Origin of the sequence: cyanobacterium endosymbiont of Braarudosphaera bigelowii (assembly GCF_020885515.1) — a bacterium.
Taxonomy (GTDB): Bacteria; Cyanobacteriota; Cyanobacteriia; order Cyanobacteriales; family Microcystaceae; genus Atelocyanobacterium; species Atelocyanobacterium thalassa_A.
Map to the genome: position 1 here is coordinate 1,428,701 of NZ_AP024987.1, position 57,671 is coordinate 1,486,371.

Sequence of the window (57,671 nt, forward strand, 5' to 3'; positions counted from 1 at the left end):
TAGAGTGATTAGAAATTATCCTAAACAGATTATTAATAATCACTTAGTAAGGGTTGTTGAGATAGACGTACCTTACAGTGCACAAATTGGATTTTGGAATCCTGAATTAATTGTTAGTAGTGGTTTATTAAAATCTTTAGATTTAAATCATTTAAAAGCTGTTATTGCTCATGAAGAAGCACATAAAAATTATCATGATACTTTCTATTTTTTCTGGCTGGGTTGGTTGAAAAATATTAGTTTCTGGTTACCAAATACAAATATGATTTGGGAAGAACTGTTACTACTTAGAGAAATTCGTGCAGATCAAAAAGCCACTCAAAATATTGATCCTTTACTTCTCGCTGAATCTCTACTTATTGTAGCTAGAAAGATGAATTTAATAGCTGAAGACATTTCTACTAGCTTTGTAGAAGCATATTTTCATGAGATGAATACTGATAGTAGACTTGAAAAACGAATTAAAGCATTATTTAATATATCAGAAGATTTAGGAAACGATAGTTCTCATTTGAATTATGTTTTATTAGCCTTACTACCCTTGCTTTCTATCCCTTTTCACAATTAAAGAGGCTACTCAATTTATTCTTTACATAAAAATTTAATAATATTTTATATGTAAACTATCTCAAGGTTGCCATCTTAAAAAATGCAATTTTTAACTAACGAAAATACAGTGAAATTTATCATATTTATTTACACAGAACAATTTTAAAGAAGAAAAATATTTATATAAAACTATATAGAATTTGATTTATTTTATTATCTTAAAAGATAAAAATCAAAATAAGGAAAGCTAGTTTTAAAAAGTTTAAAGTAATTAATATCACAGAGACTAAAACCACAACTATTTAATGTATTCCTGATTTTTATGAATCTTATCATTTTTAATGTTAGTATCCTTCAATATCTTTAAAAATTCTGCTTCATTTAACTGAATAATATTCAATTTTGCTCCCTCTGATAATTTAGATCCAGGATTATTACCTACTATAATATAATTCGTCTTTTTAGTGACTGAATTAACTACTTTACCTCCTAATTCTTTAATTAAATCTTTAGCTTCATTTCTCTTTAAAGTATTTAGACTTCCGGTAATAACAAAAGTCATATTTAAAAACTGATGTTTACTTAATTTAGATTCATCAAGCCCTGACTTTTTATCTTCTAAAACAAAACCAATATTGTTTAACTTATTTATTAATTTCCCGTTTTCTTCAATTAAAAACCAATCTACAATTGATTGAGCAGCTTCTTTACCTATCCCTTTAATTGTCATCAAAGAATCATGAGAAGCCTTAGATAAATGTTTAACACTAGAAAAATTTTCTGTTAATAACATAGCTGTTGTATATCCTATATGGTGAATGCCCAGTCCATATAAAATTTGTGTCCAAGACTTGTCTTTACTCCTCTCAATAGACTTGATTAGATTTTCTGCAGATTTTTTCCCCATCCGTTCTAAACTAGAAACTTTTTGGAAGTCTAAATAATATAAATCTGAAATAGAATTCACCAAGTTAGTACTAATCAAAAGATCTATAATCTTTTCACCTAATCCACATATGTCTAAAGCGTCTCTTGAAGCCCAATGAACTAGAGTTCCTTTCAAAATTGCTGGACAACTATTATTAATGCAACGAATTACTACTTCATTTGAAAGGCTAGTAAGTATATGATTGCATCTAGTACATCGTTCAGGAATTTGAAAAGTTTTGATCTTAAAAGGACGTAATGTTTTTAATACCCGAACTACTTCTGGTATTATCTCACCAGCTTTACGTACGACGACTGTGTCTCCTATACAAATTCCTAATTGGGAGATACGTTCAATATTATGCAACGTAGCTTTACGAACTACTGTTCCACCCAGAAGAACTGGTTTCATTACTGCCATTGGAGTAACAGCTCCTGTTCTTCCTGTATTAAAAATGATATCTATAATTATTGTGGATACTTCTTCTGCAGGATACTTTAATGCAATTGCCCACCGAGGAAACCTTTGTGTAAAGCCTAATTTGTGCTGTAAAGAGTAAGAATTGATTTTTACTACAATTCCGTCTGTCATGTAAGGTAAATGCTTTTTTGCACTTTTCCATTCATTAAAATAATTAGTTACTGTTTCGAGGGACTTACACAATCGATAATAGGGATTAACTAGAAATCCACATTTTTGTAGAAACTTCAAAGAATTCCATTGATTTTCAATATTTAAATTATCAGCATACAAAGAATATGCAAAAAATTGCAGCCTCCTCTTACTTACAATTTTCGAATCTAATTGTCTTAGAGTTCCTGCTGCTGCATTTCTAGGGTTAGCAAATAAGATCTTTCCTTCTTTTTTCTTTTGTTCATTAATTCTTGTAAATTCATCGAAAGGTAGGAAGACTTCTCCATTTATATTTAAAATATCAGGTGGATTATCTAAATTGAGACGTAATGGAATAGAAAAAATAGTACGAATATTTTGAGTAATATCTTCTCCTGTTACGCCATCTCCTCGTGTTAGACCACGTACTAGTAAACCATTCTTATATGTCAATGATATGGCTGAACCATCAATTTTTAGTTCTGCAACATATTCTATTGATTCGTTTGTTTGCAATCCTAAGTATTTTTGACAACGACTTTTCCAAGCCTCTAATTCATCTAAGTTGAAAGCATTTTCTAGACTATATAAAGTAATATTATGTTTGACGGAGGTAAAATGGAGAGCAGGTTTTTCTCCTACTCTTTGTGTAACACTGTTAGAGTTGCTAAAATTTGGATTTTCTTGTTCCAAAGTATATAATTTTCGATATAGTTGATCATATACAGAGTCCTCCATTATGGATTCATTTAGAACGTGATAAGCGTAATTAGCCTGTTGCAGTTGTTTGCGAAGTTTTATAATTGTTTTTTGAATATTTGAATTATTCATTTTTCCATCCTTCAATGTAGTAACTGTTGTAACTGTGTTAAATAAATAACTTTCTACATATCTGAGCATATTAATAAATATATATTTATTAAAGTTCTAAAGATCATTTACTAATACTAGAAATATCCCAAAAAATGTATTAGCCTTAATAAGTGTTATTGAAATACATTAGTTTTGGATTCTAGCAATTTTTAGCCTGTAACGATTAATCAATCTTAATATTTTAAATGAGATAAAAATTATTTTTTTAGGAATTTATTTATAGTCATTTTGACACAAAATATATAGGATATTATTAAAAAATATTTAATTTTTTATGTCACATTTAGAATTTTAATATTTAACATGAGTTAATAGCAATGTTGAAGAAAGAAGTAGAATTTAATAAAAAAAGAATTGGGACTTTTATTTTAGTCTTATCATTACTTTTTGCAGGAATTGGTAATAGATTTAAACAATTAATAAATTATTATTATCAACAAGGGATATTAACTAGTGTTATAGGGAAAAATTCTCCTAATACTGTAAAGACTGTTATTTTAAAACCAAAAATAGTTAAAGTTTTTTCGGAATTTGTTGGAACTATAGAAGCCAAAAATATATTAACTCTTAAATCAGAGATTAATGGAAAAATAAAACAAATTTCAATTAAGGAAGGAGATTACATCAAAAAAAATCATATAATAATGCAGTTTGATTCTAGTAATTTACAAGCCAAATTACTAGAATCTCAAGCTAGATTAACTAATACAAAAGCTAGATTGTTGGAATTAAAAGCTGGAAATCGTATTGAAGATCTTGAAGAAGCAGAAGCTAGACTTAGAGGTGCACAAATCCGTTTAAATAATACAACTATAGGAGATAGTGTTGAAGAGATTGCTCAGGCTAGAGCTCATTTAAGGTCTTCAAAGGCCAGTCTTGAATTAGCTCAACAGCGAGTTACTCGCTACAAAACCCTTAAAGAGCAAGGAGTAATTTCTATTGATGAATATCAGGAGCATATAACAATTCTACGTAGAGCAAGAGCTGATCTAGAGCAAACTAAGCGACGTTTATCTCAGCTTAAAAAAAGGCGTTTAGCTGATTTAGATGAATTAACTACCGTTGTAGAGATGGAAATACAAAACTTACAAAGATTAAAAACTGGTCCACGGCAAGAAGTTGTTACCCAAGCTAAAGCGGACGTTATAGAAGCAAGCGCACAGCTTCAAGTATCTAAAATTAATATTTCTCAAACTAGCGTAGTAGCACCTCTTGCTGGTGTTGTAGAAAATGTTTTTACGAGAGTGAGTGATTATGTCAAGATAGGTGATCCTTTAATAAATTTAATAAATAATGATACTGTAAGCCTAAATTTAGCTATTCCACTAAAATATAATTCCCGATTAAATATAGGTTTACCTGTAGAAATCGTGGACAATTTAGGGAATACCCTTAGCAAAGGGGAAATTAGCTTCATATCTTCTAATATTATCAAAAGTTCGCAATCAATATTAATAAGAGTTGATTTTAATAAGCCAAATCAAGGACTTTTGAATGGTCAATTTGTCAAGGCGAGAGTAATTTGGCATAAAAAAAATAGTTTATTAATTCCAGCCAACTCTGTATATGATATTGGAGAAGAAAAATTTGCCTTTATAGTCAAAAATGGTAGTTCACGAGAAAGAAATTTAACTAATACAATAGCTAAGCGAGTCAAAGTTCAATTAAATAACTTGCAGGGCGATAGCTATCAAGTAATTAATGGCTTAAATATTGGTGATCAACTTATAATATCTAAAATTAGAAAATTAAAAGATGGAGAGCCTATTAAGCAACTAAATTCTTATGGGGAGAAAGCTGTTAATCATTGAACAAGTAAATCAAGTCTATATAAATTCTATTGTCATTATTCAATACATTTTTTTATTGAGTTAATCCATGCTTTAAGGCAAAACGTACTAATTCTGTACGACTATTTGTTTCCGTTTTGCCAAACAAGCGACTTACATACTTTTCTACATTTCTAACACTTGTATTTAAGCGAGCTGCAATTTCTTTATTCATAAGGCCCTCTGCAACTAGGTCTAAAACACTCTTTTCTCTTGGAGTTAAATCAATTTTAATGTGTGGTGGTATTACCGTTAAATGAGTTTTTTGTTGTCCTAACTGTTCTTTTAATCCTTTAATTTCTTGGGCTATCTCTTCTAGTTTTATAGAATCACTACCAATTTTCCCATTAATTTTACGACGCTCTAGAAAGCTTTTTACAATAGCCTCTAATTCTTCAGGATCAAATGGTTTGGGTAAATATACGTCGCAACCAGCATTGTAACCTTTAATACGGTCAGCAGTCATGCCTCTAGCAGTAAGAAAAATTAGAGGAATAGTTTGCAAGCGAATGTTATGACGTATCTTCTCTAAAAATTGATATCCATCTATCTCTGGCATCATAACATCAGAGATAATAATATCAGGAACCATAATCTCTAGAAGTTTCCAGGCTTCCTTTGCATTATTGGCAATTTTTACTGTTAATTTACCATCATATTCTAAGTATGTTTGTACGGATTCACATATACTTGGTTCATCATCAACTAATAAAATTATAGGAGAATTACTCATGATTTATATTTTAACTAATGCTATTAACAATTTTAATTCGAATGTTTATCTATAGAAATTACCTCGACTTCAACCGTTTCGTTTTCTGATGATTCTTTTTCCATAACTTGAGTAGAACCTCTCCTTTCTTCAAATATTACTTTAATAAGCTCTGTTATTAATAGACTTAGAATAACAAAATCGTCTATTTGTCCTATTATAGGAAAAAAATCCGGGGAGAAATCTAAAGGGCTTATAAAATAAATTAAAGTACCTAAAACTATCCACCAGCGATATTTAGTACTACGAATTAGAGATCTATAATAATCGTAGATAGAGTGTAAAGAAAATTTCATTGCATTAACCGTATTTAATATTTCAATCCTAATTGAGGATATAGTTATATGCACTTATGTGACTTAAGTATTTATATCAAGTATTTTAAATATATAAGATATTAATTCTTAATATGAGAATTATCAAACAATTTTTGTTTAATCGTTGATAATTTTCTTTATTTAATATTAATTTTTATGGCTAATTACTATGATCTTTGTAGAGATTTATCTTTTAGAAGACCAGTAAGCAAAGATGCAGGTGGTTTTTTGTAAGGCCAAGCAAAAGCATGTTGAAAAGCAAAATTTTGACAAGCTTGTAATTGATGAAAATCAATTACATCTTGAGTTAAAAGATTTTCGAATTCGAAAGGCAAACGTACATTATGTAGCCCTGCATTATCTGTACAGATTGCTATATGTACTCCTGCTTCAAAACAACGATCAAAAACAGTCTTTAATTCGTATAAATTTTCTAAATTTCCTGTTTTTAAATATGTCGTAGGACAGATCTCTAAACATTGGTTAGAACGTGCAATTGTAGGCAATAATTCTGGAAACTTTAAGGGTATTTGAATACCATGACCAATCCTCATCAAATATGGAAGAAGTTCAGGATAACAACCGTCGGAAGTTTCGTAAAGATGACCAGTCGTGTTTAATCCCATTGACCTCGCATATTTATATAAATCTATGAATTCATCTAATCTTTCACCATAATGAGAGTCTCCTCCTGCAACATCGATAGCGCAAACATAATTTTTCATCTGAGCAGCTAAATCTACTATAGCCTTATTAACCTCATAAGGTAAACGAGAATGCATACAAAGAATTTGACTTATTACGATAGGGTACTCTTTTACTTGACTAGCTTTACCAACTATTTTAACGATACTAGTCATAGCATCAATTCTCTCTGACTGTTCAAGATACTGAGGGGTACGAAGATATGGAGTATATCTTAATTCCAAATATGCTAAATGTTCAAATATATAAGCCCCACGAATTAAGCGATAGATAAAGTAAGGAAGTGTTTGTTCTGTCTGAACGTTTTCCACTAAAGTATGTAATTCTAAATACTCATCTAATGTTTTACGCTTGCGTGTGTAAAACTCTTCAAAAACTGGATATTGAGGAAATCTTTGTGCCATTTTAGGGTCATGGCGTTTAAAATATCTCCAAAGAATACGGGGAACTACTGATCCTCCTAAATGGCGATGTAAATCTGCATATAGTGCCATAAAAATCTCCAAAGAATATATATTATGTTTTATCTTAAAACTATTAAGATAAAGAATATTTTAAAATAATTCCACTAAAGAATAATGTCTGATCGTAACAATGGCTTAAATGGTAAGAAAGTTCTATTTAGAATAGTCCTATAGTTATTAAAATTTAACTAGAGCATATAAGATTTTTAACAATTAATTTAATCAATGGTTAGTAAAAAATAATAAACTTTAATAAAAAGCGGTAGAAGTATATACTTCTACCGCTTTAAGAGTATCAAATTGTTACTTTTAAGAATCAGATGTTGGAGTTAAGATAAAACTTGACTGTTCATCCTCTGTAACAACAACTTTAACCTGTCCTTGTTCATCAATATCTACTTCTGCAACATCCCCTTCTCTAACTTTTCCTGAAAGAATTTCTTCAGCCAAAATATCTTCAAGAAGACGCATAATAGCACGACGTAGTGGTCTTGCACCATAAGAAGGATTATAGCCTTCTTCAACTAGACGTTCTTTAAACTTGTCAGTAACTCGAAGTGTAATTTCTTTTTCTGTTAACCGAGCAAATACTTCCTTGAGAAGAATTTCAGAAATTTCTTTAACTTCCTCTTTATTTAGTTGACGGAAAACAATAATTTCATCTAATCTATTAAGAAATTCTGGGCGGAAATATTCTTTTAATTCCTCATTAACTAAAGAACGAATTCTATTATATTGCGCATCTGCTTGATTATTTTCAAATTCGAAACCTAATCCACCACCACCTTTCTCAATAACTTTTGACCCTATATTAGAAGTCATGATTAACAAAGTATTTTTAAAATCTACCGTACGTCCTTTCGCATCGGTCAAACGACCATCTTCTAATATTTGTAACAACATATTGAAGATGTCTGGATGTGCTTTTTCAATCTCATCAAATAAGATTACTGTATAAGGACGACGACGTACTGCCTCCGTTAATTGCCCTCCTTCGTTATAACCAACATATCCAGGTGGAGATCCAATTAGTTTAGATACAGTATGACGTTCCATATACTCAGACATGTCTAGACGAACCATTGCTTCTTCTGAACCAAAGAAATAAGCTGCTAATGCTTTTGTGAGTTCAGTTTTTCCGACACCTGTAGGACCAGAAAATATAAAACTAGCAATAGGACGATTAGGATTTTTAAGTCCAACTCTTGCACGACGTATAGCTCTTGAAACAGCTTTAACAGCATCTTCTTGACCAATAAGTCTTTGATGTAAAGTTGTTTCCATATTTAGAAGCTTTTCAGATTCAGTCTCTGTAAGTTTATTTACAGGTACTCCCGTCCAAGAAGCAACAATATGAGCTATTTCTTCTGAGTCTACAAAAGGTTCATCATTTTCTCCTTCTCCTTTTTTGGTAGAAGAAATTGAACGAATTTTTGCCTTAATCTCCATTTCTTGGTCTCGTAGTTGTCCTGCACGATTAAAATCTTGCGAACGAACTGCATCATCCTTCTGCTTTAGTATAGTGCGTAATTCTTTGTCTAATTCTTTAGCTTCAGGAGGAAGTTGAGAATTAGTCAAACGTACTCTAGAACCTGCTTCATCTATGAGATCGATGGCTTTATCCGGAAGAAAGCGATCAGAAATATAACGATCCGATAATTTAGCAGCTGCTTCTAATGCCTCGTCTAAAATTTTAAGCTTATGATGCTGCTCATAACGTTCTCTTAGACCATAAAGAATCTGAATGGTCTCTTCTACAGTTGGTTCTCCTACCATTACTGGTTGAAAACGTCTCTCTAAAGCAGCATCTTTTTCGATATGTTTACGATATTCATCAAGAGTAGTTGCTCCAATACATTGAAGCTCCCCTCTTGCTAAAGCTGGTTTAAGAATATTAGCTGCATCAATAGCCCCTTCAGCAGCGCCTGCGCCAATAAGCGTATGAACTTCATCAATAACTAGGATTATGTTCTCTGTTTGACGAATTTCCTCCATAATTTTTTTGAGGCGTTCTTCAAATTCTCCTCGATACTTCGTCCCCGCTACTAACAAACCTATATCAAGAGTCACAACTCTTTTATCTTCAAGAATATCAGGAATGTCTTGGTTAGCAATACGTTGGGCAAGTCCCTCAGCAATGGCTGTTTTACCGACACCTGGCTCCCCAATAAGAACTGGATTGTTTTTAGTACGACGACCAAGAATTTGAATTACTCGTTCAATTTCTTTTTGTCTACCAACGACTGGATCAAGTTGTCCATCTGTAGCCAATTGAGTCAAATTCGAACCAAACTCATCGAGAGTAGGAGTTTTAGTCCTACCAGGTGCTACTCCTCCTGCAGCAACTTCTGCAGTCTCTCCCAATTGACGAATAACTTGAGTTCTTACTTTAGAGAGATCTACACCAAGATTTTCAAGGACTCTTGCTGCAACTCCTTCTCCTTCTCTAATTAATCCTAATAGAAGATGTTCTGTTCCAATGTAATTGTGTCCTAGTTGTCTGGCCTCTTCTAAAGAGAGTTCTAGAACTCTTTTTGCTCTTGGGGTAAAAGGAATTTCAACAGCGACGAACCCCGAACCTCGTCCAATAATTTTCTCAACTTCAATACGAGCATCTTTAAGATTAACTCCCATAGATTTAAGAACTTTGGCTGCGACTCCAGTTCCTTCGCCAATTAGCCCTAGAAGAATTTGCTCTGTCCCGACAAAGTTATGACCAAGACGGCGAGCTTCTTCCTGGGCAAGCATAATTACCTTAATGGCTTTCTCTGTAAAGCGTTCAAACATTTTATTTGTCCATCATCTGCTGCTTTCTCTTGTAAATTGATCTTAGCACAGCTTTCTATCTCTACTACTCATGTAAAGACTTAGAGTATTACTATTATATAAAGTTTTTATTCTTCTCTAATGCTATTAGCCTTTGTATGATTACAATGTAGAGTTTAATCATATTTTGACTAAATTCCATATTTTTATTTTATTTATTTAAAATATTAAAAATATCTAAATTTAGTATGTGTTTTCATGTATTGGTACTAAAACTAATAAGTTGACCAATGCGGAAAACTATGGAGATTACAAGGTGATTTTATTCAATACTTTTTTAATAATAAATTTATATTTTCTTTATCATGATTAGTAAATCAAAACACAGTAACAGTTAATCGTTATTGTATTAAGCTTAAAATAATTAAGTTCTCTTAATGTAAGACAAAATTTTTTCAACTAACATAAAGCCTTCTTATGAGTTTATCAAATACAAGATTAATTCATTAAAAATATTAATAATTTTCTTGTTTTTTAGATTAAGTTAAAAATCATAGCTTTTATAACTATTTCAAGAATACATACGCTTAGAAACTATTCAGTTTAATTCTTATTCAAAATAATTAATTCTTGCCCCGCAATTATCTATAGACAGTAATTTCGTTTCTGAGGTCACTGCCTGAGTTAACCATGCTTCTTTTGTTGCACATTCAATACTACTAATATTTTCGAAACTAGTTAAAACTAATAAAGTAGGACCAGCACCACTAATTACTACGCCATATGCTCCTGCTCTGATAGCAGCTTGTCTAACAATGTCATAACCTTTAATTAAGTTTTGACGATATGGTTGATGAAGCTTATCTTGTAACGCACTAGATAGCCATTTCCCATTACCTATTTCTAAAGATTTAATAAGTAATCCCATATGAGCAATATTAAAAATTGCATCATCTATAGATACTGTTTTTGGTATAACGGATCTTGCTTTTTCAGTTAGTAGTTCAAAGTCAGGAATAACAATGAGAGGAATAATAGATGAATGCCAATTAATCGGGTATGCTTCCCAGTCAATACCTTGTTTAATAGATAGTTGACATTTTCCAAATAAAGCAGGTACAACATTATCAGGATGACCCTCTAGCTTTATCGCTAAATTCATTAGCTCAAGCTTTGATAAGGGTTGACCTGCCAATTCATTAGCCCCAATCAGACCACCTATAATCGCCGTAGCAGAACTTCCCAGACCTCTAGATAAAGGTATTCCTAGCTTAATCTTAATTGAAATTTTTGGGGGTATTTCTCCTATGTGACGGTATAAGTATGTGAATGCTTTATAAACTAAATTGTTATAATCACATTTAACTTTACTAGCTTCTCTTCCTATTACATTGATATTTAATTGAGATTCATCTTTCTCCCGTTTAGCAAAATAAAATTGATTGTACATAGTTAGAGCAGAACCTATACAATCAAATGCTGGACCGATGTTTGCTGTCGTTGCGGGCACAATAACACTAATAGTAGACATAGTAAACTTATTGTATAAAAGTCTCTGTATAACTAATTTTTTCTTACGCACCAAATATGTACAATATTTAGTATATAGAAATTCAAAAATAAAAAGCTACTACTTCTAATTGTTTTTATAGTTCTCTAAAATTAAGAACTATGAAAGACAAATGTAATTAACAATAGATTTTTTATTCAAGATAAAAATTTCTTGATTTAAAAGACTATTTTATTAATATTCAAGATTGAGTATTAACTGAGTTTACATAATGTAAATAAGCTTCGATAAATAAACTTAGATCACCATCCATCACATCGTTTATGTTTGTAGTTTCTATATTCGTTCTTAAATCTTTGACCATTTGATATGGATGAAATACATAACTACGAATTTGAGTTCCCCAAGCAGCTTCAACGATATCACCTCTGATTTCAGCAATTTTTTGAGCTCTTTGTTCTTGAGCAATAATTAACAATTTTGCTTTTAACAAAATAAGAGCTTTTTCTTTATTTTGTAATTGTGAACGTTCTTGCGTACATCGAACTGCAATACCTGTTGGTATATGAACAATACGAACAGCCGTCTCTACCTTATTAACATTTTGCCCACCCTTACCGCCAGAACGTGTAGTTGTAATTTCCAAGTCTTTATCAGGAATTTCTATCTTGATATCACCATCTTCTAGTTTTGGCATCACTTCGATTCCAGTAAAGCTTGTTTGACGTTTTCCATTAGCATTAAAAGGAGAAATTCTTACTAACCGATGTGTTCCTTTCTCTCCCTTCAAATACCCAAAAGCGTAACGACCTTCAATTTCTAATGTAGCAGATTTAATACCAGCCTCATCTCCTTCAGAAATTTCAACCAAATTAACTTTATAGCCCTGACTTTCTCCCCATCTTCTATACATTCTCAGTAACATTTCTGACCAATCTTGAGCATCTGTTCCACCAACTCCTGTATTGATATTCAGAATAGCTCCTTTGGTATCATAAGTTCCTGATAAAAGTTGTTGCAAATCCCAACTATCTAAATTTTTCTTTAATTGTGTAAGATTACCCTGTGCTTCTTCTAGTAAGGCTTCGTCATAATCTAATATTAATAACTCTATAATGAGTTTAGTATCTTCTAACTGGTTGTACCATTGATTATATTGTTCTAATTGCGATTTAAAACTACTAAGTTTTTGTGAAACTTTTTGAGCTATATCAGGACTATCCCAAAAATCAGGCTGGATTGTGGTGTTTTCCAAATCTTTGATACTAGCCTTTAGAGCTGGTAGGTCAAAGATATTCCTGGGTTTTTCCCAGGCGTATGCTCAAAATTTCAACGTTTTTCTTCAGTTCTGTAATTTCCATATATTTAACTTTCAAAGTTATAATTTATCATATGCATTTTTCTATGTAGTTTATAGATATTAGTATTAAAATATATGTTCAAGTAGATTCCAATACTTAGCAGACATCAATTATAAACATTTTAAATAAATTAGTCAAAATTCTTTTATAGTACTTATGATCTAAAGTGTTTATCAGCAGAGATAAATTTTCTTGTCAACCTATTCTTAAGTTTTTATTCACATAAAAACTTAAGAATAGGTTGACTTATTCATCGTACGTTTTGAAAAAACTTCATATACTAAATTATAGTTTATAAATTATTTATCTACTTAAGCTAATAATGTAATTTAGAATTTAGCAAAACATAAAAACTATTTATTCGCTTAGTTTTTATGTTTTTATATTTTATCTTAAACTGTAATTGTTTTTTGCCAATATTTTTTTAATTCTTTCGCTACTTTATTAGATAAAAGAATACATCCTAAAATGTTAGGTATGGCTAGTGTTAACAGCATCATATCACTAAAATCTAATACGGCTCCTAAATTTACTACTGAACCAATGAAGATACAAAACAAGAAAACTATTTTAAAAATAATAGAATTTGATTTGCCAAATATATAGATCCAACATTGTTCACCGTAATAACACCAAGTAATCATTGTTGAAAATCCAAACATGCACATAATACCTGCCAATACTGCAGGAGACCATTGAATAACTTGAGCAAAAGCTGTCATGACTAATATAGAGCCATTAATACCATTCCCAACTGTCGTCCAATAAACTTGAGTTGTAGCAATGACTAATGCTGTTAGATTACAGATAACGACCGTGTCAAGAAAAGGTTCAAGAATTGAAACGATACCCTCTTGTATTGGTTCCTTTGTTTTTGCAACAGCATGAGCAATTGCAGCAGATCCTAAGCCGGCACCATTTGAAAAGACACTGCGTCGGATTCCCTGAATTATGATGCCTACCAATCCCCCTTCCATTCCTCGTGAGGAAAAAGCTTCCGTGAAGATAGAAGCAAAGGCATGAGGTATCGCAGCAAAGTTAGTTTTCAGAATCCATAGACATCCTAATATGTATATAACTGACATCAAGGGTACTAATCTACTAGTAATAACTCCTATACGACTAACACCACCAATAATGACTAAGCCTACAAGAAAAGCAAGAACTAGTCCAACAGCCCAGTCATAAGATTGTAGAGCAGGAAAAACAACAGCTAAAGCCATGAATGACTGATTGACTTGGAACATATTTCCTCCCCCTATTGCTGCACCTATACCGGCAAAACAGTAAGCTACAGCTAATATTTTACCTAACTTTTCTTTTCCTATTTCCTTCAATCCTCTAGAAAGATAGTACATTGGACCACCAACAGTGGTTCCATCTAAACCTATAGTTCGGTATTGAGATCCTAAGGTACACTCCACAAATTTGCTAGACATTCCAAATATTCCAGCTAGTGTCATCCAAAATACTGTACCTGTACCTCCTAGCTGAATAGCAATAGCTACACCTGAAATATTACCTAGTCCTATACTGGCTGACAAGGCCGTTGTTAAGGCTTGAAAAGAAGATATTTCTCCTTGAACTTCATTTTCAGAATCAATTTCATCAGGATAATTTACGTTATCCACTAATTGGGATTTCGACTTTTGGTTTTTATAGAAACTAATATTTTTCTTAGAAGATGTAGGCTTCTTATTATGGCTTTTATGTTGACTGTAGACTATTTTTAAAGCTTGTTTGAAGCCAACAATATTAATAAATCCCATTCTTAATGTGAAAAAAATACCTCCCATTAATATCCAAAATATTATTACGGGAAAATGAGCAATCTCAAAGAAGAGTATTTGTTTAATAAAAGTAACTAGGTTCGAAAAAAAATAATCAATATTATAAAGGAAATGATTCACAGATCTAATGTAAAAAGCTACTACTTAGCCAAAAAATAAAAAATACAATAATACTAACAAAAGATTGACTAAATTCTCTTGTAGTGTTGGGATCATAAAATAGTTGAATAATGCTTCCCCCGATAATCATTCCTAAGCTCAACATAGTTAAAGTAATTAGTAAAGCACGATTAAATTTATTTTCCTTTTTATTTAGAAAATAAATATTAACAAAAACTCCTAACGCTAAGAAAAGTGGAGTTAGAGAAGACTGAGGACGCAAAAATCCTACTAAAAGTGATAGAGCAAGAAATATTCCTGTCTTCAATAAGATATCATTAAAAGACGGAATATCAATAAATTGTTGAACCCAATGAAACATACTTTTGAAATTAGAGACTGGGAATTTAGAACTAATTTCTCTCTGATGTTCAGCGAATCGAATATTATCAGGTACACTAACCTTGCCTTCTTGACGTAGCTTCAATCGCTCCATGACGATAGCATCGTAAGCAGATTCAATACTTTCCATAGTTTCAAAACTATCACTATGCTTTTGGCTCAAATGATCTTTCGCTTTTTGAATTTCTTCAAAAGGGGCTGTTTCTGAAACACCTAACTTTTCATAGGGAGTTTTTTCACTCATCTGATATTTTCTTCCATATCTTCTTACTCATATTACCTAAATAAATAGGTTTTCTAACTTACTTTTTTAAGAAATTAATTTTATTCAAGAATTTTAAGCTGTTAAAACGTTTCAAATAAAAGCAATTTTTCTCTTAGAAGTTTAGATGTAAAAGTTTTAGAGACATAACTAAAGAAAATTGTCTTAGCTAGAAATAATATTCTAAAATCTAAGTATTACTTTTATCTTAAGAGTTATGAATACTTGATTTGTTAACATTTGATTGGGATGAACTATCCGTTTTATTATCTTCAAGTTCAGCATTAATACTTAAAGAATCTTGAAGATGTTGAGTTTCTCGTTTAAACTCATCTTCAAATTCTTTGGAAGCATCTTGAAATCCTCTAACAGCTTTACCTAGACTACGTCCAATTTCAGGTAATTTTTTAGGACCAAATACCAACAAGCTAATAATTAAAATCAACGCCATTTCTGGTAATCCAATACCAAAGATATTCATAAATTACTCCTTAAAATAAAAATCTACTTTCTATTCTATACTTACATTCAACTAAAACTGATACTTAGAAAATAAAAAATTTAGCTCTTCTCAAGAATAAATAACTTTTCTATCCATGTCTATGTATCTATTTACTATCTTAATAATATTAGTTTCAAATTAAAAAGAACCATAGCTTGTATTTTCTAATAAAAAAATACTAAACATTATTAATTTCACAAAGATACTTAAGCTGTGTTTTATTCCCAGAGTATCTTTCTATATTAGCCTATCGAGTAATCTTATATGTTAGATACAATTTGCCCTGTTTACAATAATAATGAATAGTTATGCAACTATTGTTGTAAGTATATTCGACTAGATTAATTTCTCCTATAATCTTTATAGCTTTATATTTATCTAAAATTCTTTAATTCTTACTATCTTATAGTTTATTTTTTATGATTATTTCATAGTAAGTAGAATGATTTGAGTAGATAAAATACGGATATATTTCTTCTATTAATTTTACAGAATTGCAAGACTGAGTTGAGCTGTCAGATAAAAGTTACCTATCTAATTTAAAAGCACTATGAACCGCATTCAAAGCTTGTATTCCCTTGTCTTTTGTAACTACACAACTAATTTTAATTTCTGAAGTTGCAATCATTTTAATATTTATATTTTCAGCTGCTAATGCTTCAAAAAATTGAGCTGCTATTCCAGGCTTTTCTGCCATACCTGCACCAACAATACTGACTTTAGCAATATTCTCATCTATCAATATTTCATCAAAACCATCCGATAATTTTTTGAGTACTGAGTAAGCAAGCTCAGAATTTCCTTGAGCTACAGTAAATGCCATATCACGTGTAGGTTCTCCAGAAAAGATACGACAACGTTGAGATTGAATAATAGTATCTACACTAATATTATTTTTTGCCAATACTCCAAAAATATTAGCTGCCATTCCAGGTTTATCCTTTACACGTCGGATTGCAATTTGAACCAATTTTGTATCTAGAGCAACTCCTCTAACAGGTGGAATATTAGAAATAGTTGGCGAGATATTTACTGTAGGTGAAGCTTTTATTTCGAACGCTTTCGATAATGATTGTATTGCGCGGTAACTATCATTCTGCGCAATAACACAACTAATTTTAATTTCTGAGGTTGCAATCATTTCAATATTTATATTTTGCTCAGCAAGAGTCTTAAACATTTTTGCAGCTATACCAGGACGGCCAATCATTCCTGCCCCTGCTATAGCAATTTTAGCTACTCTTTTTTCTACAATAACTTCGACTTCTTCGGAATAGTTAGAATTAGTGCAAAAAGTTGAAGCAATTGCATCAGCAACTGATTCTGCTTGCCCTAGAGAGTTTTCTACTACTGTAAATGCTATATCATTACCGTTTTTTTCATAAATTGATTGGATAATAAGATCTACATTTACTTTTTGGGAAGCAATTTCTCTTAAAAGATGAGCTGCGATACCAGGACGATCTGGAACTTTCAGAAGTGCAACTTTTGCTTGATTTTCATCTAATTCTATTCCATCTACTGCTTTTGTAATTTCCAAACCATTTAATGATCTAGATTGTGGAACAGGTGATGTAACAAGTGTTCCAGGATTATCACTCCAACTAGAACGTACAATTAAAGGAAGTCCATAGTTCCGAGCAATTTCTACAGCTCTTGGATGTAAAACCTGTGCACCCAAACTTGCTAATTCTAACATTTCATCAGAAGTAATTTCTTTAATAAGTTGAGCACCTTGAACTAAGTGAGGATCAGTTGTAAGAATACCTGAAACATCTGTATAAATTTCACAACAGTTAGCTTTTAAAGAAGCAGCCAAAGCCACTGCTGAAGTATCAGAACCACCACGTCCAAGAGTTGTTATTTCTAAACTATCAATACAACTAATTCCTTGAAACCCTGCAACAACTACAATTTCATTTTTATGAAGGTGACGTTGAATTCTATCGGGCTTAATAGACAAAATTCTTGCATAGCTATGTTCCGCTTCTGTAACAATTCCTACCTGAGCACCAGTTAAAGAAATAGCCTTTTTACCTAACTTTTGTAATGCCATAGTCATAAGAGCAATGGTTACTTGTTCTCCGGTAGATAACAACATATCCATTTCTCTCCGTGAAGGATTAGGAGTTATCTCTTGCGACAGCTTTACTAAGGTATCAGTGGTTTTGCCCATTGCAGAAACTACTACAACTATCTTATTATCCTTATTAGAAATTTTACAGATACGCTGAGCAACGGTTTGGATACGTTCCACTGACCCTACAGAAGTTCCTCCATATTTCTGGACAATTAAAGTCATAATTCAAATGAAAATAATATATTAACTGTTAAATTTAACAAAATCTTATAAATGATAAAGATTATCAACTACATTTCCTTATAATTTATGGAATATAAATAACTAGAAAATTAAAAAAAACATATAACTTCAGGTAATACAAAATGAAGATAATTTTTAAAAAATACTCTAATAATTATTATTTAATGTCTATGGAATTCTAAAAACTTATGTAATTACATTATTATCTGATAATAATATGTAAAGCTAGGAAATTTTGAGCTATTTTTTATTAGTTATTGCAGTGATTAAGCAATGAGATTGAAGTAGATCTATATAAAGTTAGGATTCAAAATGATAAGAAAGAAATTTCGAAAGCTTATTATAAGCTTTGAGAAAATTGTTACAATTTTCAAGTTAATTGTTAGTCTACCCAAAAATATAAAGTAAATCATTTTAATTATTTATGAAAACGCAACATCAAATTAATCAAAAATTAAAATCATCACTTGATAACGCTATTGATATCAGTCAAAAATATATACTTTCTTTACAAAATTCCGAAGGCTATTGGCTAGGAGAACTAGAATCTAATGTAACTCTTACTGCAGAAACTGTTTTAATTTATAAGATTTGGGGAATATTTGAAAACCTCCCAAAGTCTAAAATTGAAGCTTATTTATGTAATAAACAAAACAAATATGGTGGTTGGGAACTTTTCTATGGGGATGGTGGAGAGATCAGTACATCTATTGAAGCATATATGGCACTTAGACTTTTAGGATTGTCTAAAGACAATCCTGTCTTAGTTAGTGCCAGAAAATTTATTCTTAGCAGAGGAGGAATTTCTAAAGCTAGAATTTTTACTAAGTTTCATTTAGCTTTGATTGGTTGCTATTCATGGGAAGGTCTCCCATCTATTCCTCCATCAATTATGGTTTTAAGTAATAACTTTCCTTTTACAATTTATGAAATGGCTAGTTGGGCACGAGAAAGTACTGTACCATTAATAATTGTTTTTGATAAAAAGCCAATTTTCCCAATTAATCCATCCTTCAACCTTAATGAACTATATGTAGAGGATATAGAAAAGGTTCAGTACAAACTTCCTTACACGAATAGTTGGACTGATATTTTTTTATGGCTAGACAAAATATTCCAATTACTAGGAAAATTTAATTTAATTCCTTTTAGAGAGAGAGGTTTAAAAGAAGCAGAGAAATGGATATTAGACCATCAACAAGAAAGTGGAGATTGGGGAGGGATAATGCCTCCAATGTTAAATTCTCTAATTGCATTCAAAACTTTAGGATATGATATAGAGGATCCCTCTGTTAAAAGAGGTTTTGAAGCTATTCAACGTTTTGCTATAGAAAAAGATCAAGACTATTATGTTCAAGCTTGTGTATCTCCTGTATGGGATACAGCTTGGATGATAAGAGCTTTAACTGAGTCAGGGCTGTCAAAAGATCACCGTTCTCTTCAAATAGCCGGAGATTGGTTATTAAGTAAACAATGTTTAGACTACGGAGATTGGGCAATTAAAAATAAGATTGGAAAACCTGGAGGATGGGCATTCGAGTTCACCAATCGTTTTTATCCTGATATTGATGACTCAGCAGCTGTAATTATGGCACTTGAGGGAATTACTCTTGTAAATGAGCAACAGAAAAAAGCGGCTATTAATCGTTGTCTTCAGTGGATAAAGACAATGCAGTGTAAAACTGGAGGATGGGCAGCTTTCGATATAGATAATAATCAAGCTTGGTTAAATGAAGTTCCTTATGGGGATCTGAAGGCAATGATTGATCCAAATAGTGCCGATATAACTGCAAGAGTATTAGAAATGTTGGGTTCATGTAATTTAGAAATGTCTGATGAACGCACTGCAAAAGCCCTTAATTATTTATATGATGAGCAGGAAAAAGATGGCAGTTGGTTTGGGAGATGGGGTGTTAATTACATTTATGGAACTAGTGGAGTATTGTCTGCATTAGCAGTTCTTCATCCTGACAAAAATTATTCTCAGTTAAAGAGAGGAGTTAGTTGGCTATTAAGCTGTCAAAATGAAGATGGTGGATGGGGAGAAACTTGCTTAAGTTATGATAATCCTGAACTAAAAGGAGAAGGTATAAGTACTGCCTCTCAAACTGCTTGGTCTTTAATTGGTTTACTAGATGCAGGAAAAGCTTTAGATAACTTTGCAATCAATCATATTGATAGAGGTATAAACTATCTAGTGAAAACTCAAACATCGACAGGAGAATGGAAAGAGAAAGAATTTACTGGAACTGGCTTTCCTTCTCATTTTTATATAAGGTATCACCTCTACTCCAATTATTTTCCTCTGATTGCTCTAGGACGTTATCAAAAGCTTAGACATTTATTTTAATCTATCTATAAAAATAATTTTTAACAATCTTCATTTTTCGTGAAAAGAATATATTAAGATAGAGACATAAATGATTTAGTTAATAAAATCCTAAATTATATTATACCGATTAAAAATAAGTATAAAAAATAGTACCTATCTTTGCTATATAATTTTTATCTCGGCAAAAAATACTTATTTCTAAAATCTTATTTTATTTCTTTTTTAACATATTACTCAGTTAGTTTGAATAATAAATAAACATGAGAATATTTAAATATTGATGTAAATTATTGATGTTTAATATACAAAAAAATACTAACTATATTTGTAGTTAGTATTTTTTGAAATAACGTTATTAAGAGATAAAGAAACAAACTATACCAAGTTTTTGGAAATTACATAAATTATAAACATATTGCAAACAGAATATAATAAAAAAGTACAATGAAATATTTGATAACTATGTTTTATCTCTACTTTTTTTTACCGCATAGTTTTTAAATCTTTTCAAATCTTCTGATATAGTGGATTCAACTATACGGCCCAAAAATAACTTATCCATTAATTTCCCTAACCATCCTGGAATACTATAGGCGATACTCAATTTAATGATGCTACTACCTTGTCTATCATAAAATCTAATCGCCCCTCTATTAGGCAATCCATTTACTGATTCCCATTGTATTATTTGATGAGGTACTACTTTTAGAATTTTTGATAGCCAGGTAAACTGGAAACTCCCACTAACTAATTTCCAACGAGATAGACTAGGATCGTCATCCAAAATTTCAACGGAGTCAATCCATTTCATCCATTTAGGCATTTCTTGTAAGTCTGACCATAAATCCCATACTTGTTCGATAGGAATATCCACTTCAATTTGTACGCTATGCTCTAACCAACTAGACATATTTGAATTATCAATTACTGTATGTTATCTTATTCTAAATTTACATATGAAATATTCTCATATACTAACATTTTTAAAACTTAATCTTGAATATTTATTGGAAAGGTAATTTTTTTACAATTTTTCTTGTGAATACTTAAAAAAGTAGTTAATGTTCATATTTTGGTAGATATAGAAACTAAGAGTAAAATTAAATAAATCAATAGTTATTTTTATTAATTCTTGTGTTGGTAATTATGAATTTCGTATTATTGTTTCCTTTTTTGGACATTTTAATAAGATAATAAAACATCAATAATAAGTATATAAAAAATTAATATTTTTTATATACTAGCTTCAATACATCAAACTTAATAGATATCGAATATAGCAATTACTTATATTGGAAGTAATTGCTATATTATTTTTGTAATAAACAAATCTTGTTACTAATTATTTCCCCAGCAATTTGATGTCCAAAATTATTCCAATGACCACTTCCCATTTTTGTATTATTGAAACCATGCAAAAAAACTTTGTTTTTATCGGCATAGGTTTGTAAAAGTGGAGCTAAAGTTAAAGCTTTAAAATTTTCCTTTCCTGATAATTTATAAATACGTTGATCAGGATAGAATTGATTATATGTTGCTAAATTTTTAAAGTATTGTTCCCTCACTGAAAAGTTTGGATAAAGCTGAATAGGATTACTTAATATCACTACTAAATAGTCAGTACTAAGGACATAACTTTCTTCCTGTATTAGTTTAATTAATTCATCTGTAAACTTCCATTCTCTTTGCCATTCTATAGAAGATTCTTTATATAATTCTGGGATAAATTCAAGATTCTGAGACATATCTTCATCTCTTGATATTTCCCCAAGCATAAATTTAGGATATTGATTATTCACAAGTACTCTAGCTTGATTAACTAACTGAAAAATATGAGATTTATTAATTAAAAAAAATAATTTTCTTCTAACAAGACTATTGCGCCATTGATAAGTCTTAGTATCCCTAAATGACATATCAAAAATATACTCATTATCCTTCAATTTTAAAAATGGACTAAATCTATTTTTAGGACTTAAGATTTTTGAATTATTAATAACATCATTATCAGTAAAAACCGCTAATAGAACTAGATCAGGAGAAAACTGACTAGCATGATATTTTAGTGTTGTGTATTCTTGTGCAGTACCATAATCGCCAACACCAAAATTTATTACCTCAATATTTTTCTTACTTAATTTTTGACATTTAGATAGTTTTTGTTCTACTAGTGACCAAAAAGTTTTATCTTTATCAAGCTGTATAGCCTCAGCAAAAGAATCGCCAATAACAACAATTCTAAAAGTATTTTTCGTTTTCTTTTTTGTATAGTTCTTATCTCTTAGTCCGCTCTTGTTAATTGATACTGAAGCATTTCCTTCGTGCCTCCATCTTCCAAACATATCATATATGAGAGAATGTCCTCGATGAGAATCAACTTTATAAAAACTAGGATAAGAAATATTCAATATCCTTAATCCAATTTCTCCAATGAATAGAGCGAAAGTTAAACTGCTAGATATTAATATAAAGTTATTTATAGTCTTGCTTAGTTTAAACATAATTGATTATTTTTATTAAGAACCACTTTTACTTCAATAAGGATTCTTCTGTTTCGGAATCAAAAATATGAATTGTCTTTTTATTTATTGATAACCATAGTATATCTTCTTTCTTAATCAAATTATTTCCTATATAGTTAACGATAATCTTAATAGGATTTTTACTTAACGTTTCAGTAAACAAATGTACTTCGTTTCCCATATTTTCTACTAGATTAACCTTTACTTGTAAATTACTTACATGAGGAACGCCTAAAGTAATATGTTCAGGTCTAAATCCTAATATAACGAATTTTTTACTATATCCTTTTAAATATGATCTCGATGCCAAAGGAATACATAAACTAAATTTATCGTAAAAAATCTTGGAAGAGTCTTTTATTGTTGCTGGTAAAAAATTCATTGGCAGAGATCCAATAAAGCTTCCAACAAAACAGTTGACAGGATGATGATATAGCTCTAGTGGAGATGCGACCTGTTGAATTTTTCCTTGGTTCATAACAGCAATACGATCCCCCATAGTCATTGCTTCAACTTGATCATGAGTAACATATATAGTTGTGATTTTTAGTTGATTTTGTAGCTTAACTATCTGAGAACGAGTTTCTGTCCGTAAAATTGTATCTAAGTTAGACATCGGTTCATCCATTAAAAAAACTTTAGGATTTCTAGCAATTGCCCTTCCCAAAGCTACTCTTTGTCTTTGACCTCCTGACAGCTGTTTTGGTAGTCTAGTTAATAGACCATCTAACTGTAGTAGTTTACTAACTTGCTCTATTTGTCGATTAATATCTATTTCTAAGACCGAACTATATCTAAATCTTCTAGGCAATAGCCTAATTACTTTATCTAAAATTTTATCTATTTTTTGATCAATTTTATTTATACGACGTAGTCCAAAAGCAATATTATCATAAACATTAAGATGAGGATATAAAGCATAATTTTGAAAAACCATAGCTATATCACGCTGTTTAGGAAGAAGAGAACTCACATTTTTTTCTCCTATTAAAACTTCTCCTGATGTGATACTTTCTAATCCTGCTATAAGTCTAAGCAAAGTACTCTTTCCACATCCTGAAGGACCAACTAAAACCATAAATTCTCCATCATTAACATTTAAATTAATGTGTTGTAAGATCTTAACTTCAGAATCTTTTGACTTGTTTCTTTGACGGAAGAAACTTTTATTAATATTTTTTAGTATAACCTTAGCCACTGTAATAAGTTAGAAATAATAATTTGATACTATGTATATAAGGCAATCAAAACGAAATGTATAAATCATGTGTAAAGACATCTTATGGACTTAATTAACAAACGCAATAGTTTAGGTATAAAACATAAAATCTAATAATATACAATATGATTAAAGATCACTTTAGTAGTAATAATTTAAATATTAATAAATAGCAACAAAATACTTTTTTAGTTAAAAAATATTGAATAAAAAAAGTGCATTAAGTCTTTAACAGTATATATTGACTTATTATATAAAATTCTATATTTAGTAGAATTCTTAAAATTGTTTAGAATTAAACAATTACTTTCTGTAATTTAACTTCGAAAAAGTTTATTTTTTTTCATTATAAGCTTATAATACGAGTTAATATACTATTCTTGATCATTAAAAGTTAGAAACTTTTTTATCTATCTCTATGAAGACTTAGTCTAAATTTAATTTAAAAATTTATTTTCAACTAATAGCTAAAAAACAGTTAACTTAACAAGTTGGTTTTTATATTTAATAAACTATTTAACATCTTGTTTACTAGATAGTTTAAACATCATATTAAATATAAAGCACAGTACGTTTTATATACCAATTTAATTGGTATCTTACACTAAATAAATTATAAAACTTTACTTAGTGAGATAATTTTCTATCTTATTTTCTTAAGTAATAAAATTGACAGCACAGATAATAAGTAAAATTTGCAATAATTATGGATCTATTACGATCATTACCTATTGGACTTTATCTTGAAAAGCCTCTTACATGGTTACATTTACTTGATTCTAGAGTTAAATTAGTTTGGCTAATGTCTTTATTGCTTGCAAATAGATCATCTAGTTCGGAATGGTTACTAGTTCTTGTAATTTTTCTTGTGGTTTTAACTATAGTTGTCAACATTCCTTTAAGAGTTTGGAAGCAACAAATGGGATGGCTTTTAATTATTAGTTTTTTAGTATTTTTAATTATAGCCTTATCACCTGATGGTTTAGCAGTGTCTTCTCAACCCAGACTTCCAGTAAATAACATATCAACACCACAATTAAATTCTTATAGCTACATTTTATTCAATAAAGGAATATTTCTTATTACTCACAGATCTTTAGAACTAGGAATAAGAATAGGTACCCATATTTTTATAGCAGTTTATAGTGCTAATTTATATTTATCAACTACTACTCCTGAAGCAATAACTGAAGGATTAGAGTATTTATTCTCGCCTTTAAGATTTCTTAAAGTTCCGGTAACTGAAATTTTATTAATCTTTACGTTGTCTTTACGTTTTATTTCTCTAGTTTTAGAAGAAATACAAAACCTTACTCGCTCTATCAGAACTAGAGCTATTAACTGGAAAAAGTTAGGAATTAAAAAAAGTTTTCAAGTATGGATAGTAGTAATAGAAAAAATACTAGAGAATTTATTAACAAGAGCGAGTGAAATTGCTACTACAATGGAGATAAGAGGATTTATTAGCCCTAATAAGCATAGAGTAAAATGGCATAAACTCTGTTTAGTTAAGGGAGATTGGATAGCAATATTTTTATTATTCCCTTTCTGGTATTTACGCTATGCCTGGGGGGGAACATAGAATGAATATTACTCAGTCAAGACAGCAACATATCTATAAGGATAAATGAACCAAACCCTAGACGGTACCATACAAATATCCAAGTACTCTGTTTTTGTAAGTAATTTATGAGCCAGGCAATAGATAAATAAGAAAAAATAATAGAGGAAATTATTGCTGTAAGAAGAGGTAATATAGTTTCTTGAGAGAATCCAGTGTTAAAAATCTCAGTTAACTCGTATAAACCTACTGTAGTTATTGCAGGAATACCTAATAAAAAAGAAAATCTTGCTGCAGTTTCTCGTTTCAAATTTAGAAAGAGTCCTAGCGTAATAGTTGAACCTGATCGAGAAACTCCAGGAACTATAGCCAAAGATTGGATCGCACCCATAAAAAACGCATCTTGCCATCTTAATTTATCAAAGTTACGCTCATATTTTCCAGTTTTTTCTGCTAGTGCTAATAATAAAGACATAATAATAGAAGAGGCTGCAACCATTCCACTACTACGTAAAATAGAATTATCTATATCAGTCATAAAAGTTTTTGCTAGATATCCAATTATGAGAAAAGGTAACGTTCCCATAAAGATACCAAAGCCCATACGAAGATCATGAGATTTCAAGTCATGCTTTTGAATTGCTGTAAACGTACCTGTAACTATCTTTCTTAGATCCGACCAAAAGTACCATAAAACCGAAATAATACTTCCCAATTGAATTACTGCAGAAAAATTTACTCCTGGATCACCCCATCCTAAATAAGAAGGAATTATTTGTAAATGGGCTGTACTACTAATAGGTAAAAATTCTGTTAATCCTTGTATCATACCTAGAATGATAATTTGTAAATAGTTAAAACTTTCAATTGTCGAAGATGGATTTTCTAATGTTATATTTTGATTAATTGATAACTGAGAAAATATTAAAGCGAGAAAAAACATAATTTCTTGAACCAGAAATAAAAGATTTAAGCTACTTAAAGTTAGCTATAGGCTAGCATTTTTAGTATATACTTCCAAGTGTTTTATCTTTTTGATATTCTGAATATCCTAATCCATAACGCAATAAAATCTAAATATCTATAGTCAAAGCTTAAAATTAGCTAGTCCTCAGTATGTTTTTTAGCTATGAATAACATTTTGCCTCAGTAGATACTTATGATATGAATGTAATGTACATAAATATAATACATACATGAATTGAGATTAATAGTTTAAGATTTCATAGTTAAAAACTAAAATTTAAATTGTGTTTCTTAAATGGAATACCAGGATTAGTATTGATATAAAACTCATAAATTTATTTTAAACTCTACTAAAAAAACTATACAAATTTCTAGTATAGATCAGAAAAGCAATTATCCTATTGGGTCAATGGTTTTAAACTTTTTATCAACTTTTATATAATAGTTTTTCTATTTAAAAATAAGAACTACATAAATATTCGATACATAATATCCTAAAGTGTATAAAATCTAGGTTCGTAAAAATTCTTTATTAATGCGTTATCTTGACTAATGCAGTGCATAAAATTTGTAAATTTTGTAAGAGTAAAGATTTATGATCAAAACTATTACTATGATTATTTTTAGAATCTATTTAAGTAAAAAATAATAGTATTAACTTATAGAAGATGGAAATTAATAGTTAAGTTTTTTTCCATTTTTAATTCCTTTAGAATATATTAGGGCTAGTTTTAACTTTGAGGAAAATTTTGTGACTGTAAGAGTTCGTATCGCCCCTAGTCCTACTGGAACTTTACATATTGGTACTGCCAGGACAGCTATTTTTAATTGGTTATTTGCTAATCGTCACAAAGGTAAATTTATTTTACGTATTGAGGATACAGACGAGCAACGTTCTAAGCCTGAGTTTGTTGAAGATATAAAGTCAGGATTAACTTGGTTAGGTTTAAATTGGGATGAAGGACCTTTTTTTCAGACTCAACGTTTGAATTATTACCATAAAACTATTCAAAAATTACTTGATCAAGGTCTTGCATACAGATGCTATTGTACTTTAGAGGAGTTGGAAAATATGAAAGAACTACAAAAATCCAACAATCAAGCACCTAGATATGACAATCGCCATCGTTATCTAACAAAAACACAACAAGAATCTTTTAAGGCAGAAGGAAGAAAATCCGTTATTAGATTGATAATAGATGACGAACAAGAAATTCGTTGGAATGATTTAATTAGAGGACATATGACATGGAAAGGTAGTGATCTTGGCGGAGATATGGTAATTGCTCGTGCTAGAGAAAATTCAGAAGTGCCATTTGGACAACCTCTTTACAACCTTGCTGTGGTAATAGACGATGTAGATATGAACATCAGTCATGTAATTCGCGGAGAAGACCATATAGCAAATACTGCCAAGCAAATTTTACTATATGAGGCATTAGATGAAACAATCCCATACTTCGCACATACACCTCTAATATTAAACCAGGAAGGTCGTAAACTCTCAAAAAGGGATGGAGTTACTTCTATTAATGACTTTCGCGAAATGGGTTTTTTACCCGAGGCTCTTGTTAACTATATGAGTCTTTTAGGATGGACTCTATCTGATAGCACTCAAGAGATTTTTACACTACATGAAATCACAGAAAATTTCGATTTAGAACGTGTTAATAAAGCAGGTGCTAAATTTGATTGGAGTAAATTAGACTGGATTAACAGCCAATACCTTCATAAGATATCAGCACAGGAACTAGTAGATTTATTAATTCCATATTGGGAAAAAAATAATTATCTGATTGACATCGATTTTGATCGTCAATGGCTAGAACGTATAGCTATTTTAATTCAACCTAGTTTAGTTCGTTTAAATGATGTTATAAAAGAGAGTTCTTTTTTCTTTGGAGAAAATATAAATTACGATGACGAAGCAATGCTACATATGAAACAAGAAAGTGTTAAAGATATTCTTGAATTAGCCTTAACAAAAATTGAAGAAAACTCTATCTTAAATGAAGATGATATTAAAAAAATAATTAAGGAAATTGTTAAAACATTTAAAGTAAAAAAAGGACTAGTGATGCGCTCTCTCCGGGCAGGTTTTTCCGGAAAGTTACACGGTCCAGACTTAATTGAGTCTTGGAGAATATTGAATACAAAAGGATGGGATAAAAGCCGTTTAAAGGATTTATTAAATATTCTCTAAATTTGAGGGATAGGAAGGTAATATAAAAAATTTCTTTCTATCTTTCTAATTCACAAGATAGTTAAGTGTATACTAATAAAATATCAGTACATTTTCAAATTACTAAATTATATATTTGACTAAAAAATTTAAATCAGATTTCTTAATTTTGAATAACTTATATAAAAAATAATAGAGAATTTGTAAAATTATATTTTGAAATATTGGTATTTTAATTCAAGATAGCTTAGAGTTTCTCTCATTTTGCTAAAAAATTTTCTATAATTATTACTTAGAATTCTCTCGAATTAATTAATTGAGGCTGCTTTTTTAGCATATGATTTTTCCCTAATCTAATTTTAAAATATATTTAGAGAAGCCTTTTATAATTTTTAAATTATGGTTGAACATAATAATAGAGGTTTGTGTATATTGTGTAATATTAATAAGTAAATCTGTTATCTGATTAGCTTTGAGATCATCTAGTGCAGAGGTGGGCTCATCTAAAAGTAATAACTTAGGCTTCATAATTAAACCTCTGGCAACTCCAATTATTTTCTCTGTCCTAAAGAGAGCTCTAATTCATTACGTTCTAGCCATTTATCTGGAATGAATAATCTAGATTTCCATTCTTCAAGTCTTTGAGTTATTTCAGTTTTTGAAATATTCTGTATTTTTAGAGCATAGCACAAAGCTTCGTGAACATTCATTCCTAACAGTTTGGTTTCTTGAGGTACTAAAACTATTTGCTGGCGTAAATAAGTAATAGGGATTTTTTTTAACGGTCGAGAACAAAAAAAAATTGTTCCAGTAGTTGGTTCTTGTAAACGATTTATTAAACGTAATAGAGTCGTTTTTCCAGATCCAGATGGGCCTATTAATGCTAAACGTTCTCCAGTAACAAGATTAAAGGAAACTTTCTCTAAAAGCTTATTTTTTAAAGAAGGATTATTTAATCCAATGTTAGATAATTGCAACAAAATTTTTCTAGACATCTACAATTGCATTTTGAAAATGTTTAAAAAAAAAAGATATGTTATCTTTTCCACAATATTTATGATGTACTATCTAGCCATCTTAATATCAATTGTAGTACCAGATTTTTTCTGTACTACAATTAATATTAAGACTTTTATTTTATTAATCATACATACTTCTACAAGTAGCTGTAAATTAAACCAAGACGAAATATATTTGTCAAAATTTTAACTTATCAGCTTTTCTTAAAATAGAAATCACTTTTTTTCTAAACTATGTTATGAAATTTTGATAAAAAACAACACTGACAAAAAGCGCAAACCCATATACAGAAAGTATGTAAGTTTTTGTTCAATAATATTTGTTTTCAATCTTGTAATATAACTTTATATAATATAAGTGAACAAACGTCACATATATCAAAGCCATGTTTACGAACAATATTCCCTGGCTAACTGCTCTTATTCTCTTACCTTTGCTTGCTGCCTTTGCTATTCCTCTAATTCCCGATAAAGATGGGAAGACCCTTCGCTCTTATTCATTGGGTGTAAGCTTATTAAACTTTGGTTTAACTATTACTGCGATATCTAGCGGATATGACTTTAGCAAAACTGATCTTCAGTTTTCAGAAAACTATAGCTGGATTCCAAGTATTGGACTTGGTTGGTCTCTAGGTATTGATGGTTTATCAATGCCTTTAATTGTCTTATCAGGACTTATAACAACTGTTGCGTTACTGGCATCCTGGAATGTACAGAAAAAGCCACAGCTTTTTTATTTTCTAATGCTAGTGTTATATAGTGCTCAAATTGGTGTTTTTGCTGCACAAGACGTTTTACTATTTTTCTTTATGTGGGAGCTAGAACTTGTTCCCGTTTACCTGTTGATCTCTATCTGGGGTGGTGAAAAACGATTATATGCAGCTACAAAATTTATCTTGTATACTGCTCTTGCCTCTATCGGAATTTTAATTTCTGCTCTTCTTCTTGCTTTTTATGGTGATAATGTCACCTTCAACATGGCAGAGTTAAGTATGAAAGAAATACCTGTCTCCCTGCAAGTTGTAATATACATGGGTTTCTTAATAGCTTATGCAGTCAAATTACCAATATTTCCTTTTCATACCTGGTTGCCTGATGCACATAGTCAAGCCTCTACCCCAGTATCTATGATATTAGCTGGTGTTCTTTTAAAGATGGGCGGATACGGACTTATTCGTTTTAACATGGAAATGTTACCTAATGCTCACATTATATTTGCTCCTTTATTATTAATTCTGGGAGTTGTAAATGTTGTCTATGGTGCATTTGCAGCATTTGGTCAAACTAACCTTAAGCGCCGTCTTGCCTGTTCTTCATTATCACATATGGGCTTTGTTCTTATTGGTATATCTTCATTTACTGAAGTAGGTATGAATGGAGCGGTGTTCCAGATGGTTTCACATGGTTTAATAGCTGCAGCCTTATTCTTTTTATGTGGTGCTACCTATGAACGTACTCATACTTTGATGATGGACGAGATGGGTGGACTTGCTTTAAAAATGCCTAAAACTTTTGCATTATTCACAACTTCAGCAATGGCTTCTCTAGCTTTACCTGGTATGAGTGGATTTGTGGCAGAGCTTACTATTTTCTTAGGAGTCACTGAAAGCGACGCCTACACCGCAGCATTTAAAACTGTAGCCATATTTCTTACAGCAGTAGGTCTGATTTTAACTCCTATTTATTTATTATCCATGTTAAGAGTTGTTTTTTATGGACAAAGTAATGAAAAGCTGGAGTTAAGTAAGTTTAATTTAGATGCTAAGCCGCGTGAAATATTTATATCAGCTTGCTTAATTCTACCTATTATTATTATGGGCTTATATCCTAAGCTAGCCACAGAAACTTTTGATGCAAAAACTGTAGAAGTGAATTCTAAAGTTCGCTCTGTTTTGCCAATAGTTGTACAAGAAGCAAGACTCCACTATCATCAGGACAATGTGAACAAAAAATTATTTCCTGCAGTATTAATTAATACTAAGATCAATTAATTATGTAAAGATACATTTTTTACGATTTGAGGGGTGGGGCTATTATAATAATAGCCCCACCCCTCAAATCGTAAAAGACTTTTGTAAATTAAAAGCTGAAAATGAAATATATATTGTAAGGTTTAAAATATATATTGAGCAATCAAACTTGTCTAACAAAATTATAGTTTCAATACATGAAAACTAGATATATAATTTAATTTAAGGTTCTCTTGTAAAATCAAAGTTGTTTTTTTACTTGATAAGCTTCTTGCTATAAATACAACTAATATATATATAATAAGATTCTAATGACCAAAATAATCTTAATAAAACAGAATGATATAGTTAACTTGGATATTAGTGTCATCACTAATATTATCGAACCAAAATTAAAAAAAGAAGAGGTTATATCACTTGAACAAACCTTCACCTTTGATATTGAGTATCCCCAACCATCTAGCGATCCTAGAGAACTATCTGAAATTTCTGAAATCCGTTTATGGTTTATTCGTCTAGATGGAATATACCCATGGATACCTTTTATTTTAGATCCCAAAAAAGGAGAATTAGCAAGATATACAGCAATGCTAGTTCCTCATCAGTTCAATAGAGTAAATGGAATCCAGTATAATTCTGAGGCACTAGAAATCTTTGTGATGCATAAGTTATTTATCATATCTGATTGGCTAAAAAAACAAAATATCTATTCTATATTTCGTTTAAAAAATATTGCTCAGTTACTAGGCTATGATGTTGAAGAGAATTTTTTTAAAAAATTGTCTTAATAAAAAAAAGAACACTACACAATATTTTTATCAGATATTTCTTGTAGATGTTCCTTAACTGTTTTTCTCGTTATTGGATGTTTCCAGGTAGACGCTATAGTACAAAGGGGTAGCAAAACGAATTTACGTTTTGTCATTTGAGGATGTGGTATTTGTAAAAAAGGTGTCTCGATAATCAAATGTTCGCATAACAAAATATCTAAATCCAGAGTTCTTGCACCCCATTTTTCATCTCGAACCCTTCCAAATCTTTTTTCAATATTCAATAAAACTTCTAATAATTTTTTAGGATTAATTGGTGAATTTACAATGACACAACCATTGTAATAGATAGGTTGTTTTGGTCCTATTGGAAACGTTTTATAGAAAGGAGAATATGAAGTTAAATCTATATTAGGATACCGAGACAAAAGTATTATTACTTTATCCAAGATAGCACATGAATCTCCTAGATTACTTCCTAAAGCAACTGCATATTCAACCATATTTATTACGTAAAACATCATATAACTACTTTAAATTATTGATTATTAAAATATTTATTTAATCTTCTAATTTATATAGTTCAGTATCTTAAATATCCTTGATAACTTTTAAAAGTTGATTGAAATTATTAAAATTCAGCTTTATTCTTCGAACCTGTAATTTTGTCTGAAATATCTTCTAGTAAAGTATAGAGAACTGGTACAACAATCAAGCTTAATGCAGAAGAAGTAAATAATCCTCCAAGGATCGCTACAGCCATTGGTTGTCTTAATTCAGCTCCAGCACCTAATCCAATCGCGATTGGCAACATTCCTAAGATACTTGAAGCAGTAGTCATTATTATTGGACGTAACCGAACTTCTCCTGTTCTTAAGATAGCATCATGACGACTCATGCCTTGTGCTCTAAGTTGATTAGTGTAGTCCATCAATAGAATGGCGTTTTTGTCTAAAAGTCCTAGCAAAAATATTAGCCCAATTAATGAAATCATTCCAAAATCATTTTGCGTAATTAATAGAGCAAACATTGCTCCAACTATTGATAAAGGTAGAGATAAAAATACTACAAAAGATTCTAAAAAGCGTCCGAAAGTTAAGTATAGGATTATCATCATACATGCGATAGCAAAAAATAAGGTAATAGCAAATTCTTTAAAAATGCTAAGAACTTGAGCAGATGCTCCTTGGATCTCAAAATTAACATTATCAGGTAAAAGTTTCGTGGTTATTTCTTTTACTTTCTTGGTAGTATCTCCTAAGCCTACGCCTTCAAATAAGTTAGCAGTTAAATATATAACTCTAGTTTTTTGAAAGTGTTCAATTAAAGAGTTATGGCTATTAATCGATGATAATTTAATATCTGCTAAACCTGATAAGCTATCTAAACGTCTTTTTAAATCTTGGGCCGTCTTCTCAAGACTTTCTAAGTTATCACTTAATAATGCTATTTTCAAAGGACTATCGTCACCAGTCTCAATAAAGAGAATATCCTCTACACTTATACTTCCTCCTCTTAAAGTTGGAAATTTCCTTCTAAGTTCATTTTGAACCTGACTAGTGCTTAAAGATCTGTTTTCTTTGAGCCTGACGTATATCTTTCCTTTGAGCGGATTACCTTGATAGCCAGCAGTACTATAAACTGATAAGACGTTAGAATTTTCCAAAATGACGCTTTCTAATTTACTAGCAACACGATAATTTTTCCGCAATAGAAAACGTTCGGGAGACTGAGAAAAATCTTGAAATAAAGAAAAATTATTGTTATCTAAGTTTTTATCATGAGCTACTTGTAAACGCTTCGGAATTTTAGGAGATGGCAAATTATAAATTACATTAAACTCTCCTCTATCTAGTTTTGGAATAAAACCTTGAGGAATGAATGGAATTAATGCAATTCCAATTAAAAAACTTACAAGAGCGGCGCTAATAACTATCTTTCTATTACATAAAGACCAATTTAGGAGTCGACGATATTCTTGGGCAAGAAAAAATGGTTTTTTATGAGTATCTAATGATTTTTTTGTTGGTTTTATCCAATATATTGCTAGAACGGGAGATAAAGTACGAGCTACTAACAGAGAAATTAAAACAGCTGCAGAAATAGTAATACCAAAGGGTTTGAAAAATTGTCCTAGGCTTCCCCCAATAAATGCAATGGGAAGAAAAACAGCAGCTAGAGTTAATGTCGAAGATATGACTGTTAACCCAATTTCATCGGTGCCTTTAATTGCTGCTTCACGTGGAGTCATCCCATTATCAATATGACGAGTTATATTTTCTACATCTACAATTGCATCATCAACAATAATACCTATAACAAGAGCTAATCCTAACAAGGTAATTGTTTCTAAATTGAATTTAGCTATAGCTATGACAATGAAAGTTCCCAATAATGATATAGGAATAGCTAAAGCAGTAATTAAAGTTGCTGGAATATTACGTAAACAAAAAAATATAACTAGAACAGCTAGGATAATAGCTCCCATCAATGCTTCTAATGTTGCTTGACTAGCTTCTTCAATATAGTTAGCTTGATTCTCAGCAATAGTTAATCGAATATCAGGTAGTGTTGCACTTAAATTAGTTACTTCTTTTTGAACAGCTGCAGCAACATCCAAAATATTACTATCTGCAGTTTTAACTACTTGAACTGCTAGAATATCTTCTTGGTTAAGCCTAGTTAAAGTTAATAGTTCTGAGTCTAGTGCATCTCTTTCTTCATCTTGAAAGAAACCATCTCCTAGTAGTGAAACTCTTTTAACCCCTGACAAAGATTTAAGCGAAGGAATAATATTTTCTTTTGCAACCGATATTAAATTTTCAACCTCTATAGTCTTACTAGATATTGCATAAGTAACTGCTACAGATTCATTTAAATTAATAGCTTTAACTTCTTCTAAAACTGCATCAGAAGATAAACTTGCCTTTTCTAATGATTTTTTAATAGCTGAAGCTGACTCTTCTAAGCTTGATCCTGCAGGAAAACTAATATTAATTACGGTTTTACCAGGATAAGTGGAAGACATTAATTCTACTTCAGGAATTGAACTTAAAGCAGTTTCTAAAGGATTGGTAAGTTGTTGCTCGGTTTCTAAAGTGGTTTCTAGGGGTATATTTCCACTAACGATAATTACGGGAAAAGAAATTTCAGGAAATAAGGCGTATTTTAGAGAATTAAAGGCGAATATACCTGAAATAGCAATAGTAATTACTATAAACAAGGTGACTTTTGTATATTTAATTGCTATGCGGGAAATGTTTAGGTATTCTCGCCAAGATTTTTTCATAAAAATTCGTACCTTTTTACACCATTTACATAATTAATACATAGTTAAATCATGAGCCTACTTTAAAAGCTAGGCTTTAATAAAGTTTTGGAGTTATTGTTTCTACTAGTAATATTTTTATAGTATCTTTCGAAAATATTTAGTATCTTCTCTATTATCTGAAATTTCAACTATCAAAAAGAATATTATCGAAAATAGCTTGAAAGCAAGTCTCTCCAAATTTAGTTAGAGTTTGTCTAGCTTTACCATCTTTAGCACGATATTTATTGTAAAGTGTAGAGAATGCTTGACTAGAATATTTTTTCTTTAGCGAACGGATAGTACAGTTGCATCCTTCTTTCGCTTCATTTTCATTTAGTCCAGCTTTCTTTGCTTCAGGAACGCATGCTTGATTGTAAAATTGTGTGAATGGGTCAGCAGCGTTTACATTAGAAGAGACAAGTATTGTACTTAATCCTAAAGAGCAACACACCACATTTGTTAATAACTTCTGATTTATATTCATATTGTACATAAGGGCATAACAAGATTATAGATTAATACCTTGCATCCTTGCCTTGCAGTCTATTATTTAATATTATGGTAGTAACACTAACATTATACTGGTTATTTCTACTGTACAACTTGTTTTGACAAAGAAAATGTAGTTTAAGGTTCTTAAGAAAAATTTGAGATTTATATATTATTAATTTCTGTTTTTATTTAATAATCTTTGCTATAGTATAAATATTGTTCGGCGGCATGGCCAAGTGGTAAGGCAGAGGTCTGCAAAATCTTTATCCCCAGTTCGAATCTGGGTGCCGCCTTATTTTATATATTTATAAGTTTTTCGTTCAATTTACTACTCTGAACGAGAGACTTGTAAGTCAACCGAGCTACATACAATTGATAATTACTAGTTAATAAGTAACATTTAATAAGCTTATTACTCGATTTCGTATGTTAAAGTATTAATCCATACCTCAGTTTTCGACTAAAATATCCTTTAACTATTAAAGATTACTAGAATCTAGACTTTCAGCTACTTCTGGAGAAAGAGGTAAATGTAAACCACATTCTTGTTTTAATCCGTGAAAACGAGTGTCTCGTTCATTATTGTCATCTGCTTTCATTGGACGACTTGAATGCCAATCTCCCACACTAACATATCCTTTTTCAAAGTAGGGGTGATATGGAAGTTCATTAACAGTTAAGTAATTATAAACATCACGAGAGTTCCAGTCTAAAATAGGATGTATTTTATATTGTTTCTCTCGTAAAACAATTGTTTCTAGAGATTTGCGGTGTTCTGTTTGTTGACGACGTAAACCAGCTAGCCAAGCCGTAGAATTAAGTTCTTTTAAAGCTCTTTGCATTGGTTCAACTTTACGCATAAAATCATAGCGGTTTAGAGCATTAACATTTTGGTGTTCCCATAATTTACCATAAAGAGCTTCCATTCTTGCTGGAGTAAGAGAAGATTGATAGACTTTTAAATTTAGGTTAAGTCGTTCAGTTAGTTCTTGGGCAAATCGATAAGTTTCTGCAGGAAGGTAACCCGTATCAACCCAAATAACTGAAATATCCGGAACTACTCTAGTAGCTAAATGTAACATTACTGCAGCTTGAATACCGAAACTTGTGCTGATAACTAGCCCATTACCAAAAGTTTCTGCTGCCCACTCTATAACTTGTTGAGCGCTGGCATCTTTTAGTTTATGTTTAACCTCTTCTAAAGATAAATCAGGTCTACCAATTTCTTGAGCATCGGTATTGTAAAGATGTTCAGAAAGCTGCTGATTATTCAGATAAGTATTTACAGAACGGAAATCTGATTTGGACATATGATAATTCTTTTATACATTCAATAATTATGTTTTAAGAAAAGTAACTACAATATAATATAAAATTAGAAGGCAACAGTTAATCTTGTACAATTATATCTTGATTGATTTAGAGTAGATATCTTAATTACAATAATAAAGCAGAATTTAATAATTTATACCGAAAAAAGTTACTAATATAAATTTATACAAACATTTGTTATTTGTGCAAATTTACAAAATTATCAAGTAGATTTTAAATAATTATTCTAAGAATAAAAATCTTCCATAGATATTAAAAATAAAGCATTCTAAAAATAACAGCTACTTTTTATATTTTTGCAGATTCTTAAAAAGCTATTCAAAGATTATTTCTTAATAACTACGAAATGTCTCATTTTTATTCTACTTGTCATGTAATAAAATTGATTTCTATATTAAAGTTTTGTACTCCATAAAATTTTTTGCATAGCAAAGATTTTTCCTAATCTACATGTTGTTTGCTACTGACTTCCTACCAAAAATATAGATATTTTAACAGTCAGAATTATAAGACAGCTTTAGACTTTAATAACTCATAATCACCTGGGGAAAATATTATGAAGTACTTCTAGAAACAAAAAATTTAAATATAATTATTTAGAATATTAAAAAATTAAGTTTAGTAGTTAAATTGATTATTTTCTTTATTTTTATAACTCTTCTCCAGGTTCTAAAATACGTTGAAAAAGATATCCAGTACCTCTCGCTGTTAGTATTAGTTCAGGATTACTTGGATCATCTTCTAACTTTGCTCTTAAACGAGAAATATGAACATCTACTACTCTAGTATCTACGTGGCGTTCTGGAGTATATCCCCATACTTCTTGTAATATTTCTGAGCGAGAGAAAGGTTCACCAGAACGGCTTACTAACAATTCCAATAAACTAAATTCCATTCCTGTTAAACGTATACGCTCATCACCTTTATAAACTTGACGTTTATTTGTATCAATTTTTATCGAGGCAATAGAAATTACCCCAGAATTAGGAATTCCTGGAGTACTGCTTTTCTCTACTCGTCTTAATACAGAACGGATCCTCGCCTCTAACTCTTTTGGTGAAAAAGGTTTAACTACATAATCGTCAGCTCCTAATTCTAGTCCTGTAATACGATCAGCAACATCTCCTAAGGCGGTCAACATTATAATTGGTATATCTGATTCTTTACGTAATTCTTGACATACTCCATAACCATCTAATTTTGGCATCATTACGTCTAAAACGACCAAGTCAGGTACTGTATTATAAAAAATCTCTAAAGCTTCCTCTCCATCAGCAGCTGTTACAACATCATAGCCAATCATAGAGAGACGAGTCTCTAAAATGCGACGTATACTTGCTTCGTCATCAACTACTAGGATTTTCTCTTTATATGTTTCCAATTTTACTCACACTCCCTAATTATTAAGTAAAGTTATCAGCTTCTATTAAGTTAAATAGCTAACTATCAGTTTCAATAAGATTCAGAATATTTTTTTGTTATCCTTGCGTTTAAGTTATTGATTTAGAATATAAGTATAATATAAGTCTAAAAGTAAATATTTTCCTAACACTTTTTATCGTTTTCTCTTTTTTTAAACTATATTCAATTCTTTAATTTTTTTTAATGATTCTACAAATTTAATTATGGTTAAGAAACGAACCGTATATATATGCAGTATGTGTGGGACAGAATCTGTTCAATGGTTTGGTAAATGTGAATCTTGTCAAAGTTACGGAACTCTAGAGGAACAAATTATCGTAATACCAAGCCCTTCTGAAAACATTTTAAGAAGAGAAAAGATATCCTATTCTAGCAAAGAGAATAACCTTCGAAATACGCCAAAACCAAATATTTCAAGTTGTTTTGACGAAATTACGGAAAATGAGAAAATGCAATTTCACTCTGGATATAAGGAATTAGATAGAGTTTTAGGGGGTGGAGTTGTTCCAGGCTCTTTAGTTTTAATTGGTGGTGATCCTGGTATTGGAAAATCAACTTTATTGCTACAAGTAGCTAATAAATTAGCTCAACAATTACCTCGTATTTTATACATTTCTGCAGAAGAGTCAGCACAACAAATTAAGCTACGTGCTTCTCGTTTGATGATGTTAAATACTGAGAAAATAAATAATAAAAATATAGAAAAAAAAGAGCTAGAGAGATGTAATAGTAAAAGTCTTTTTATACTATCAGAAACAAATCTAGAAGAGATTCTTAGAGAACTAGAATCTCTTCAGCCGCAAGTAGCTATTATTGATAGTATTCAAACCTTATATCTTGCAACATTGAACTCAGCTCCTGGTTCTATTTCCCAGGTTAAAGAGTGTACGTCAATCTTGATGCAATTAGCAAAGAGAGATAACATCACTTTATTTATTGTTGGACATGTAACAAAAGAAGGAACCATTGCTGGTCCTAGAGTATTAGAGCATTTAGTGGATACAGTACTATACTTCGAAGGAGATAGATACGCTTCTCATCGTCTTTTAAGATCAGTCAAAAATCGTTTTGGTGCTACTCATGAAATTGGTATTTTTGAAATGATTGAAAGTGGGCTGGTAGAAGTGAAAAATCCCTCAGAATTATTTATGGGAAATCAAAATGAGATGGTACCTGGAACATCTCTCGTTGTTACCTGTGAAGGTACTCGACCCTTAGTTGTCGAATTACAAGCCTTAATCAGTCCAACTAGTTATTCTTCTCCTCGCCGTTCCACAACAGGTATAGAATATAGCCGCCTACAGCAAATATTAGCCGTATTAGAAAAAAGAGTGGGAATTCCTTTGTCTAAATTAGATGTATATGTTTCATCTACAGGGGGTTTAGGTGTTGAAGAGCCTGCAGCAGATCTAGGAATAGCAATCGCTATTGTTGCTAGTGTTAAAGATCAAATAATTATTCCAAATACTATATTAATTGGTGAGATAGGATTAGGTGGGCAAGTTCGTTCGGTACCACAAATAAAACTACGCTTAAAAGAAGCTGTTAAATTAGGCTTTACAAGAGCTATCATTCCAAATGGTAAAAATTATACTTTCAATATTAATTTAGAGATTATCTCTGTAGGAACAGTAATTGATGCTATTAATGCTGCTTTTTTGGGTTAAAAGATTATGAGCAAAGAGTACTGGAATTTTTAAGTACTTTAAATATGCCGTAAATATAGAAAATTATATTTTTGTAGCTTAGTTAAACATCATTAGTCAATATAGAGCAGTGAAGGAAAATATTTTAAAGTTCTAAAATATTTTTCTAATTTCAAAGAATAATAATTCTTGATAAAGTTTTTGAAATAATTGAAATCTCTATTTTTATTATTAACACAAAAAACAGTTTTATAATCGTTTCAAAGTTAGATTAAAATTGCAAGTAATTTTGTACAATTGAATTTTATAGATGAAATAACACTTCATGTTTAACGTATGACATAATCTTTAACTTTTGGGTAAGATATAAATAACTGAAATTTAAAACGTATATCTTATGTTTTCTACATCTACTATATTAACTAAATATGTGTTAAAAGCATTAAGACTTACCTTACCTATTGTTATTAGTATATTTACAATAAAAGTCAGTGAAGATAAGGCCTTCGCTCAAACATCTGCATTACCTACTACTTTAACTGTTCGCTCTGATATTCAAGAAGCAAATTCTGAAACTGGTACTGTGACAGCTAGAGGAAACGTTCAGTTTTTTTATCCTGCTCGTAAACTTCAAGGAACTGCTGCTCAGGCTCAATATTTTAGTCGAGAGCGACGTCTAGTTTTGACGGGTAATGTTTATATTCTTGAAAATGGAAATAGTATAAGATCTGAAAGTATGGTATATCTAATGGATGAAGGACGGTTTATTGCAACTCCAGAGCCAACTCAACAAGTAGAATCAATATATTTAGTTGCTCCAGATTCAGAAACGGCTCCATATTAATCCATTTTTTCAGATGGAAACAACTTTTCTAAACTTCTGATTCTTGAAATTTTTTTATGACACTGATTTTAGAGAATATACACAAAACTTATGGAAAGCGGAATATTGTCAATCGGGTTAGCATTAGAGTAGCACCTGGTGAAATTGTCGGATTACTTGGTCCTAATGGTGCGGGTAAGACTACTACTTTTTATATAGCAACAGGTTTAATTAAACCTGACAAAGGAAAAGTCTGGTTATATCAACAAGATGTTACCTGTTTACCTTTGCATAAGAGAGCTCGTTTGGGTATTGGCTATATGACCCAACAACCTAGTATTTTTAGATATCTTACTGTTCAAGAAAATATTCAAGTTGCCCTCGAACAAACAAATATTACTTTCAAACAAAGAGCACAACGTCTTAATGGTTTACTTAAAGAGTTTCGTTTAGAAAAAATTGCTCATACAAAAGGATCTCAAATATCAGGAGGAGAGAGACGTAGAACAGAGTTAGCACGTTCTTTAGCCATGGGGAAAAAAGGGCCAGACTTTTTATTATTAGACGAACCTTTTGCCGGAGTCGATCCTATTGCTGTTTCAGAAATCCAAGTCATGATTGCTCAGTTACAAGAACGTAAAATGGGAATCCTTATTACCGATCATAACGTACGCGAAACTCTTGCTATAACTAATCGAGCTTATATCATGCGTGATGGTCAAATCCTAGCAGCTGGAAGTGCTGAAGAGCTATATAGTAATTCTTTAGTACGACAATATTACTTAGGAGAAAACTTCCAAATCTAAAATCATATAGACATTATAGATATTGGTCAAGTAAATTACCTTAAAATCAGAATGAGAATAAAGATTCCTAGCTTATCAGTTGTAGATCGTTATTTATTTTTAGAGCTATTATCACCTTTCCTCTTTGGAATGGGAATTTTCACTTCCTTAGGCTTATCTATTGGAACTTTGTTTGATTTAGTACGCCGAGTAACAGAGTCAGGATTAGTTTTAACAGTTGCCTTTCAGATTTTATTGTTAAAAATTCCAGGATTTTTAAGTTTGGCTTTTCCTATGGCTATACTATTAGCAGCTTTAATGGCGTATAGTCGCTTGTCTAGTGATAGTGAAATTATCGCTTTACGTAGTTTAGGCATAGGAATATATCGTCTAGTAGTTCCTGTAGTCATTTTCGGTTTCATAGTAACAGGATGTGCATTCATCGTTAATGACTGGATAGCTCCTGCTGCAACTCATAAAGCAGCCATAATATTAGAAGAAGCTGTTAATCAGAAACGTCCTGATTTTAAAAGACATAATATTGTTTATCCAGAATATAAAACCATTAAGGGAAAAAATGGTCAAGAATCTAATATCTTGACTCGGTTATTTCATGCTGAAGAATATAATGGTGAAGAGATGAAAGGTTTAACTATCTTAGACAGAACACAAGAAGGTGTTAATCAAATTGTTACCTCTGAGTCTGCAACTTGGAATATTTCAAGTAATACCTGGGACTTCTTTAACGGCACCATTTATCTTATTGCTCCAGACGGTTCATACCGTAACATTGTACGTTTCCAGCATCAGCAACTAGCATTACCCAAAGCTCCCTTAGATCTAGCAGGTCGCAGACAAAATTTTACTGAAATGACTATATCAGAAACTAAAGAATATCTTAAAGCAGTTCAATTTAGTGGAAATGAGAAACGTATCAGAAAAGTTAAAGTACGCCTACAGGAGAAATATGCTATGCCCTTTGTTTGTTTAATTTTTGGCTTAGTTGGTGCTTCTGTTGGAGTAAGGCCCCAAAATACTAATAGAGCAACTAGTTTTGGCGTATGTGTAGGGCTAATTTTTGGATATTATATCCTTGCTTTTATGAGTACTTCATTAGGTATTTGGGGTATTCTCACTCCATTCTTAGGAGCTTGGTTACCTAATATTCTGGGATTAGGTGCAGGTAGTTTGTTATTAGCTCAATCAGCAAGTCTAAAATAATTAATATGTCACAAAAACTAATACTAAATATTGGGTGGTTATATCCTAATTTAATGAGTACATATGGTGATAGGGGGAATGTCATTTGTTTACAAAGACGTAGCCAATGGAGAAATATACTGGTTAATATTATTCCTCTTGACCAAAAAGTTGATGCATCTTGTTTTTCCAAAATTGATATAGTTGTTGGCGGAGGAGCTCAAGACCGCCAACAAGAAATTGTCATGAGAGATCTGAAAGGAGCTAAAGCAGAAATGTTAAAATTTAAGTTAGATAAGGGTACTCCTGGTGTTTTTACTTGTGCCTCTCCTCAACTTTTAGGTCATTACTATGAATCTGCTTCTGGTCAACGTATCAATGGATTAGGTTTACTGGATATAGTTACGAAGCATTCTGGATCAAATATATCCCGATGTGTTGGCAATATGGTATTTCAGATTACAGCATCTCCTTTAGCAGAGGAAATCAAACAAATGTCAGGTGAAAATCCTTTTGTTATAGGTTTTGAAAATCATGGTGGACGCACTTATTTAGGTAATGTTCAGTCCTTAGGAAAAATAATATTAGGATATGGAAATAATGGAGAAGATGGATGTGAAGGAGTTTTTTATCGGCATGCTATTGCAACTTATTCGCATGGTCCATTATTAGCAAAAAATTCATTTATTACTGATTGGTTGATAAAAACAGCATTAAAAGAAAAGTACCAAGAAGATATAACTCTCATAAATATTGATGATAATTTAGAAAAACAAGCAAGAAAGACTATTTTAAAAAAATTGAAATTATTTTCTAGTATATAAAAACAAGTTTTATTAGTTAATATAAACTTGAATTGAAAATAAGAAAGTGAATGAGAATTTAAAGTTCAACTTTTGTTTTATTCTTAATATAGAGTTTTATAAAGATTCTTTTCGAAGTATTTGTTACCAGAACAGTTTAGATATAAATTGCAAGAATCAGAAATAGCAAAAATTATCCTATTTTTAGTTAACATAAGCTTATTCCCTTATTAGGAGAACATATGAATATCGCAGTAGTAGGCTTAAGTCATAAAACTGCTCCAGTTGAAGTTCGAGAAAAATTAAGTATTCAAGAAACTAAGGTTGAAGAAGCAATAATTCATTTACGAAGCTATCCGCATATAGAAGAAATAGCCGTTATTAGTACCTGTAATCGTTTAGAAGTTTATGCAGTATTAACTGATACAGAAAAAGGAGTTATTGAAATTATTCAATTTCTTTCTGAAACTAGTCGTATACCCTTGGGATATCTCAGGCGTCATCTTTTTATATTACTTTATCAAGATGCAGTACGTCATCTATTTAGAGTTGCTGCAGGATTAGAAAGTTTGGTTTTGGGAGAAGGACAAATATTAGCTCAAGTGAAGACTACGTATAAATTAGCTCAAAAATATAAGGGAATCGGTAGATTATTAGATCGTTTGTTTAAACAAGCAATTACTGCTGGCAAAAGAGTTCGTAGCCAAACAAACATAGGAACTGGAGCCGTATCAATAAGTTCTGCTGCAGTAGAACTATCTATAACTAAAGTCAATGATTTAACAGATAAACAAATTACAGTTGTTGGTGCAGGAAAAATGGCACGCCTATTGGTTAAGCATCTTTTAGCCAAAGGTGCAGTCTCTATTAATGTTGTTAATCGTTCTAGGGTTCGAGCAGAAGAGTTGGCAAAAAAGTTTCCTACAGCTCAGCTAACCTTAGTTCCTTTTGAAGAAATGATGACAGCTGTAAAAAATTCACATATTATTTTTACTAGTACCGCAGCTAGTCAACCAATTTTACATCGAGAAAATCTTCGAGAAGTTGTATCTACACAAGAAAAATTAATGCTGTTTGATATTTCTGTTCCTCGAAATGTAGCGACAAATGTACAGGAAATGGATCTTGTAGAAGTTTATAATGTAGATGACTTAAAGGCAGTAGTGGCAAAAAATCACTCTAGCCGTCGCCAGATAGCGTTAGAAGCGGAAAAATTATTGGAAGAAGAATTAGCGACTTTTGAATTATGGTGGCATTCTTTAGAAGCAGTTCCAACAATTAGTTGTTTAAGAACTAAAATTGAAGGTATCAGAGAACAAGAACTAGAAAAAGCTCTATCTAGATTAGGGGTTGAATTTGCAGAAAAACACCAAGAAGTAGTTGAAGCTTTAACAAGAGGAATTGTAAATAAAATTCTACATGAGCCTATGGTTCAGCTACGCGCACAACAAGATATTGAAGCTCGACAAAGATGTTTACAATCTTTGCAAATGTTATTTGATCTAGAAATTGAAATAGAAAAGCAATTTAGTTAAATATAATTATTTAATATTTAACTAAATTAATGTTTTATATAATTTTTTTGTTTATATATAGTGGGCAAAATCGCTAAATAGTATTTATTTTAACTAACGCAATTCTTATCTTATTTTAAGCCTAATTCTCGTTTCAAAAGACTAATAAAATCTTCTAGGATAACATTCTGAACATATTAATTTAGGGGGATAAAGTAAATCATCTCTTACTAATAGAATAGCTCTTTTAACTACAGAATAACTGGCTAAATCACTAATAATTTTGTTTGTGCTGAGTTCACTAAAATTGATAATTGATGTTAACTATTAACCTGGGCTGAAATTAACAATAAATCATTACCTCTCAGGCTGCGAATCCAGATTTCTGCTACTCTGATTATTCCAATATTTACACTAACAATTCCTAAACGAGTACTTTTTTTGGAGTCTTTCTAATAACTTCAATCTCTTTAGTATGATCATAAATATCAATGGAAAGCACACAGGTTTTATAGACTGAAGTAATAGTTTCCACTTCTAGGGTCGAATTGTCGACTAGTTACTATACAGAAAGCATTTGAGCTAATTGTTCTATAGGTACTAAGAAAATGGGAATATTAAGAGCGCTCTTTAATTCTTGCAGTACTAGTTTTCTTGTGCTTATATCTTGATCTGGTACTATAACTATAATTTGTATACTGCAAAGTGCATATCAATAAAGTGCATATCAATTCAAAACTTCTAAAAATAGCTCTTGAATTTCAAAGAAAGTCAATCCTTTAAATTTTTATGAATTAATGCGATCGCATTAAGGTATTTGATGAACTGAGGGTAATTAGATAAAATAAATTGTGATCCATAGCTATTGTCTTTATATATATATCAGAACCTATTGCCAATTCTACAAGTCAATTTCTTCAAGTTGTTTATATTAATTTGACAACATTTTGTTTTAAACAATTCTTCTATAGTTAGTTGTTTTACGAATTAAATACCATTATTTTTACTAGCTAACTAAATTATAAAAATATTTTGTAGTTCAAAACAAGAGGTTGTAATATTGTAATTTTTACGAAACGAAGAAATTAATATCTATTAACATTACTAGGTTTATTTAATTTTTATTAAAGTGAAAACAAAGTGTAGTACATCAATTCAATTTATGTACTACACTTTGTTTTCTTCGGAAAAACGTCTTTTTTTTGCATATAATTGAATAGATATCATCATTAAAATTACTAATAATACGAGTAATAAGGTAACAAAGTTAAGCGGCAAGTTATTTTTAAATATAACCAATAAAACTATAGAAACTAGTAGAATGGTAGGAGCCTCATTGAGCATCCTAAATTGTTTACCTGTCCAGAGACAAGTATCTTGTTCTAATTGTTTTATTATTTTTCCGCAATAATAATGATAAATCAAAAGTAGTCCAACAAATAGCAACTTAACATGTAGCCACCAAGATTGTAAGACAGTTTTATCTGTAGAGACTATCCCTATTGCCATTACCAATGTTACCAGCATACCTGGAGTTGTAATTATATTATAGAGACGCTTCTCCATTAACATATATTGAGTTTTAAGAATAGTTTTTTTCGGTTCTTGTTCTTCATTAGCTTCAGCGTGATATACAAATAGACGTACTAAATAAAATAATCCAGCAAACCAAACTACAACACCAATTATATGAAAAGCTTTAAACCAATAATATTCCATAATTTTCTAAAAAATAATTGTTTCAGGAAAGGTATCATTTGTTCTTTAACTACTTGCTAAAGATCTTCAATGAGAATTAAAAAATTTTGTTTTGTTAATATGATAAATTATAAATTACCATAGAAATGTTAAATATAAATAATAAGAATAGAACTTAAACTTATAATGCATCTAAATACTAGCGCACTAGCCCTTTTAAGAATCTAAAAATTACATCAATTTTAATCTAATTAATTGCCAATTAATTAGTAAACGATATAAATAAGATCACAAAACAACTCAAATGGAAAATAATAGTTTTCGAAAAAGAGAATCTATTCTAAGCTTTATACTATATCATCTCTTGAAAATATTGATAGTTAATCCTCTTTTCTTGACTTATTTTCGTGGAAGAATATATGGGCAAGAAAATATTCCTAAGGGGAAGTCAGTTATTATAGTAAGTAATCATTCTAGTTATTTTGATCCACCTCTTCTATCTTCATGTATAAACCGACCCGTAGCTTTTATGGCTAAAGAAGAATTATTTAAAGTTCCTGTGTTAGCACAAGCAATGCGTTTATATGGAGCTTATCCCGTCAAAAGAGAGACTGGTGATCGTGGTGCAATTAAATCAGCATTGAATGCACTAAGGGACGGTTGGTTAGTTGGTATTTTTATACAAGGAACTCGTACTTATGATGGGAATATTAATCATCCAAAATTAGGAGCAGCAATGATTGCCAGCAAAACTCAAACCCTCCTATTGCCTGTATCTTTATGGGGAACTAATAAAGTTTTAAGGAAAGGTTCTTATTTTCCTATGCCTGTACCTATAACTATCCGTATTGGAAAACCTATAAATCCACCCCAATCAAATAAGCGTCAAGAACTGAAAGAAGTTACTCAAGAATGTGCTACTCGAATTAACTATTTAAATAGTTTAGGGCGCTAATACTAGCTACTAGTATAGTCAATGTTCAATTTTTTTATTAAAGTGATAAATCTTATATTAGATCAATAATATTTGATGAGGAAAATCAATAAAAGCAATATGAGTCAAAATTTAAAGAAAGAAGAACTTAAACAATCTAATTTTACAGATGTTTACACAGTCCTAATTTAAAAATTAATTCTATAGCAATTAAGATAGAAACTATTGAACTAGTGCTCCATAAAGATAGCTTTAGTATAACTATGTTATTTTAATATTTTTATTAAAATAATACGCATTTTTCAGATATAAGAAGAAGACATTAATCTCAAAATATTATTAAAAAATAATAATATTACCAAAATACTTCATGGTAGGAATAAGTTTTTTAATGTTGTACATTTGAATCAGAATATAAAGACAATTTATTGTTTGTATAAAAATAGCCAGTAAGCTATGATAGTTGACTAAAATTCTTACAGTTCTGATTTAGAAAATAATTTTAACTTATTAGAAATATAACTAATTTATGTGACTAGTCATATAAATTATTTGATTGAAATAAAATAATGCTTAATTGTTATGCTAAGAAAATAACATAGATAAAAACTAGTTGAGAAATGTATAAATTGTATCTGAACATTTACATTATTATATTTAATATGTTTTCTAAATTAATATTTGCTTGAGACTATACTTTTATCTAGAAATATAATAATTAAGCAACATATTGTTTTTTAGTACTTCTCTTTCAAAGATATACAATTTTGAGATACTTGAATAGTGATAAACATATATATAAAATTTGATTACTCTTAGATACAATAAATATGTTAAAAACTTAAGTAGTATATCCAAATGAGGCAAATCTTTGCGTGGTTTATCAGTGGCTTAACAACAGTTTTCATAGTTGTTGCACCTTGCTGGGGTCTAAATAAATCAGTAAGAAAATTAGGGATTTATGCTGATTATTTACATAAAAAACCATATAATTTAACTGGGCAAAAAATTGCTATCGGGCAGGTAGAAATTGGACGACCAGGAAGATTTGGTTTTGATAAAATTGTGGCTTGGAATCCTAATTTTCAATTAGCAGGGATTTATTATCAAAATAAAGCTGTTAAAGCAAATAGTAATTTAGATAATCATGCTGCAATGGTTGCAGCTGTAATGATAAGTAAAGATAAAAAACTACGCGGAGTTGCCCCTAATGCAAAGTTGTATGCTTCAGCCGTAGGGGCCTTGAAAGGCAGTGGTCAGCCTCAAGAATGCCTCACCAGTCAACATATAGCGCAACAAAACGGGGGAGATTTAAGGGCGATTAATTTTAGTTTTGGCGAATCTTTGGAACAAGATCATCATAAAGATTACAAATTAGATGGTAGTTCTCTCTTAACACAATGTATCGATTGGTCATCACGGGTACATGACACATTATATGTAATTGCTGGTAATCAGGGCCAGGGAGGAATTCCTATTCCGACAGATCACTACAATGGTATTACTACTGCTTATACAACTAAACAAAAAGGTGTCTATACAAAAATTGATTTTACTAACTTAAGTGCTCTTCCTGTAGGTATTGGACGTAGCTTGATCAAAAAGGAAATTAACTTTGGTAAAAGAAGAGCTATTAATTTATTAGCTCCAGGAGGAAAGGTTTCAATTTACGATCTTTCAGGTATTATTCAAAAAGTTAGTGGGACTAGTTTTGCAGCACCTCATATTACTGGATCTATCGCTTTATTACAAGAATTTGGTGATCGCCAATTAAAATATAAAAAATCTAATTGGAGTTTAGATTCTCGTCGTCATGAAGTTAGTAAGGCTGTGTTATTAAATTCTGCAGATAAACTACAAGATAATGGTAATGGCTATTTATTAAATATGACGAGAACTATATTAAGTAAATCACACTACAGTTGGTTACAATCTGAAGCTTATCATAATCCTGAAATTCCTGTTGATATACAAATGGGTATAGGGCAGCTCAACGTTTTACGGGCTTACCAACAATTTAGTGCTGGACAGTGGAAGCCAAATAATCTTGTACCACCTATAGGATGGGATTATGGTAATGTTACCCAAAATAATAGCCAGGATTATAGTATTTCAAAACCTTTACATAGCAATACTTATATCTCTATTACTCTAGTATGGGATCGCTTGACAGAACTGAATGATAAGAATGCAAACCAAAAATATGATTTAGGAGAAAGCTTTAATAATCGCGGATTAAACAATCTTGATATTTTTTTAATGCCTACAAAAACTAATAATATATCTCAAAGTGTTTGTGCTTCTATTAGCCGGGTTGATAATTTAGAACATATTTTTTGTACTATTCCAAAAACAGATCACTACAAAATACGAGTACAGTATACAAATCAAGTTAATAAGCCACATCAATCATATGCTTTAGCTTGGTGGAGTGTATCGAATTAAAAAATGATTATATAGCTAATATTTAGATCTCAAAAACTATAAGAACACTATTGATTATAAGAATAACTAATTTATCATAATTAATTATTTTAATTATGATAAATTAGTTATTATCGACTATGAGTAAGAGAGATAATCCTTGGCAAGAATACGTATTCGTCAACACGTCAATCCATTAAGCATAAAATATAAAAAAAATATATTTCTACCCAGCTGGGATGAAATATATATTAATACGAATAACCCTCTACATTTGGACATAGGATGTGCAAGAGGTAAGTTTTTATTGAAAATGGCCCTTCTTTACCCAGATATTAATTTTTTAGGAATAGAAATTCGAGAATCCTTAGTTATAGAAGCTAATGAAAACTGTAATCGTCTTAAACTGTCTAACTTATACTTTTTGTTTTGTAATATCAATACGCATATTGAGCCGCTATTACAATCTTTTCAGCCAGGAATATTAAATTGTGTTAGTATTCAATTTCCTGATCCTTGGTTTAAGCGTAGCCATCAAAAAAGACGAGTGGCGCAAGCTGATTTAGTATGTACAGTTAGTAATAACTTAAGTAAAAATGGATATATTTTTCTACAATCAGATATTCAATCAATAACTAGGGAAATGGAAGGAGAGTTTATGAAAAATTCAGCTTTGTATGAGCATTACGAAAGAACTGGTTTGACAGCTAATTACTTCACTATTTTAACAGAGAGAGAAGCCGCAACACTGAATAAAAGTAAATCAGTTTATAGAACTCTATTACAACCAGCACATAACTATAATTAAAAAGGTAAGATACTAAATATTATTTTTTACACTAATAAAAGTAATATTTATCTATAAGTTAAAGATATAGTAACTCTATCTCTTTATTATTAAGCTGGTTAAAAATAGCGAATCTAGTTTATAGTATCTAAGGATATTGATATTTAATAATATTTCATCGTAAAGACTAAAATAGTGCAAGTGGATAAAGATAAATACATCTCCAAACTTTCAAAAGCTGAACAACTAGAAATAGAGCAAAAAAAGAATGTTATTCTTCTAGTAGAAAATCTAATGGAACGAGAAGAAATAACAATTAAAATGATAATTGACTGCCTCTATGATGTTGGCTCTGTAAATTTTGTTGACAAAAAATTTAGATTGCCTTCTGCAAATAAAATACTAAAAGTTATAGCTAGGCTGTCTAAGCCTAGCTTCAGAACCATAGCTTTTTATTGGGGTAAGAAAATAGCACCTGAATTAATTACTGATTGGTTACTACAAAAAATAAAATTTTAAATCTTAATTATGAATATCTTTTATCCAATTCATAATGATACTAAAAATATTTAAGAATTCTTAGGTTGTAGGGTATGTAATATTTATACATATATAATTATATTAAAAGAATGATTTTTAAAGAAGATAATATAATGAATAATTAAATTTTATTTTGATAAAGTAAGAGACTTCTAATTTTATTTAATTTTTTGTAAATATCTTATAAGATATATAAGCTACTCGACATCTCTTAACTAAGATATCTAGTTATAGCACTGTACTAGAACTCTAAAAAAATGAATTCTATTCTTTCTTTGTTTGCACTTACTTTTATACTTACTAGCAAAAGTTTAACACTGTTGGGTAAAGATATTAGAATCCAGAAACAGTTTGAAATATTAACTTCTATAACTGAAAATTCAACTAGCGTAATTGCCTCTAGAAAAGATGAATTTATGGCTAGTCATATTATTCTTAACCTAAAAGAACGTCATATCTATGTTTATCAAAATAGCGAAGTTATAGCAAATTATAAAGTAGCTATTGGTAAAGAAGGATGGGAAACCCCCAAGGGTAATTTTTCTGTAATGCAAATGGTAGAGAATCCTCAATGGAAAAATCCATGGAATGGAAGGATTAGTGCTGCTGGTCCCAATAGTCCTTTAGGAGAACGATGGATAGCTTTTAGTCGACAAGATGGCAAATACGTTGGATTTCATGGAACTTCAGGAGAACATTCTATGGGAAAAGCTGTTTCTCATGGATGTGTAAGAATGAGAAACAAAGATGTTAAAGAATTATATGGACTTGTGGGCCTAGGAGTACCTGTTGTTGTTCAATAAAATTATATTTAGTATCTAGTTATAGACTTAGATGCTAAACAATAACTTTATATTAATATTTTTATGACAAGCTCCGTAAAATCTCCTTATACAAAAGAACAAATTTCTATCTGGTTAAGAGGTTTATTGACTATTGCTTGGTGTGATGGACGGTATGATCCTCGAGAAAAAAAAATAATTGCAGATTTGACACAAAATTTAGCTGTTAATCATCTTGATAAAATATCTTATGGGTCTTTTGATAAATCAGTTACGATACAAGAGTTATCAACATCTTTTGGATATAATTCTAATGTTGGAGAAAATTTTTTAAGAACAGCTGTAATTGTTGCTATTGCTGATGGTATTTATTCTAGAATTGAAGCAGATTTATTAAATGAATATAGTAGAGCCTTAGGTTTAAAAATTGATGCTTTGGAATATTTAAAATATACTTTGTGCGAGTTTAAGATTAGTAATGTAAATTTATTACATACTCAGGATGCAAGTATAAGTTCTAGGAATAGTGTTTTGAAGCCTAATGTCCTACAACCTGTTAAAAATTGGTTAGATGAGTTTAATTTTAAGGATCCTAGACTAGCACGTTTTATTTGTAAAATGATACCTTCCCAATGTCCTTTTGAAAAAGATGTTAAGTTATTTAGTCATAAAGTCATATACATTCCTCCTTTGTGTAAGTTAAATCCTTTATACGAACAATTAGTAAGACTCAGATTTCGTGCATTGTGTTATTTGGTTAATGAATGTCAAGAAGACGTTTCTAGTTTCACTTAATCGTTATGTATCTAAGTAGTTATAAAAAAAATTAGAGAAAGAAAAATATATTTTTCTTTCTCTAATAAACAAAAACATCTGATTTTAATATTTAAATATTGGAATAAATACTATTGCGTAAAATCGTATAACCTTTAATTAGCTCCTTGATCCCTTTTCCTAAAGACCAATCAGGACTAAAACCTGTATCTAAAATACGTTTATTAGAAACAATGTAATCTCTTTTGTCTGGATCCTCTCCTATTGGAGCTTCTAGATAAGTAAAATTTGGTAAATATTTTTTAATTTCGAAACATAATTCTAATTTTGACAAATTAGCATCTTCTAAACCTACATTGTAAGGCTTGCCTTTCATATGTTCAAAATTTTCAATTCCATGAACAAAAACTTTAGCTACATCTCTAATATGGATATAATTACGCTTAAAGTGTCCTTCAAAAATTACAACTGCACGATCATAAAAAGCACGATAAACAAAATCGTTTACTAGTAAATCCATACGCATTCTTGGAGACATACCAAAAACAGTTGCTAAACGAAATGTAATGCTATTCTCTCTTTCTAAAACTGATCTTTCCGCATCAACCTTAGTAGTACCATAGAGAGATATCGGACGTAAAGGAGATTCTTCAGTACAAAATTTACCTGCCTCGCCTATACCATAGCCACTATTAGTTACAGGCATTAAAATTCTTTGTTGTTTACTAGCTAAATCACAAATTAATTTAACTGCTTCATAGTTAATAGTACGTGTACCAATATTATCTCTATTACAAAGTGGTGCTCCAACTAGGGCAGCTAAAGGAATTATCGCATCAGAATTTTTAAGTAAATTTTTTATCAAAGATTCATCACGACAATCACCACGTACAACATGAAACTTATCGTATTGACAACAATCGGCTAGGCTATTCTGTCCAAACATAAAGTTATCCAATACTGTAACTTCATAGCCTTTTGCCAATAATATTGGAGTCAAAACTGAGCCAATATATCCAGCTCCGCCAGTAATTAAAATCTTCATAGATATTCTATAATCCTATATCTTTTATTTAAACAGAAGCTAAATATTGATGAATAGTTTCATCGGTACTTCCTATATATTCAACTTTTCCTCGATTGATCCATATAGCTTTATCGCAGGATTGCTGAATAAAGTCTAAGCTATGAGAGACAACTAGAATAGTTGTATGATGTCCCCATAGTTTATCCATTCTTTCTTTACATTTATGCTTAAAATTTTCATCACCGACAGACAAAACTTCATCTAAAATTAAAATGTCTGGTTCAACATCTGTGGCGATTGCAAAGCCAAGACGAGCTGTCATTCCGGAGGAAAGAGATTTAACAGGTGCCAATCTATAATCAGTTAAGTCAGCAAAATCTAAAATTGTGTCAACACGATTTTTCATGTCTTGGCGCGAAAAACCTAGCATCACACCATACAGAACGATGTTATCGGCAACAGAAAGCTCTCCATCGAGCCCTGCTCCTAGTTCAATCAAAGGGGCTATTTTACCTTTTACACGAATCTGTCCTGATGTAGGAGCTAAAATACCAGTAATAACTTTAAGTAAAGTAGATTTACCTGAACCATTTGCTCCTATAATACCAATCTTTTCCCCAACATTAACTGTTAAATTAATATTATCAAGAATTAATTTTCTTGACGGTTGACGATATTTTCCTTCTAAAAATGAGAGAATAGTTCTCTTTAAATCATAAGAAAATTCCTCTTGAGTTCTACGCCATAGAGAGACTTGATTGATTCTAATTGCTTCTATCATTTAATTTTCTAAAGCAAATCCATAAAGTTTTTTTGCCAGGAGCGAAAATAGATCCAACCTAGCACTAATAAAATAATACCGTTCAAAAATGAATGTAAGACCAGCAACATATCAGGCAAAGCTCCTGAAAGTGATATCTGGCGAATACTTTCAATAATTGGAATTAATGGATTAAAAAATAAAAAAGGTTTTACAGCAGATGGAACAATCTCTGCTGGGTAAAAAACTGGAGAACTAATCCAAAGTACAAAACAAACCAATTCGTAAAAATAGGGTAAGTCTCGAAAAAATACATATAGTGCACTGACCAGAAATCCTACACCAGTACATACTAAACTTAAAGCTATTAGTGGAAACAAAAGAGCTAATACATTTATAGGATTCCTGGACATTATTAAAGTAACAACAGCTAATAATGGTAATGAACCCACGATAAATTGAAATATGTTAGCTACAATCATTGCAACTGGAAAAACAGTTACAGGAAGATGAACTTTATTCAAAAGTGCTCCATTGCCCACTACGCTAGACAATGCTTGACTCGTAGATGACGAGAAAAAGTTAATAACAATTAAACCTGTGAAAGCGGCCAGAATATATCTAAAGGTAGAATCTTGATAATATTCACCGAAAGCTGTTCCAAAGATTGCTGCATATAATCCCGTCATAATTAATGGGTTTAATAATGACCAATAAACTCCTAAAAACGAGCCTCGATAGCGTCCCTTTAAATTTCGTTCTACCAATATTTGTACTAGCTCTAGGTATCGCCTTGTTGACGATACATCTTTACCAAGCTTATTAATAATCTTACTAGAGATACTATCTCTGATATGGAGTAGACTGGCTTTTAGCGATGTCATAATTAGGTATCAGTACCTACAAATCTAGAAATTAATAGCATAATGTACTAAATGTCAGGTACTCTTCTCAAATTGTTCCCAACTATGCTAACAAAATTTTATCCACGAAGATGGGCCAGATTCAGCTAAACTTATGAGTGATTAACTAATGCAATCAGTATACTTAATATGGAAATTGGTCAAAAAGTCAAAGTAATTCATCTTAGAGACCGCGTCTCTGGAGAAATTGTCAACAAACTAGGAAAAGAAGGTGTCATTAAAAACTTCAAAATGACTGATGGAAGTGGAATTGGTGCAATTGTAGAGTTTGCTGATAAGACCACTACCTGGTTTTTTGGTGAAGAGCTTAAACCTGTTGAATAATAACTAAAATAACTTCTATTTATGGCTTTAATTTTAACCTTTTTAGGGAAAAGTGCTAGCGGTTGTTCCACTGTAGCTATAGCTACAGCAAAAAAACTAGCTGCTTCTGGATCGCGTGTCTTGTTAGTATCCCAAGATTCAACTCCATCTTTTGATGCTTTATTAAATATGCCTGCACAATCTTTTCCGACAGAAATAGAGCCTAATTTTGAATTGGTAAATCTAAAATCAAGTCAACTTTTATCAGAAATCTGGACCGAATTTAAAGATTTAGAGGCTAAATATTTAAAGTTTCCGACTTTTAAGAGTATCTATGGACAAGAACTGGGAATCCTACCAGGTATGGATGAAGCACTAGCACTTAATGCTCTAAGAAAATATCAAGAAGGGGGTACTTATGACGTTATCATCTATGATGGTAATAATACTTTTCATACACTACGAATGTTTGGTATTCCTGGAATCTTAAATTGGTATTTAGAAAGATTTCGTCAAATATTTACTGAATCTGATCTAGGAAAAACTTTAGTACCACTTATTCAGCCATTGATTAGTACTATTTTAAATACTTCATGGACTTTAGATGATCTTGATAAAGTTTCTAGCGACAATATATTACAAGAAGGTAATGTAGCTCTAAAAGATAGCAATCGTGTTGCTGCTTATTTAATAACAACTGAAGATAAAGCAGCAATTGCTACTGCTAAATATTTTTGGGGTGGAGCATATCAAGTAGGTTTATCTGTTAAAGGTGTAATTATTAATC

47 protein-coding genes and 1 tRNA gene (2 of these 48 running past the window's edge) are annotated in these 57,671 nt (G+C 30.8%); 22 read left to right on the forward strand and 26 right to left on the reverse strand.

What is annotated here, in order from left to right; all coding sequences use genetic code 11:
- Positions 1-568, forward strand: partial view of a M56 family metallopeptidase gene (locus LPC16_RS05915; protein WP_040054330.1) — the 3' portion only. The gene continues 284 nt to the left of window position 1, outside the view; only the last 568 of its 852 coding nucleotides appear in the window; the start codon falls outside the window, past its left edge; its stop codon occupies positions 566-568.
- Positions 569-847: 279 nt separating this feature from the next.
- On the opposite strand, the gene ligA is transcribed toward LPC16_RS05915, so the two are convergent.
- Positions 848-2,920, reverse strand: a complete 2,073-nt coding sequence (gene ligA, locus LPC16_RS05920; RefSeq protein ID WP_229637736.1) for an NAD-dependent DNA ligase LigA — start codon at positions 2,918-2,920, stop codon at positions 848-850.
- Positions 2,921-3,279: 359 nt separating this feature from the next.
- Between ligA and LPC16_RS05925 the strand changes: the two genes are divergently transcribed.
- Positions 3,280-4,773, forward strand: a complete 1,494-nt coding sequence (locus LPC16_RS05925; protein WP_229637252.1) for an efflux RND transporter periplasmic adaptor subunit — start codon at positions 3,280-3,282, stop codon at positions 4,771-4,773.
- A gap of 52 nt (positions 4,774-4,825) precedes the next feature.
- Here LPC16_RS05925 and LPC16_RS05930 read toward each other — a convergent pair whose 3' ends face one another.
- The 10 genes from LPC16_RS05930 to LPC16_RS05975 form a co-directional block, all read right to left on the reverse strand.
- Positions 4,826-5,524: a response regulator transcription factor gene (locus LPC16_RS05930; protein WP_040054329.1), complete on the reverse strand. Its 699-nt coding sequence runs from the start codon at positions 5,522-5,524 to the stop codon at positions 4,826-4,828.
- A gap of 32 nt (positions 5,525-5,556) precedes the next feature.
- The gene (locus tag LPC16_RS05935) at positions 5,557-5,859 is read right to left on the reverse strand and encodes a YkvA family protein (RefSeq protein WP_229637253.1); all 303 of its coding nucleotides are present in this window, start codon (positions 5,857-5,859) and stop codon (positions 5,557-5,559) included.
- Between the two features lie 188 nt (positions 5,860-6,047).
- Positions 6,048-7,079: an amidohydrolase family protein gene (locus tag LPC16_RS05940; RefSeq protein WP_040054327.1), complete on the reverse strand. Its 1,032-nt coding sequence runs from the start codon at positions 7,077-7,079 to the stop codon at positions 6,048-6,050.
- A 279-nt stretch (positions 7,080-7,358) separates the two neighbouring features.
- Positions 7,359-9,836 carry an ATP-dependent Clp protease ATP-binding subunit gene (locus tag LPC16_RS05945; protein WP_040054326.1) on the reverse strand — a complete coding sequence of 826 codons (2,478 nt, stop codon included), beginning with the start codon at positions 9,834-9,836 and terminating at the stop codon, positions 7,359-7,361.
- A gap of 589 nt (positions 9,837-10,425) precedes the next feature.
- Positions 10,426-11,346: a homoserine kinase gene (gene thrB / locus LPC16_RS05950; RefSeq protein ID WP_229637254.1), complete on the reverse strand. Its 921-nt coding sequence runs from the start codon at positions 11,344-11,346 to the stop codon at positions 10,426-10,428.
- Between the two features lie 220 nt (positions 11,347-11,566).
- Positions 11,567-12,686 (reverse strand): peptide chain release factor 2 gene (gene prfB / locus LPC16_RS05955; RefSeq protein ID WP_229637255.1). Its coding sequence is split into 2 segments (ribosomal slippage): positions 11,567-12,613 and positions 12,615-12,686, totalling 1,119 coding nucleotides; the frame shifts between segments, so codons are not numbered across the junction.
- Between the two features lie 392 nt (positions 12,687-13,078).
- On the reverse strand, positions 13,079-14,482 hold the full coding sequence (locus LPC16_RS05960; protein ID WP_407084180.1) for an alanine/glycine:cation symporter family protein: 1,404 nt from the start codon (positions 14,480-14,482) through the stop codon (positions 13,079-13,081).
- A gap of 118 nt (positions 14,483-14,600) precedes the next feature.
- Positions 14,601-15,221 carry a CPP1-like family protein gene (locus LPC16_RS05965; RefSeq protein ID WP_229637257.1) on the reverse strand — a complete coding sequence of 207 codons (621 nt, stop codon included), beginning with the start codon at positions 15,219-15,221 and terminating at the stop codon, positions 14,601-14,603.
- Positions 15,222-15,447: 226 nt separating this feature from the next.
- Positions 15,448-15,720 carry a TatA/E family twin arginine-targeting protein translocase gene (locus LPC16_RS05970; protein WP_040054321.1) on the reverse strand — a complete coding sequence of 91 codons (273 nt, stop codon included), beginning with the start codon at positions 15,718-15,720 and terminating at the stop codon, positions 15,448-15,450.
- 547 nt (positions 15,721-16,267) lie between these two features.
- Positions 16,268-18,043, reverse strand: coding sequence for an aspartate kinase (locus LPC16_RS05975; RefSeq protein WP_229637258.1), 1,776 nt, complete (start codon positions 18,041-18,043; stop codon positions 16,268-16,270).
- Positions 18,044-18,488: 445 nt separating this feature from the next.
- Here LPC16_RS05975 and shc point away from each other — a divergent pair, with 445 nt between their 5' ends.
- Positions 18,489-20,414, forward strand: a complete 1,926-nt coding sequence (shc, locus tag LPC16_RS05980) for a squalene--hopene cyclase (protein WP_229637259.1) — start codon at positions 18,489-18,491, stop codon at positions 20,412-20,414.
- Between the two features lie 442 nt (positions 20,415-20,856).
- On the opposite strand, the gene LPC16_RS05985 is transcribed toward shc, so the two are convergent.
- The 3 genes from LPC16_RS05985 to LPC16_RS05995 all read right to left on the reverse strand — a co-directional run bounded on the left by LPC16_RS05985 (position 20,857) and on the right by LPC16_RS05995 (position 24,116).
- Positions 20,857-21,306 (reverse strand): SRPBCC family protein, encoded by a 450-nt coding sequence (locus tag LPC16_RS05985; protein WP_040054318.1) that lies wholly within the window; start codon positions 21,304-21,306, stop codon positions 20,857-20,859.
- 400 nt (positions 21,307-21,706) lie between these two features.
- Positions 21,707-22,897, reverse strand: coding sequence for an SGNH/GDSL hydrolase family protein (locus LPC16_RS05990; protein ID WP_229637260.1), 1,191 nt, complete (start codon positions 22,895-22,897; stop codon positions 21,707-21,709).
- A 28-nt stretch (positions 22,898-22,925) separates the two neighbouring features.
- Positions 22,926-24,116, reverse strand: coding sequence for an ABC transporter ATP-binding protein (locus tag LPC16_RS05995; protein ID WP_040054316.1), 1,191 nt, complete (start codon positions 24,114-24,116; stop codon positions 22,926-22,928).
- A 727-nt stretch (positions 24,117-24,843) separates the two neighbouring features.
- Here LPC16_RS05995 and LPC16_RS06000 point away from each other — a divergent pair.
- Positions 24,844-25,719: an energy-coupling factor transporter transmembrane component T family protein gene (locus LPC16_RS06000; RefSeq protein ID WP_229637261.1), complete on the forward strand. Its 876-nt coding sequence runs from the start codon at positions 24,844-24,846 to the stop codon at positions 25,717-25,719.
- A 16-nt stretch (positions 25,720-25,735) separates the two neighbouring features.
- Here the strand turns inward: LPC16_RS06000 and LPC16_RS06005 are convergent, their stop codons facing one another.
- Positions 25,736-26,641, reverse strand: coding sequence for an undecaprenyl-diphosphate phosphatase (locus LPC16_RS06005; RefSeq protein ID WP_229637262.1), 906 nt, complete (start codon positions 26,639-26,641; stop codon positions 25,736-25,738).
- Positions 26,642-27,415: 774 nt separating this feature from the next.
- Between LPC16_RS06005 and gltX the strand changes: the two genes are divergently transcribed.
- Entirely contained in the window at positions 27,416-28,867 is a 1,452-nt protein-coding gene (gltX, locus tag LPC16_RS06010) for a glutamate--tRNA ligase (RefSeq protein ID WP_229637263.1), read from the forward strand.
- Positions 28,868-29,194: 327 nt separating this feature from the next.
- On the opposite strand, the gene LPC16_RS06215 is transcribed toward gltX, so the two are convergent.
- Both LPC16_RS06215 and LPC16_RS06020 read right to left on the reverse strand, forming a co-directional pair.
- Positions 29,195-29,374: a P-loop NTPase family protein gene (locus tag LPC16_RS06215; protein WP_315855028.1), complete on the reverse strand. Its 180-nt coding sequence runs from the start codon at positions 29,372-29,374 to the stop codon at positions 29,195-29,197.
- Between the two features lie 23 nt (positions 29,375-29,397).
- A complete protein-coding gene (locus LPC16_RS06020; protein WP_315855029.1) occupies positions 29,398-29,841 on the reverse strand; it encodes an ATP-binding cassette domain-containing protein in 444 nt (147 codons plus the stop codon).
- A 410-nt stretch (positions 29,842-30,251) separates the two neighbouring features.
- On the opposite strand from LPC16_RS06020, the gene LPC16_RS06025 reads away from it, so the two are divergent.
- Both LPC16_RS06025 and LPC16_RS06030 read left to right on the forward strand, forming a co-directional pair.
- The gene (locus LPC16_RS06025) at positions 30,252-31,856 is read left to right on the forward strand and encodes an NAD(P)H-quinone oxidoreductase subunit 4 (RefSeq protein ID WP_229637264.1); all 1,605 of its coding nucleotides are present in this window, start codon (positions 30,252-30,254) and stop codon (positions 31,854-31,856) included.
- 290 nt (positions 31,857-32,146) lie between these two features.
- Entirely contained in the window at positions 32,147-32,623 is a 477-nt protein-coding gene (locus tag LPC16_RS06030; RefSeq protein ID WP_040054310.1) for a CRR6 family NdhI maturation factor, read from the forward strand.
- Positions 32,624-32,637: 14 nt separating this feature from the next.
- Here the strand turns inward: LPC16_RS06030 and folK are convergent, their stop codons facing one another.
- The 3 genes from folK to LPC16_RS06045 form a co-directional block, all read right to left on the reverse strand.
- The gene (gene folK / locus LPC16_RS06035) at positions 32,638-33,108 is read right to left on the reverse strand and encodes a 2-amino-4-hydroxy-6-hydroxymethyldihydropteridine diphosphokinase (protein ID WP_040054309.1); all 471 of its coding nucleotides are present in this window, start codon (positions 33,106-33,108) and stop codon (positions 32,638-32,640) included.
- A 128-nt stretch (positions 33,109-33,236) separates the two neighbouring features.
- Complete coding sequence (locus LPC16_RS06040) at positions 33,237-35,894, reverse strand: efflux RND transporter permease subunit (protein WP_229637265.1); 2,658 nt, start codon at positions 35,892-35,894, stop codon at positions 33,237-33,239.
- 166 nt (positions 35,895-36,060) lie between these two features.
- Positions 36,061-36,369, reverse strand: a complete 309-nt coding sequence (locus tag LPC16_RS06045) for a hypothetical protein (RefSeq protein WP_229637266.1) — start codon at positions 36,367-36,369, stop codon at positions 36,061-36,063.
- Between the two features lie 260 nt (positions 36,370-36,629).
- Between LPC16_RS06045 and LPC16_RS06050 the strand changes: the two genes are divergently transcribed.
- Positions 36,630-36,700 (forward strand) — tRNA-Cys (locus LPC16_RS06050).
- A 186-nt stretch (positions 36,701-36,886) separates the two neighbouring features.
- Here the strand turns inward: LPC16_RS06050 and LPC16_RS06055 are convergent.
- Positions 36,887-37,717, reverse strand: coding sequence for a phosphoadenylyl-sulfate reductase (locus LPC16_RS06055; RefSeq protein ID WP_229637267.1), 831 nt, complete (start codon positions 37,715-37,717; stop codon positions 36,887-36,889).
- 671 nt (positions 37,718-38,388) lie between these two features.
- Positions 38,389-39,120 carry a response regulator transcription factor RpaB gene (gene rpaB / locus LPC16_RS06060; protein ID WP_040054306.1) on the reverse strand — a complete coding sequence of 244 codons (732 nt, stop codon included), beginning with the start codon at positions 39,118-39,120 and terminating at the stop codon, positions 38,389-38,391.
- Positions 39,121-39,364: 244 nt separating this feature from the next.
- On the opposite strand from rpaB, the gene radA reads away from it, so the two are divergent.
- From radA to LPC16_RS06090, 6 genes are all read left to right on the forward strand, one after another.
- The gene (gene radA, locus LPC16_RS06065; RefSeq protein WP_229637268.1) at positions 39,365-40,828 is read left to right on the forward strand and encodes a DNA repair protein RadA; all 1,464 of its coding nucleotides are present in this window, start codon (positions 39,365-39,367) and stop codon (positions 40,826-40,828) included.
- Positions 40,829-41,204: 376 nt separating this feature from the next.
- Entirely contained in the window at positions 41,205-41,651 is a 447-nt protein-coding gene (locus LPC16_RS06070) for an LptA/OstA family protein (protein ID WP_229637269.1), read from the forward strand.
- A gap of 56 nt (positions 41,652-41,707) precedes the next feature.
- Positions 41,708-42,436, forward strand: a complete 729-nt coding sequence (gene lptB / locus LPC16_RS06075) for an LPS export ABC transporter ATP-binding protein (RefSeq protein ID WP_040054304.1) — start codon at positions 41,708-41,710, stop codon at positions 42,434-42,436.
- 51 nt (positions 42,437-42,487) lie between these two features.
- Entirely contained in the window at positions 42,488-43,636 is a 1,149-nt protein-coding gene (locus LPC16_RS06080; RefSeq protein WP_229637270.1) for an LptF/LptG family permease, read from the forward strand.
- Positions 43,637-43,641: 5 nt separating this feature from the next.
- Positions 43,642-44,439, forward strand: coding sequence for a type 1 glutamine amidotransferase (locus tag LPC16_RS06085; RefSeq protein WP_229637271.1), 798 nt, complete (start codon positions 43,642-43,644; stop codon positions 44,437-44,439).
- A 221-nt stretch (positions 44,440-44,660) separates the two neighbouring features.
- Positions 44,661-45,953 (forward strand): glutamyl-tRNA reductase, encoded by a 1,293-nt coding sequence (locus LPC16_RS06090; RefSeq protein ID WP_040054301.1) that lies wholly within the window; start codon positions 44,661-44,663, stop codon positions 45,951-45,953.
- A 1,146-nt stretch (positions 45,954-47,099) separates the two neighbouring features.
- Here the strand turns inward: LPC16_RS06090 and hemJ are convergent.
- Positions 47,100-47,651 (reverse strand): protoporphyrinogen oxidase HemJ, encoded by a 552-nt coding sequence (gene hemJ, locus LPC16_RS06095; RefSeq protein WP_229637272.1) that lies wholly within the window; start codon positions 47,649-47,651, stop codon positions 47,100-47,102.
- A gap of 283 nt (positions 47,652-47,934) precedes the next feature.
- On the opposite strand from hemJ, the gene LPC16_RS06100 reads away from it, so the two are divergent.
- From LPC16_RS06100 to LPC16_RS06125, 6 genes are all read left to right on the forward strand, one after another.
- A complete protein-coding gene (locus LPC16_RS06100) occupies positions 47,935-48,585 on the forward strand; it encodes a lysophospholipid acyltransferase family protein (protein ID WP_229637273.1) in 651 nt (216 codons plus the stop codon).
- Positions 48,586-49,422: 837 nt separating this feature from the next.
- Positions 49,423-51,009: a S8 family serine peptidase gene (locus LPC16_RS06105; protein ID WP_229637274.1), complete on the forward strand. Its 1,587-nt coding sequence runs from the start codon at positions 49,423-49,425 to the stop codon at positions 51,007-51,009.
- A gap of 139 nt (positions 51,010-51,148) precedes the next feature.
- A complete protein-coding gene (gene trmB, locus LPC16_RS06110; protein WP_040054297.1) occupies positions 51,149-51,796 on the forward strand; it encodes a tRNA (guanosine(46)-N7)-methyltransferase TrmB in 648 nt (215 codons plus the stop codon).
- 180 nt (positions 51,797-51,976) lie between these two features.
- The gene (locus LPC16_RS06115) at positions 51,977-52,294 is read left to right on the forward strand and encodes a hypothetical protein (protein WP_229637275.1); all 318 of its coding nucleotides are present in this window, start codon (positions 51,977-51,979) and stop codon (positions 52,292-52,294) included.
- A gap of 278 nt (positions 52,295-52,572) precedes the next feature.
- Positions 52,573-53,118, forward strand: a complete 546-nt coding sequence (locus LPC16_RS06120) for a L,D-transpeptidase (RefSeq protein ID WP_229637276.1) — start codon at positions 52,573-52,575, stop codon at positions 53,116-53,118.
- A gap of 63 nt (positions 53,119-53,181) precedes the next feature.
- Positions 53,182-53,892 carry a Mo-dependent nitrogenase C-terminal domain-containing protein gene (locus LPC16_RS06125; protein WP_229637277.1) on the forward strand — a complete coding sequence of 237 codons (711 nt, stop codon included), beginning with the start codon at positions 53,182-53,184 and terminating at the stop codon, positions 53,890-53,892.
- 91 nt (positions 53,893-53,983) lie between these two features.
- Here the strand turns inward: LPC16_RS06125 and LPC16_RS06130 are convergent, their stop codons facing one another.
- Genes LPC16_RS06130 through LPC16_RS06140 form a run of 3 tightly spaced genes read right to left on the reverse strand, consistent with a single transcriptional unit; the run spans position 53,984 to position 56,542 of the window.
- A complete protein-coding gene (locus LPC16_RS06130) occupies positions 53,984-54,916 on the reverse strand; it encodes an NAD-dependent epimerase/dehydratase family protein (RefSeq protein WP_040054294.1) in 933 nt (310 codons plus the stop codon).
- A gap of 28 nt (positions 54,917-54,944) precedes the next feature.
- Entirely contained in the window at positions 54,945-55,679 is a 735-nt protein-coding gene (locus LPC16_RS06135; RefSeq protein WP_040054293.1) for an ABC transporter ATP-binding protein, read from the reverse strand.
- A gap of 8 nt (positions 55,680-55,687) precedes the next feature.
- On the reverse strand, positions 55,688-56,542 hold the full coding sequence (locus LPC16_RS06140; RefSeq protein WP_229637278.1) for an ABC transporter permease: 855 nt from the start codon (positions 56,540-56,542) through the stop codon (positions 55,688-55,690).
- A 168-nt stretch (positions 56,543-56,710) separates the two neighbouring features.
- On the opposite strand from LPC16_RS06140, the gene petP reads away from it, so the two are divergent.
- Together petP and LPC16_RS06150 are read left to right on the forward strand one after the other, a co-directional pair.
- Complete coding sequence (gene petP, locus LPC16_RS06145) at positions 56,711-56,905, forward strand: cytochrome b6f subunit PetP (protein WP_040054292.1); 195 nt, start codon at positions 56,711-56,713, stop codon at positions 56,903-56,905.
- 21 nt (positions 56,906-56,926) lie between these two features.
- Positions 56,927-57,671 carry the 5' portion of a Get3/ArsA fold putative tail anchor-mediating ATPase NosAFP gene (locus LPC16_RS06150; RefSeq protein WP_229637279.1) on the forward strand. It continues 347 nt past the right edge of the window, so only the first 745 of its 1,092 coding nucleotides appear in the window; it begins with the start codon at positions 56,927-56,929; its stop codon lies beyond the right edge, outside the window.

Bases quoted from the DNA above. Each gene is read 5' to 3' on its own strand.
- folK (WP_040054309.1), bottom strand. From the start codon at position 33,108: ATGGTTGAATATGCAGTTGCTTTAGGAAGTAATCTAGGAGATTCATGT.
- shc (WP_229637259.1), top strand. From the start codon at position 18,489: ATGAAAACGCAACATCAAATTAATCAAAAATTAAAATCATCACTTGAT.
- lptB (WP_040054304.1), top strand. From the start codon at position 41,708: ATGACACTGATTTTAGAGAATATACACAAAACTTATGGAAAGCGGAAT.
- LPC16_RS06090 (WP_040054301.1), top strand. From the start codon at position 44,661: ATGAATATCGCAGTAGTAGGCTTAAGTCATAAAACTGCTCCAGTTGAA.
- thrB (WP_229637254.1), bottom strand. From the start codon at position 11,346: ATGTCTACTATTAGTGTTATTGTGCCCGCAACGACAGCAAACATCGGT.
- LPC16_RS05975 (WP_229637258.1), bottom strand. From the start codon at position 18,043: ATGACTTTAATTGTCCAGAAATATGGAGGAACTTCTGTAGGGTCAGTG.
- LPC16_RS06000 (WP_229637261.1), top strand. From the start codon at position 24,844: ATGGATCTATTACGATCATTACCTATTGGACTTTATCTTGAAAAGCCT.
- LPC16_RS05965 (WP_229637257.1), bottom strand. From the start codon at position 15,221: ATGAGTGAAAAAACTCCCTATGAAAAGTTAGGTGTTTCAGAAACAGCC.
- LPC16_RS06040 (WP_229637265.1), bottom strand. From the start codon at position 35,894: ATGAAAAAATCTTGGCGAGAATACCTAAACATTTCCCGCATAGCAATT.
- LPC16_RS06005 (WP_229637262.1), bottom strand. From the start codon at position 26,641: ATGTTTTTTCTCGCTTTAATATTTTCTCAGTTATCAATTAATCAAAAT.
- radA (WP_229637268.1), top strand. From the start codon at position 39,365: ATGGTTAAGAAACGAACCGTATATATATGCAGTATGTGTGGGACAGAA.
- LPC16_RS05930 (WP_040054329.1), bottom strand. From the start codon at position 5,524: ATGAGTAATTCTCCTATAATTTTATTAGTTGATGATGAACCAAGTATA.
- LPC16_RS06135 (WP_040054293.1), bottom strand. From the start codon at position 55,679: ATGATAGAAGCAATTAGAATCAATCAAGTCTCTCTATGGCGTAGAACT.
- LPC16_RS06125 (WP_229637277.1), top strand. From the start codon at position 53,182: ATGACAAGCTCCGTAAAATCTCCTTATACAAAAGAACAAATTTCTATC.
- LPC16_RS06055 (WP_229637267.1), bottom strand. From the start codon at position 37,717: ATGTCCAAATCAGATTTCCGTTCTGTAAATACTTATCTGAATAATCAG.
- LPC16_RS05925 (WP_229637252.1), top strand. From the start codon at position 3,280: ATGTTGAAGAAAGAAGTAGAATTTAATAAAAAAAGAATTGGGACTTTT.
- petP (WP_040054292.1), top strand. From the start codon at position 56,711: ATGGAAATTGGTCAAAAAGTCAAAGTAATTCATCTTAGAGACCGCGTC.
- LPC16_RS06140 (WP_229637278.1), bottom strand. From the start codon at position 56,542: ATGACATCGCTAAAAGCCAGTCTACTCCATATCAGAGATAGTATCTCT.
- LPC16_RS05970 (WP_040054321.1), bottom strand. From the start codon at position 15,720: ATGAATATCTTTGGTATTGGATTACCAGAAATGGCGTTGATTTTAATT.
- LPC16_RS05935 (WP_229637253.1), bottom strand. From the start codon at position 5,859: ATGAAATTTTCTTTACACTCTATCTACGATTATTATAGATCTCTAATT.
- LPC16_RS05985 (WP_040054318.1), bottom strand. From the start codon at position 21,306: ATGTCTAGTTGGTTAGAGCATAGCGTACAAATTGAAGTGGATATTCCT.
- LPC16_RS06215 (WP_315855028.1), bottom strand. From the start codon at position 29,374: ATGAAGCCTAAGTTATTACTTTTAGATGAGCCCACCTCTGCACTAGAT.
- LPC16_RS06030 (WP_040054310.1), top strand. From the start codon at position 32,147: ATGACCAAAATAATCTTAATAAAACAGAATGATATAGTTAACTTGGAT.
- LPC16_RS05945 (WP_040054326.1), bottom strand. From the start codon at position 9,836: ATGTTTGAACGCTTTACAGAGAAAGCCATTAAGGTAATTATGCTTGCC.
- LPC16_RS06025 (WP_229637264.1), top strand. From the start codon at position 30,252: ATGTTTACGAACAATATTCCCTGGCTAACTGCTCTTATTCTCTTACCT.
- LPC16_RS06020 (WP_315855029.1), bottom strand. From the start codon at position 29,841: ATGTCTAGAAAAATTTTGTTGCAATTATCTAACATTGGATTAAATAAT.
- LPC16_RS05990 (WP_229637260.1), bottom strand. From the start codon at position 22,897: ATGTTTAAACTAAGCAAGACTATAAATAACTTTATATTAATATCTAGC.
- LPC16_RS06085 (WP_229637271.1), top strand. From the start codon at position 43,642: ATGTCACAAAAACTAATACTAAATATTGGGTGGTTATATCCTAATTTA.
- LPC16_RS06080 (WP_229637270.1), top strand. From the start codon at position 42,488: ATGAGAATAAAGATTCCTAGCTTATCAGTTGTAGATCGTTATTTATTT.
- LPC16_RS06070 (WP_229637269.1), top strand. From the start codon at position 41,205: ATGTTTTCTACATCTACTATATTAACTAAATATGTGTTAAAAGCATTA.
- LPC16_RS06100 (WP_229637273.1), top strand. From the start codon at position 47,935: ATGGAAAATAATAGTTTTCGAAAAAGAGAATCTATTCTAAGCTTTATA.
- LPC16_RS06105 (WP_229637274.1), top strand. From the start codon at position 49,423: ATGAGGCAAATCTTTGCGTGGTTTATCAGTGGCTTAACAACAGTTTTC.
- LPC16_RS05940 (WP_040054327.1), bottom strand. From the start codon at position 7,079: ATGGCACTATATGCAGATTTACATCGCCATTTAGGAGGATCAGTAGTT.
- ligA (WP_229637736.1), bottom strand. From the start codon at position 2,920: ATGAATAATTCAAATATTCAAAAAACAATTATAAAACTTCGCAAACAA.
- LPC16_RS06120 (WP_229637276.1), top strand. From the start codon at position 52,573: ATGAATTCTATTCTTTCTTTGTTTGCACTTACTTTTATACTTACTAGC.
- hemJ (WP_229637272.1), bottom strand. From the start codon at position 47,651: ATGGAATATTATTGGTTTAAAGCTTTTCATATAATTGGTGTTGTAGTT.
- LPC16_RS06130 (WP_040054294.1), bottom strand. From the start codon at position 54,916: ATGAAGATTTTAATTACTGGCGGAGCTGGATATATTGGCTCAGTTTTG.
- LPC16_RS05960 (WP_407084180.1), bottom strand. From the start codon at position 14,482: ATGGGAGGTATTTTTTTCACATTAAGAATGGGATTTATTAATATTGTT.